Origin of the sequence: Oceanobacillus sojae (assembly GCF_900162665.1) — a bacterium.
Lineage (GTDB): Bacteria > Bacillota > Bacilli > Bacillales > Amphibacillaceae > Oceanobacillus > Oceanobacillus sojae_A.
On sequence record NZ_LT727812.1, the window covers coordinates 126,866 to 184,536 of the forward strand.

58 protein-coding genes (1 of these 58 cut by a window edge) are annotated in these 57,671 nt (G+C 38.9%); 3 read left to right on the forward strand and 55 right to left on the reverse strand.

The genetic code is table 11. The features are described 5' to 3' along the window. The first annotated feature begins 63 nt into the window (after positions 1 to 63). The gene (locus tag BN1068_RS11530) at positions 64 to 2,961 is read left to right on the forward strand and encodes a transglycosylase domain-containing protein (RefSeq protein ID WP_077603004.1); all 2,898 of its coding nucleotides are present in this window, start codon (positions 64 to 66) and stop codon (positions 2,959 to 2,961) included. Positions 2,962 to 3,040: 79 nt separating this feature from the next. On the opposite strand, the gene nth is transcribed toward BN1068_RS11530, so the two are convergent. The 11 genes from nth to BN1068_RS11585 all read right to left on the reverse strand — a co-directional run bounded on the left by nth (position 3,041) and on the right by BN1068_RS11585 (position 14,361). Then, positions 3,041 to 3,691, reverse strand: a complete 651-nt coding sequence (gene nth / locus BN1068_RS11535; protein ID WP_077603005.1) for an endonuclease III — start codon at positions 3,689 to 3,691, stop codon at positions 3,041 to 3,043. 4 nt (positions 3,692 to 3,695) lie between these two features. Then, positions 3,696 to 4,388 carry a DnaD domain-containing protein gene (locus BN1068_RS11540; RefSeq protein ID WP_077603006.1) on the reverse strand — a complete coding sequence of 231 codons (693 nt, stop codon included), beginning with the start codon at positions 4,386 to 4,388 and terminating at the stop codon, positions 3,696 to 3,698. 205 nt (positions 4,389 to 4,593) lie between these two features. Next, positions 4,594 to 5,886, reverse strand: a complete 1,293-nt coding sequence (gene asnS / locus BN1068_RS11545; RefSeq protein WP_077603007.1) for an asparagine--tRNA ligase — start codon at positions 5,884 to 5,886, stop codon at positions 4,594 to 4,596. A gap of 144 nt (positions 5,887 to 6,030) precedes the next feature. Next, positions 6,031 to 6,546 carry a hypothetical protein gene (locus BN1068_RS11550; RefSeq protein ID WP_077603008.1) on the reverse strand — a complete coding sequence of 172 codons (516 nt, stop codon included), beginning with the start codon at positions 6,544 to 6,546 and terminating at the stop codon, positions 6,031 to 6,033. 119 nt (positions 6,547 to 6,665) lie between these two features. Then, positions 6,666 to 9,458, reverse strand: a complete 2,793-nt coding sequence (gene dinG, locus BN1068_RS11555; RefSeq protein ID WP_254846764.1) for an ATP-dependent DNA helicase DinG — start codon at positions 9,456 to 9,458, stop codon at positions 6,666 to 6,668. Between the two features lie 43 nt (positions 9,459 to 9,501). Continuing rightward, positions 9,502 to 10,482 (reverse strand): biotin--[acetyl-CoA-carboxylase] ligase, encoded by a 981-nt coding sequence (locus BN1068_RS11560; RefSeq protein WP_077603010.1) that lies wholly within the window; start codon positions 10,480 to 10,482, stop codon positions 9,502 to 9,504. Continuing rightward, positions 10,458 to 11,645 carry a CCA tRNA nucleotidyltransferase gene (locus tag BN1068_RS11565; RefSeq protein ID WP_077603011.1) on the reverse strand — a complete coding sequence of 396 codons (1,188 nt, stop codon included), beginning with the start codon at positions 11,643 to 11,645 and terminating at the stop codon, positions 10,458 to 10,460. The genes BN1068_RS11560 and BN1068_RS11565 overlap by 25 nt, the downstream gene beginning before the upstream one ends. 5 nt (positions 11,646 to 11,650) lie before the next feature. Further along, a complete protein-coding gene (gene bshA, locus BN1068_RS11570) occupies positions 11,651 to 12,787 on the reverse strand; it encodes an N-acetyl-alpha-D-glucosaminyl L-malate synthase BshA (RefSeq protein WP_077603012.1) in 1,137 nt (378 codons plus the stop codon). Next, entirely contained in the window at positions 12,784 to 13,194 is a 411-nt protein-coding gene (gene mgsA / locus BN1068_RS11575) for a methylglyoxal synthase (protein WP_077603013.1), read from the reverse strand. The genes bshA and mgsA overlap by 4 nt, the downstream gene beginning before the upstream one ends. Positions 13,195 to 13,220: 26 nt before the next feature. Beyond that, entirely contained in the window at positions 13,221 to 14,018 is a 798-nt protein-coding gene (gene dapB / locus BN1068_RS11580) for a 4-hydroxy-tetrahydrodipicolinate reductase (protein WP_077603014.1), read from the reverse strand. Continuing rightward, positions 14,008 to 14,361 carry a nucleotide pyrophosphohydrolase gene (locus BN1068_RS11585; protein ID WP_077603015.1) on the reverse strand — a complete coding sequence of 118 codons (354 nt, stop codon included), beginning with the start codon at positions 14,359 to 14,361 and terminating at the stop codon, positions 14,008 to 14,010. The genes dapB and BN1068_RS11585 overlap by 11 nt, the downstream gene beginning before the upstream one ends. A gap of 215 nt (positions 14,362 to 14,576) precedes the next feature. Here BN1068_RS11585 and BN1068_RS11590 point away from each other — a divergent pair, with 215 nt between their 5' ends. After that, positions 14,577 to 15,443, forward strand: a complete 867-nt coding sequence (locus tag BN1068_RS11590; protein WP_254846765.1) for a YitT family protein — start codon at positions 14,577 to 14,579, stop codon at positions 15,441 to 15,443. A gap of 894 nt (positions 15,444 to 16,337) precedes the next feature. Here BN1068_RS11590 and BN1068_RS11595 read toward each other — a convergent pair. The 8 genes from BN1068_RS11595 to BN1068_RS11630 form a co-directional block, all read right to left on the reverse strand. Then, positions 16,338 to 16,799 (reverse strand): ImmA/IrrE family metallo-endopeptidase, encoded by a 462-nt coding sequence (locus tag BN1068_RS11595; protein WP_368483291.1) that lies wholly within the window; start codon positions 16,797 to 16,799, stop codon positions 16,338 to 16,340. 27 nt (positions 16,800 to 16,826) lie between these two features. Further along, on the reverse strand, positions 16,827 to 17,501 hold the full coding sequence (locus tag BN1068_RS11600) for a zinc metallopeptidase (RefSeq protein ID WP_077603017.1): 675 nt from the start codon (positions 17,499 to 17,501) through the stop codon (positions 16,827 to 16,829). A 55-nt stretch (positions 17,502 to 17,556) separates the two neighbouring features. Beyond that, the gene (locus BN1068_RS11605; RefSeq protein WP_077603018.1) at positions 17,557 to 17,811 is read right to left on the reverse strand and encodes a sporulation protein YpjB; all 255 of its coding nucleotides are present in this window, start codon (positions 17,809 to 17,811) and stop codon (positions 17,557 to 17,559) included. A gap of 102 nt (positions 17,812 to 17,913) precedes the next feature. Continuing rightward, positions 17,914 to 18,501, reverse strand: coding sequence for a lipoprotein heptaprenylglyceryl N-acetyltransferase LhaT (locus tag BN1068_RS11610; protein ID WP_077603019.1), 588 nt, complete (start codon positions 18,499 to 18,501; stop codon positions 17,914 to 17,916). Positions 18,502 to 18,596: 95 nt separating this feature from the next. Beyond that, a complete protein-coding gene (locus BN1068_RS11615) occupies positions 18,597 to 19,373 on the reverse strand; it encodes a menaquinol-cytochrome c reductase cytochrome b/c subunit (RefSeq protein WP_077603020.1) in 777 nt (258 codons plus the stop codon). Between the two features lie 15 nt (positions 19,374 to 19,388). Beyond that, positions 19,389 to 20,063 carry a menaquinol-cytochrome c reductase cytochrome b subunit gene (qcrB, locus tag BN1068_RS11620; RefSeq protein ID WP_077603021.1) on the reverse strand — a complete coding sequence of 225 codons (675 nt, stop codon included), beginning with the start codon at positions 20,061 to 20,063 and terminating at the stop codon, positions 19,389 to 19,391. Positions 20,064 to 20,068: 5 nt separating this feature from the next. Beyond that, entirely contained in the window at positions 20,069 to 20,581 is a 513-nt protein-coding gene (locus tag BN1068_RS11625) for a QcrA and Rieske domain-containing protein (RefSeq protein WP_077603022.1), read from the reverse strand. Between the two features lie 185 nt (positions 20,582 to 20,766). Continuing rightward, the gene (locus BN1068_RS11630) at positions 20,767 to 21,225 is read right to left on the reverse strand and encodes a DUF2487 family protein (RefSeq protein ID WP_077603023.1); all 459 of its coding nucleotides are present in this window, start codon (positions 21,223 to 21,225) and stop codon (positions 20,767 to 20,769) included. Between the two features lie 260 nt (positions 21,226 to 21,485). Here BN1068_RS11630 and BN1068_RS11635 point away from each other — a divergent pair, with 260 nt between their 5' ends. Then, entirely contained in the window at positions 21,486 to 22,520 is a 1,035-nt protein-coding gene (locus BN1068_RS11635; protein ID WP_077603024.1) for a hypothetical protein, read from the forward strand. A gap of 179 nt (positions 22,521 to 22,699) precedes the next feature. On the opposite strand, the gene BN1068_RS11640 is transcribed toward BN1068_RS11635, so the two are convergent. From BN1068_RS11640 to BN1068_RS11820, 36 genes are all read right to left on the reverse strand, one after another. Beyond that, positions 22,700 to 23,248, reverse strand: a complete 549-nt coding sequence (locus BN1068_RS11640; protein ID WP_077603025.1) for a ReoY family proteolytic degradation factor — start codon at positions 23,246 to 23,248, stop codon at positions 22,700 to 22,702. A gap of 33 nt (positions 23,249 to 23,281) precedes the next feature. Further along, positions 23,282 to 24,541 (reverse strand): tetratricopeptide repeat protein, encoded by a 1,260-nt coding sequence (locus BN1068_RS11645; RefSeq protein WP_077603026.1) that lies wholly within the window; start codon positions 24,539 to 24,541, stop codon positions 23,282 to 23,284. A gap of 917 nt (positions 24,542 to 25,458) precedes the next feature. Further along, positions 25,459 to 26,748, reverse strand: coding sequence for a 3-phosphoshikimate 1-carboxyvinyltransferase (gene aroA / locus BN1068_RS11655; protein ID WP_077603028.1), 1,290 nt, complete (start codon positions 26,746 to 26,748; stop codon positions 25,459 to 25,461). 19 nt (positions 26,749 to 26,767) lie between these two features. Next, positions 26,768 to 27,871, reverse strand: a complete 1,104-nt coding sequence (locus BN1068_RS11660) for a prephenate dehydrogenase (RefSeq protein WP_077603029.1) — start codon at positions 27,869 to 27,871, stop codon at positions 26,768 to 26,770. Between the two features lie 13 nt (positions 27,872 to 27,884). Beyond that, the gene (gene hisC, locus BN1068_RS11665) at positions 27,885 to 28,979 is read right to left on the reverse strand and encodes a histidinol-phosphate transaminase (RefSeq protein WP_077603030.1); all 1,095 of its coding nucleotides are present in this window, start codon (positions 28,977 to 28,979) and stop codon (positions 27,885 to 27,887) included. Between the two features lie 151 nt (positions 28,980 to 29,130). Continuing rightward, positions 29,131 to 29,517, reverse strand: a complete 387-nt coding sequence (gene aroH / locus BN1068_RS11670; protein WP_077603031.1) for a chorismate mutase — start codon at positions 29,515 to 29,517, stop codon at positions 29,131 to 29,133. Continuing rightward, on the reverse strand, positions 29,514 to 30,590 hold the full coding sequence (gene aroB / locus BN1068_RS11675; RefSeq protein ID WP_077603032.1) for a 3-dehydroquinate synthase: 1,077 nt from the start codon (positions 30,588 to 30,590) through the stop codon (positions 29,514 to 29,516). The genes aroH and aroB overlap by 4 nt, the downstream gene beginning before the upstream one ends. Continuing rightward, positions 30,591 to 31,760, reverse strand: a complete 1,170-nt coding sequence (gene aroC, locus BN1068_RS11680) for a chorismate synthase (protein ID WP_077603033.1) — start codon at positions 31,758 to 31,760, stop codon at positions 30,591 to 30,593. Positions 31,761 to 31,949: 189 nt separating this feature from the next. After that, complete coding sequence (locus BN1068_RS11685; RefSeq protein WP_077603034.1) at positions 31,950 to 32,723, reverse strand: CheR family methyltransferase; 774 nt, start codon at positions 32,721 to 32,723, stop codon at positions 31,950 to 31,952. Positions 32,724 to 32,796: 73 nt separating this feature from the next. After that, a complete protein-coding gene (ndk, locus tag BN1068_RS11690; protein WP_077603035.1) occupies positions 32,797 to 33,243 on the reverse strand; it encodes a nucleoside-diphosphate kinase in 447 nt (148 codons plus the stop codon). A 96-nt stretch (positions 33,244 to 33,339) separates the two neighbouring features. Further along, positions 33,340 to 34,311, reverse strand: coding sequence for a heptaprenyl diphosphate synthase component II (hepT, locus tag BN1068_RS11695; RefSeq protein WP_077603036.1), 972 nt, complete (start codon positions 34,309 to 34,311; stop codon positions 33,340 to 33,342). Positions 34,312 to 34,349: 38 nt separating this feature from the next. Further along, positions 34,350 to 35,057 (reverse strand): demethylmenaquinone methyltransferase, encoded by a 708-nt coding sequence (gene menG / locus BN1068_RS11700; RefSeq protein ID WP_077603037.1) that lies wholly within the window; start codon positions 35,055 to 35,057, stop codon positions 34,350 to 34,352. 18 nt (positions 35,058 to 35,075) lie between these two features. Next, positions 35,076 to 35,831 (reverse strand): heptaprenyl diphosphate synthase component 1, encoded by a 756-nt coding sequence (locus tag BN1068_RS11705; protein WP_254846766.1) that lies wholly within the window; start codon positions 35,829 to 35,831, stop codon positions 35,076 to 35,078. A gap of 389 nt (positions 35,832 to 36,220) precedes the next feature. Next, positions 36,221 to 36,442 (reverse strand): trp RNA-binding attenuation protein MtrB, encoded by a 222-nt coding sequence (mtrB, locus tag BN1068_RS11710; protein WP_077603038.1) that lies wholly within the window; start codon positions 36,440 to 36,442, stop codon positions 36,221 to 36,223. A 139-nt stretch (positions 36,443 to 36,581) separates the two neighbouring features. Then, positions 36,582 to 36,854, reverse strand: coding sequence for an HU family DNA-binding protein (locus BN1068_RS11715; RefSeq protein WP_040981409.1), 273 nt, complete (start codon positions 36,852 to 36,854; stop codon positions 36,582 to 36,584). A 439-nt stretch (positions 36,855 to 37,293) separates the two neighbouring features. Beyond that, positions 37,294 to 38,772, reverse strand: a complete 1,479-nt coding sequence (spoIVA, locus tag BN1068_RS11720; RefSeq protein WP_077603039.1) for a stage IV sporulation protein A — start codon at positions 38,770 to 38,772, stop codon at positions 37,294 to 37,296. A gap of 326 nt (positions 38,773 to 39,098) precedes the next feature. Beyond that, the gene (locus BN1068_RS11725; RefSeq protein WP_077603040.1) at positions 39,099 to 39,818 is read right to left on the reverse strand and encodes a hypothetical protein; all 720 of its coding nucleotides are present in this window, start codon (positions 39,816 to 39,818) and stop codon (positions 39,099 to 39,101) included. A gap of 16 nt (positions 39,819 to 39,834) precedes the next feature. Then, positions 39,835 to 40,032 carry a DUF2768 domain-containing protein gene (locus tag BN1068_RS11730; RefSeq protein WP_077603041.1) on the reverse strand — a complete coding sequence of 66 codons (198 nt, stop codon included), beginning with the start codon at positions 40,030 to 40,032 and terminating at the stop codon, positions 39,835 to 39,837. 299 nt (positions 40,033 to 40,331) lie between these two features. Beyond that, positions 40,332 to 40,592 carry a stage VI sporulation protein F gene (locus BN1068_RS11735; RefSeq protein ID WP_077603042.1) on the reverse strand — a complete coding sequence of 87 codons (261 nt, stop codon included), beginning with the start codon at positions 40,590 to 40,592 and terminating at the stop codon, positions 40,332 to 40,334. Positions 40,593 to 40,649: 57 nt separating this feature from the next. After that, entirely contained in the window at positions 40,650 to 41,690 is a 1,041-nt protein-coding gene (locus BN1068_RS11740; protein WP_077603043.1) for an NAD(P)H-dependent glycerol-3-phosphate dehydrogenase, read from the reverse strand. Between the two features lie 14 nt (positions 41,691 to 41,704). Continuing rightward, a complete protein-coding gene (gene der, locus BN1068_RS11745; protein ID WP_077603044.1) occupies positions 41,705 to 43,015 on the reverse strand; it encodes a ribosome biogenesis GTPase Der in 1,311 nt (436 codons plus the stop codon). Positions 43,016 to 43,512: 497 nt separating this feature from the next. Beyond that, a complete protein-coding gene (locus BN1068_RS11750; protein ID WP_077603045.1) occupies positions 43,513 to 43,698 on the reverse strand; it encodes a capping complex subunit for YIEGIA in 186 nt (61 codons plus the stop codon). After that, complete coding sequence (locus BN1068_RS11755) at positions 43,699 to 44,595, reverse strand: YIEGIA family protein (RefSeq protein ID WP_077603046.1); 897 nt, start codon at positions 44,593 to 44,595, stop codon at positions 43,699 to 43,701. 113 nt (positions 44,596 to 44,708) lie between these two features. Continuing rightward, entirely contained in the window at positions 44,709 to 45,842 is a 1,134-nt protein-coding gene (rpsA, locus tag BN1068_RS11760; RefSeq protein ID WP_077603047.1) for a 30S ribosomal protein S1, read from the reverse strand. Positions 45,843 to 45,957: 115 nt separating this feature from the next. After that, complete coding sequence (locus BN1068_RS11765; RefSeq protein WP_077603048.1) at positions 45,958 to 46,539, reverse strand: lysophospholipid acyltransferase family protein; 582 nt, start codon at positions 46,537 to 46,539, stop codon at positions 45,958 to 45,960. Between the two features lie 99 nt (positions 46,540 to 46,638). After that, positions 46,639 to 47,328, reverse strand: a complete 690-nt coding sequence (gene cmk / locus BN1068_RS11770; RefSeq protein ID WP_077604061.1) for a (d)CMP kinase — start codon at positions 47,326 to 47,328, stop codon at positions 46,639 to 46,641. A gap of 187 nt (positions 47,329 to 47,515) precedes the next feature. Further along, the gene (gene ypeB / locus BN1068_RS11775; protein ID WP_077603049.1) at positions 47,516 to 48,859 is read right to left on the reverse strand and encodes a germination protein YpeB; all 1,344 of its coding nucleotides are present in this window, start codon (positions 48,857 to 48,859) and stop codon (positions 47,516 to 47,518) included. Between the two features lie 16 nt (positions 48,860 to 48,875). After that, positions 48,876 to 49,634, reverse strand: a complete 759-nt coding sequence (sleB, locus tag BN1068_RS11780; protein WP_397334291.1) for a spore cortex-lytic enzyme — start codon at positions 49,632 to 49,634, stop codon at positions 48,876 to 48,878. 346 nt (positions 49,635 to 49,980) lie between these two features. Then, positions 49,981 to 50,652, reverse strand: coding sequence for a glutamic-type intramembrane protease PrsW (prsW, locus tag BN1068_RS11785; RefSeq protein WP_077603051.1), 672 nt, complete (start codon positions 50,650 to 50,652; stop codon positions 49,981 to 49,983). Between the two features lie 34 nt (positions 50,653 to 50,686). Then, positions 50,687 to 51,652 (reverse strand): asparaginase, encoded by a 966-nt coding sequence (locus BN1068_RS11790; protein ID WP_077603052.1) that lies wholly within the window; start codon positions 51,650 to 51,652, stop codon positions 50,687 to 50,689. Positions 51,653 to 51,751: 99 nt separating this feature from the next. Then, complete coding sequence (locus BN1068_RS11795) at positions 51,752 to 52,726, reverse strand: YpdA family putative bacillithiol disulfide reductase (protein WP_077603053.1); 975 nt, start codon at positions 52,724 to 52,726, stop codon at positions 51,752 to 51,754. A gap of 221 nt (positions 52,727 to 52,947) precedes the next feature. Continuing rightward, complete coding sequence (locus BN1068_RS11800) at positions 52,948 to 54,228, reverse strand: Glu/Leu/Phe/Val family dehydrogenase (protein ID WP_077603054.1); 1,281 nt, start codon at positions 54,226 to 54,228, stop codon at positions 52,948 to 52,950. Between the two features lie 325 nt (positions 54,229 to 54,553). Further along, entirely contained in the window at positions 54,554 to 55,141 is a 588-nt protein-coding gene (locus BN1068_RS11805) for a genetic competence negative regulator (RefSeq protein ID WP_077603055.1), read from the reverse strand. A gap of 179 nt (positions 55,142 to 55,320) precedes the next feature. Next, positions 55,321 to 55,596 (reverse strand): hypothetical protein, encoded by a 276-nt coding sequence (locus BN1068_RS11810; protein ID WP_077603056.1) that lies wholly within the window; start codon positions 55,594 to 55,596, stop codon positions 55,321 to 55,323. Positions 55,597 to 55,606: 10 nt separating this feature from the next. Beyond that, entirely contained in the window at positions 55,607 to 56,173 is a 567-nt protein-coding gene (locus BN1068_RS11815; RefSeq protein WP_077603057.1) for a CPBP family intramembrane glutamic endopeptidase, read from the reverse strand. A 1-nt stretch (position 56,174) separates the two neighbouring features. Next, on the reverse strand, positions 56,175 to 57,671 hold the 3' portion of the coding sequence (locus BN1068_RS11820) for a RecQ family ATP-dependent DNA helicase (RefSeq protein ID WP_077603058.1). It continues 42 nt past the right edge of the window; the window shows 1,497 of its 1,539 coding nt (coding positions 43-1,539); its start codon lies beyond the right edge, outside the window; its stop codon occupies positions 56,175 to 56,177.

The window sequence follows — 57,671 nt, forward strand, 5'->3', positions numbered from 1 at the left end:
GAAAAAGGTTGATTTTTTATCTGTAGTTGATAAGCTCTACCTATAGATATGGAGGTATAAAAAATGGCCGATCAAAATAGCCAGTCAAGAGCTGCCAGAAGAAAGCAGCAAGGTAAAAAAACAAAGAAGAAAAAGAAACAGCCTATTTGGAAGAAAATTATCAAGGTAGCCCTTTTATTAATTCTGATTTTATTTTTGGGCGGTGCTGCTGTCGGTGCGTATTGGATTGCTACAGCACCTAAAATTGAGGAAGACAAGCTGAACATCCCTTTTTCATCTGCTCTTTATGATGAAAATGGCGATCAATTTGGAGATTTCAGTTCAGATGAAAAAAGGACACAGGTAAAATTTGAGGAGCTGCCGGATTTACTTATTGATGCCGTTACAGCTACGGAGGACGTCCGATTTTTTGATCATAACGGGATAGATCTTAAGCGTATTGGCGGAGCAGTCCGGGCCAACTTTACAGGCGGTTTCGGCTCGCAGGGTGCAAGTACAATCACACAACAAGTAGTCGAGCGCTCATTTTTAAGCAATGAGAAAAAGATAAGCCTTAAAGTCCAGGAAATGTGGATGGCTATGAAGCTGGAAAGAGAATACAGTAAGGAAGAAATCATGGAAATGTACTTAAACAGTATTTTCTACGGCTCGAATTCTTACGGTGTGGCTCAAGCAGCAAAAACATATTTTGGAAAAGAAGATTTAAATGATCTTACCTTGCCGGAGGCTGCTATTTTAGCCGGATTACCACAGCGTCCAACTGCCTATAATCCGTTTGAAAATCCGGAATTAACGGAAGAACGGATGAACACGGTATTAAACCTGATGGTGCGTCACGGAAAAATTACTGAGGCGGAGGCTGATGAAGCAAGAAGTGTTGATGTTGCTTCCCTATTAAATGAAAGCCGTCCTGATCCGACGCCTTATGATGCTTTTGTTAACCAGGTTCGCAGTGAAATTGAAGAAAAATTGGATGATGTCAATCTTGATTCAGATGGATTAAAAGTATATACAACCCTTGATCCGGATGCACAGCCATATGTGGAAAGCATGCTTTCAGAGGAAGAATCTCCAATCAGTTACCCGGATAATACACAGGCAGCCATGGTTGTTCTGGATACACAGACTGGAGCAATTCAGGCAATTGGCGGTAACCTGAATAATGAAGTCGGTTTTAATTATGCGACAAACGGAAATACACAAGCCGGTTCCACAGTAAAACCATTTATGTCTTACGGTCCGGCGATTGAGTATAACCAGATGTCCACCTACCATCAGCTCGATGATGATGGTCCTTATGAAATTGAAGGCTCCAACCCAATCAGAAATGCCGGCAGAAGCTATAATGGCTGGGTAACAGCCCGATATGCATTACAGCAATCCCTGAACGTTCCGGCGGTCAAATTAATGGAAGAAGTCGGCCGGGAAAACTCGAAGGAATTTGCTGAGAGGCTGGGGATTAAGTTTGACAGAGATTCTCTAGATGTACGTGATGCAATCGGCGGCACAGATACACAGGTTACCCCGCTGCAAATGGCAGGTGCATACAGAGCATTCGGTAATGAAGGGGAATATGCAGAGCCTTATGCAGTAACCAAAGTAGAGTTTCCTGATGGCCGGGTAGTTGATTTAACGCCGGATTCAGAAAAAGTCATGGAAGATTATACTGCTTATATGGTAACTGACATGCTAAAATCAGTTGTGAGCTCTGGTACAGGTACCAATGCAGCTGTTCCAGGCTTAGATGTTGCCGGTAAAACAGGAACAACTACAATGGATAAGCAGGAGGGAAGCCCGGATGCCTGGTTTGTAGGTTATACAACTAATTACACCGTTGCAGCCTGGACTGGAGGCTATGAAGTCTATCAAGATCCTGACACCGGAAAAGATAAAACAAGGCGTATTCCATTGCAGGATACTACCCTTTCCCAGCAAATGTTCCGCAACACGATGGGACATTTATCTGAAGGAGTCGAAACGGCAGACTTTACCCGCCCTGACTCTGTTGTAGATGTTACTGTTGAGAAAGGAACGAACCCTGCTGCTTTAGCCAGTGACAGTACTCCAAGTGAAAACAAAATCACGGAACTGTTTGTGAAAGGCACAGAGCCGACGAAGGTTTCGGAGCGCTATGAAGAATTAGATGCAGTAAGTGGTCTTTCTGCAAGCTATAATGAAGATGATAATTCCATTGAAGTATCCTGGGATTATGATACTGATTCAGATGAAGATGTCAGCTTTGATGTAAGTGCCAGCATTGATGGCGGCAGCATGCAATCCCTCTCTTCTACTAGTGATACATCGATGGAGATTTCAGATGTTGAAGAAGGTGCTGAATATACGATTCAGGTTGTTGCTGAAAGAGGATCACTAACCAGTGACCCTGCTACAACAACTGTCAAGGTTCCTGGTGAAGATGACGAGGAAGAAGAGATACCGGGAGTTTCCGGACTATCTGCTGAGTTTGATGGCGACGAAACGATTAATGTTTCATGGAGCTATGATGGACCATCAGCCAGCTTTGAAGTAAGTGTGAATGGCGAAACTGAAAATGTCGGATCGGAAAATATCAGTGTAAGTGGAGTTACACCGGGAGATTACAATATTACTGTTACACCAATCAGTGAGGAAGACAGTGATATTCGAGGTCCTTCAGCGTCAACAAGCGTGACCGTCTCCGAAGCTGAAGAAGAGGAAGAGGAATCTGAAGAGGAAGAGCCTCCTGAGGAAGAAGAACCAAATGGCGACGAATCTGATTCTGGCTCCGATTCGGATTCATCCGAGGACACGGATCAAAACATTGACTCAACGGAAGAAAATAATAATGATTCCGAGAGCAATGAGAGCGAAACTCAGGAACAAAATGAACAGGAAGAAGATAGCGGCTCAAATTCGGAGGAGGAAACTCCTGACGAATCCCCTTCTGACCAGGGGCAAGACGAAGAGTCAAATAACGAATAACAAAAAAACAATCCTGCCTTAATTGGCAGGATTGTTTTTTTGTTATGAAGCTATTATATAATTTTTTAGGTAAAACATTTTAACCTGTTTTCCTCATCCGTTTTTTTCCTTCCCGGCAGATATCCAATAATGGGCACTCCGGACAATTAGGATTTCTTGCTTTACAATGGTAGCGTCCAAAGAAAATCATCCGATGATGTGTCACACTCCACTCATCTCTCGGCACTTTACGCATCAGCGTATTTTCTACTTCTGTAACGCTATCCTTCCACCTGCATATTCCTAACCGCTTCGATACACGTTCAACGTGTGTATCCACAGCAATTGCGGGTTCATTAAATGCAACGGAAGCGACAACGTTTGCTGTTTTCCTGCCGACCCCGGCCAGTTTAACCAGCTCCTCTTTCGTCTGCGGAACTTCTCCATTATAGTCATCGATTAATGTACGGCAAAGCTTTTGGATATTTTTTGCTTTAGAGCGGTACAGCCCGATAGAACGAATATCGTTTTCCACCTCTTCCAAGGGAACAGCAAGATAATCCTCCGGTGTCTTGTACTTTTTAAATAAATCCGCGGTTACTTTGTTAACCAGTTTATCTGTACATTGGGCAGACAGCAGGACAGCGATTACTAATTCAAATGGATTGGAATGGACAAGCTCTCCCTCTGCGTCCGGAAACATTTCTGCCATGACATCTAAACAATGTCTGATTTGTGTGTTGTTCAGCATAATCTTACTCTCCTTCCAGCCAATTGTAATAAAAGGATGTGTCTCTTTTAGGGCGTGTATTTGTAGTATTCGTATTATCATTAGACCTGCCCTGATGAAATTGCTGGCTTGCTTTTCTGGCATCCTGCACCGTATGAATCCCTTTTTTCTTCCATTCTCTTAGAATACGGTCGATGTATTTAAAGTTCAGTTTGCCCATAAGTACAGATTCGCGCAGCCCTGCTTTTATCAAGGAAGGTTCTATATCGTCCTGATCCAGCCAGCTGTTAATAGTTTCTATTTCAAAGGGTGACAAAAGCCTGCCAAATTCCTGTTCAAACAAGATAAAGATATTTCCTATATTTTCTTCATCTCTTGTTATTGCAGCAGCATCTTCCTCGTACAACTTTTCCAGCAGAGGTTCCAAAGAGTAGGATTCACTGATTGGTGTTTGTTGAGAATTATTTTTTTCGATAGACAGAAACCCTTTTTGCACTAATTTTCGCAGCATGCCGGCTGCCTGTTCTTCAGAAAAGCTTCCGGACTGTGCCAGTTCAAAGGGAGTAGGAAAATGATTGCCTTCATCTGCAAAGCGGGAAAGCTGTAAAAGTAAAATAAGTTCTGTTTCATGAAGACCTAACTTGTAATAGGTGGTAAGCAGCTTTTTGGAGACAGGCATTTGATCCTGAATAATATCTTGATAATTTTTTTTTGTCATTTCCAGCACCTCAGATAACAGTATAGCATTTTTTCTTAACTACGAAAGGAAACCCCCGCTTAAAAAGCAAGGGATTTAGAGAAAATCATGAAATAATATATAAACACGCTATATTGATAACTGTTTATCAAAAAATAGTTATATACAGCTCCAAACGCTAAAATAAAAAGCTTGAAGCTGTCATTCTTTAAATACGTTTATCCTCTTAAGGATATAAACGATTTAGCAGTCTTGGGAACGGAATAGTTTCACGAACATGCTCCACGCCTGATAGCCAGGCTACAGTTCTTTCCAGGCCTAACCCAAATCCGCTGTGAGGAACACTGCCGTATTTACGCAGCTCCAAGTACCATTCATAAGCTGGTCCGGTAAGTCCATGCTCTTTATAGCGCTGCTCCATTAATTCTAAATCATCAATCCGCTGTGACCCGCCAATAATCTCTCCATAACCTTCCGGAGCAATTAAATCGGCACAAAGAACAACATCGGAACGTTCAGGGTCCGGCTTCATATAGAATGCTTTGATGTCTTTCGGATAATTTGTAATGAAAACAGGCTTGTCAAAGCTTTCAGCAATTGCCGTCTCATGTGGTGCACCGAAATCTTCTCCCCACTCAATATCATCGAAGCCTTTTTCTTTTAAGAATTCTACAGCTTTATCATAGCTGATCCGCGGGAATGGAGCTTTGATATTTTCAAGCTTGGATGTATCTCTTTCTAATGCTTTAAGCTCTAAAGCACAGTTCTCCAATACAGATTGAACGATGAAGCTTACATAGTTTTCCTGTACCTTTAAGCTGTCCTCATGATCCATAAATGCCATCTCCGGTTCAATCATCCAGAATTCAATAAGGTGTCTTCTTGTTTTAGATTTTTCAGCACGGAAAGTAGGACCAAATGAGAATACTTTTCCTAATGCCATGGCTGCAGCTTCCATATAAAGCTGTCCGCTTTGCGACAGATATGCTTCTTCATCGAAATATTTCGTATGGAAAAGCTCGGTTGTGCCTTCAGCAGATGCACCAGTTAAAATTGGCGGGTCTACCTTTACAAAACCATTGGTATTAAAGAATTCATACGTAGCACGGATAATTTCATTACGAATTTTCATAACAGCATGCTGTTTTTTAGATCGGAGCCACAGGTGGCGGTGATCCATTAAAAATTCTGTGCCATGATTTTTGGGTGTAATCGGATAATCGGTTGCTGTATGAATTACTTCCAGATGACTTACCTGCATTTCATAGCCGAAATCAGACCGTGTATCCTCTACAACTTTTCCGGTAACGTATAGAGATGTTTCCTGGGTCAGGTTTTTTGCTTCTGAAAATACTTCCTCAGAAACATCACTCTTTACAACAACTCCCTGCATAAATCCAGTACCATCACGAAGCTGTAAAAAGGCAATTTTACCGCTTGAGCGCTTGTTTGCCAGCCAGCCGCCGATTGTTACCTCCTCGTTTACATGTTTCGGTGCTTCTTGAATTGTTATCTTCATCTTTAAATCCTCCACTTAAATTAATACTTTTCTACAAAATGTTGCACTCTTTTAGCTGCTTTTAGGAAATACAGCTAAAATGGATAATGGTTCTAATATGGGTAACCTTCTTAACTAATCCCTTTGGTATAAACCCTTCTCTGCTTATGGAAACATTTTATTGTATGAGTATCTTTCCTCTAAACTCTGTCCATCAATAGAATAATAATCCATGACAAACCTGTTATCTTTATCATGGTACGTAATCTCCCACAGAGCCTGTCCATCTTCGTATGCAGGACTGATATCAGCAAACTTACATGAATCACAGCTGGATGACCAAGCGTCTAAAATAGCTTCTTCACTCATCATATCCTCTGTATTAATAACAATTAATTCGCGTTCTTCTCCTTCTAAGGGCAGAAAGATTAACCGCTCCTCATTGTCCTCATTACTTGCATAGAATACATGGTAGTTATTCTCTCCATAGTAGCCTTGTATCGAATGAACATTGTGATAAGAGGTCTGATTTTCTATTTGATTTTTTGTATCATCAAATCCTGCATTACGGCCATCATTGATGACTTGATATAAATAAATACTATAGCCTATTCCTGCAAGCAAGAGGAGAGTAATGATAATAAGTGTCCATAATACCCATCTGTTATTTGATTCCCTCATTTCATTCCATCCGTTTCTTATAAGATTATCTTTCTTTCATCATTTACTATACCTAGATGTACGGTTTCTGTAAACAGATACCGTTAAAAACATGATGTCTGATTATAGATGCCCTTCAGCTATTGATGAAACCAATTTTCTGCATGACTCATCAAATAACGTGTTGTTTCATAGTGAACAGGTACCTCTGGGATAGACTCCAAAAAGTATTTTCCATATTTTGCAGTTTTGATTCGTCCATCGCAAATAAATACGATTCCTCTATCATTTGAGGAACGGATCAGCCGTCCGAATCCCTGTTTAAATTTAATAACCGCCTGCGGTAAGGATAAATCCATAAACGGATTTCTTCCCTCTTCCTTCAGCTGGTGGGACTTTGCTTCAAATACTGGATGATTCGGCGGCTGAAATGGCAATCTGACCATTACAAGCGCTGATAAATCTTCTCCAGGTATATCTACTCCCTCCCAGAAGGAACTGGTTCCAAGAAGTATTGCCTGATCATAAGATTGGAAATTCTTTTTCAGCCTGCTGCGGCTGCCGCTGGTCACACCTTGAGCAATGATGATGTATTGCTGCTCTGTCATCATTTCCTTTAACAAATCATTAGCCTTTCTCAGCATATCGTAAGAAGTAAATAAGACGAGCATTCTGCCTGAAGTTACCTCTGCTAATGATAATATCGCCTCACAAACTGCATAGACAAAATCATCAATATTTCCATATCTAATATTCGGAAAGTCTGTCGGTATTAATAGCTGCACCTGTTTATCATAGTGGAATGGGGAAGCTATCTGCTCTGTTAACAGATTCTGTTCAGATACTCCAAGCCTTTCCTTCATAAATTTAAATGAACTTCCCATTGTTAATGTTGCACTTGTAAAAATAACACTTTCCTTTTTAGAGAAGAAGTCATCAGCCAATATTGGTGCAATGTTCGAAGGCTCACTATATAGAAACACGCTGTGGTGCTTTCCTTTTAAATCAACTTCTATCCATTTAATCAGCTCTACTTCATTTTGCTCTTGAAACATCACTTTTAAGTCGTCTATATATTTTTCTAATACATCCTGCATTTGTCCGATATCTTCAAGAAATTGCTTTTCGTCTCCAATATCCAGGGAATACTCATTCACTAACCGGGACAGAACATCTAAGAGTTTCCGAAAATGCATCCGCAGGCGGGCTGCAATATCCTGCGCCAGCTGCCACGTATCCTGCTGATATGTTTCCGACTTGATACGGTATTGTACTCTTCCTAGATCACTTGTTGCTTTATCATTTTTCTGCTGTGCCCTTACAAAACGTTCAATGAGTTGAAAAAGCTCGTCAATATCATATTTGGCTTCTTTGATAGCTGCATTCCAGTTATCGGTCAATTCATCTTTTTGACTTATATCAGAAGTTTTCAGAACTGTACTGAACTGTTTATCCTCATCGGCAGTTCCTAAATAGTTACATGTGAATTGCATCTGTATATAATCCAATTTGAGGCCGTAATGATGCGAAGCCGTTTCTTCAAAATGGTGCGCTTCATCAATAATAACCTTTTGATAGCCTGGTAAAAAAGCATAGTCATTAAACATATCTGTACACAGTAATGCGTGGTTTGTAATGATAATATCTGCTTTTTGAGCCCTCCGTCTGGCTAATTGATAATAGGAATGATGGAACCAGGGAGATTTCGGATTAATTGTCTTTTCTACATCAGCAGAAACCTTCTGGAAGAAGATATAGCCTCCTGCCGGTAATTGGATTTCATCAATATCTCCGGTCTCTGTCTCCGTAATCCATACGAGCAATATCGCTTTTGTTAAAACAAAATCATAATTATCCTTTGAGCCATAATCGAGCTCATAAAGAAACTTTTCCAGATTTAAATAATGATTTTTCCCTTTCATCAATGCAACCTGGAGAGGAACGTCAATCACCTTTTTTAACAAAGGCATTTCCTCCTCAAGCAGCTGGCTTTGCAATTGTGTTGTATAAGTGCTGATAATGAGGCGTTCTTTATTCGTAATAGCCTGATAAACAGCTGGCAATAAATAAGCTAAGGATTTACCTGTTCCTGTCCCCGCCTCGATAAAAGCATGTTTTTTAGCAGAAAAGGCATCAAAAATCGTTTCAGACATTTGCCGCTGACCTTCTCTTGGCTCATAAGAAGAAAAAGCTTTTGAAAGAGCGCCCTGTTCCTGATAAATATCGTCTAAGTACTCCCCGAATGATTTATCTATTTGAGATACAGTTTTTGTCCCTTTCTCAGACATACGGAATGCAAGGCCCTGGTAATGCTTTATTTGATTGTCCGGATGCTCCCGGAATGCTAATTCTTCTAAGCGGTTATCAAGTATAACAGCTAAATCCGATTGTAATTTATCTTCTAGATTTTTCAGCTTATCCAAGGTTTCATACGGGAGATGGTCTAATTTCTCTTTTAACTTAAAAAATAATTTTGCTGTTACGTAAGCATCAGACAAAGCTCGGTGCGGGTCATCATGATGCAGGTCAAAATGCTCTGCTAAGTGACTTAATTTATAGCTGGATATAGTCGGAAATAATATTCTGGACAGCTCTACTGTATCCAGAACTGGATTTTTTAATTCAGGATAGCCATTGGCTGCCAATTCCATATTAAGAAACCCAACATCAAAATTTGCGTTATGTGCAATAATGTAACTGTCTTGTAAAAGATGGACAATTTTTTCTGCTTTATCAATAAATAACGGAGCGTCCTTTACTTCTTCATTATGAATTCCTGTTAAGTTAGAAATAAATGGAGGTATCGGCTGATTTGGATTGAACAGAGTTGTTTTTGTTTCCTTTATCTCATCATTTTCAATCACAACCATACCTATTTCAATAATTTTACCTGACTTTGCCGGGGAGTTCCCGGTTGTTTCTAAATCAATCACAACATATCTCAGAAGATCACCTCCATTCTTTTTGTAATTTTTTCTACCTGTCGAACCATGAAATCTCTGCGGAATAAAGCGTCACAGGACTGCCATCAGCTGCTTCTGCAATTAAAGCTCCTTCGTCTGAAATCCCTAAAAAACGTCCTGTCCACTCATCATGAAATGTTTTGATTTTAATATTTTCACCTATTTTAAAAGCATTCTCTTCCCATTTGGATTTAATGCCTTCAAATCCATCCTTTAAATACATCTCATATGTATGTTCAAAATACGTTAAAATGGCTTGAATGACTTCTTTCTTATCCCATTCTTTCCCAGATTCAATTTTTAATGAGGTCGCAATATTCCGAATGGACGCGTCCCAGCTTGCTTCATCCTGATTCACATTTAAACCGAAGCCGATTAAAACATAGTTAATCCGGTCCTGCTCTCCTTGCATTTCAGTTAAAATACCGCAGAGCTTCTTATCACCAATTAATAAATCGTTAGGCCATTTAATGCCGATAGATAGATCTGTTAACTGATTTAATGCTTCCCTTAACGCTACCGCTGTTAACAGCGTCAGCTCTGAGGCTTTGTTTGGAGGAATAGGCGGTCTGAGCAGAATAGTAGTCCATAGACCTTCTTTATCCGAAAACCAATTCTTTTTCATTCTCCCTCTGCCGGCTGTCTGTTCTTCAGCAATTATTATTGTACCATCAGGAGCATTTTCACGGGCAGCTTCGTGTCCAATTAATTGTGTGGACGGTATTGATTCTTTGTGAATAATATGATGCCCCAGCCATTTCGTTTCCAGTCCCCATCGTATAGTGTTACTGCTGACTTTATCCGGAAATGAAATAATCCGGTAGCCCTTGCTCCGTATGGCGTCAATCGTGTAACCGTCACTTTCTAAATCTTTCATATGCTTCCAAATCGCATTCCGGGAAATGCCTAATTGCTCAGAGAGCGCTTGACCGGAGATATAGCCCGCCTTATTTTCCGATAAAAGCTTTATCAATCTTGATCGGGTTGATTCCATTGTATCCAGTCCTTTACTTTCGATTTTTCATTCGCCAGCTTAGAGGTAACAATTTGATATTCTATTTCATTTAACAGTTCCTTTATCCATTTTCCTTTAGGGCGTTCAGGGAACCATTTCATTAAATCATGTCCATTCAGGCACAGCTCTTTTTTCGATAAAACAGGGAGCTGCTCTTGCACAATACGGAGCTCTTGTATGTTTATTATTTCATTATCTGCCAGTTGTACTAAGTATACAAAAAAATTCCATTGCTCTTTGGGCAGCTGATAAACAAACCAAGCATCTATTCCATGCTGCTTATAGCGGTGATATGCTTCTGCAAGCGTATTGGCCTGCTGCTTTAATTGATTCGAACATTTATATGCTTTTACACAATCTGCTGCGGTGATGCAGGGGCTTTTCAGCTCAACAAATGCAAAAACAGGTGCAAGAGAAGAAACAGGCTCTATTTGTTTGAGAAGCAGAGGTACATCTTTAAAAATAGGCAGATAATGATACAGCTCTAATTCAAAAATGGATTCCACTGCTTTCGGATAAAAAACACCAGCAAACAGTTTTTCTAATTCAACGGTTAGCCGTTCCACTGCCAGTTTATCTATAAATGCCTTATATTTTCCCATTGCCTCTTTTGTCTCGTCTTCAATGGAAAAGCCTAACTGACTGGAAAAACGCAGCGCGCGGATAATCCGTAAAGCATCCTCTTCAAAACGGTCTGCAGCTTTCCCGACAGTTTGAATCCTGTTTTGGGAAATATCTTTTCTCCCTTCAAAAGAGTCCAGAATTTCTCCCTTTGCATTCATAGCAATTGCATTCATAGTAAAATCCCTGCGTCTGAGATCTTCTTCGATATTCCGGACAAAATGAACCTTATCCGGCCGGCGATGGTCAGTATACGCTCCATCAGTCCGGTAAGTGGTCACTTCAAAGGATTCCTGCTGGTGCCTGACGATAACTGTACCATGCTCCAGTCCCACCGGAATTACTTTTGGAAAGATTTCCTGAATTTCTGCAGGAGTAGCAGACGTTGCGATATCTACATCGTGAATGGGGCGGTCTATAATATAATCACGTACACAGCCGCCGACAAAGTATGCCTCGAATTGATGTTTTTCTATGATAGATATAACTTCTGCCGCCTTTTGAAATACTAATGGTAACATATCTCTTAGTCCCTCTTTCCCTCTTCAAGAACCTGATCGTATAACTTTTCATATTGATTCACGATTTTATCAGATGAAAAACAATCACGTACATGCTCTATTGCAGCTTCAGAAAACTGTTCCTGTTTTTCTGTATTAGACAGCAATTGTACAGCATAATCCGCTGCTTGCTGCACATCTCCAAGCTCGACGATATACCCTGTCTCATCATGCGTCAATACTTCAGGGATACCCCCTACATTTGTACCGATGCCAGGTACTCCACAAGCCATCGCTTCTAATAATACTAACCCGAAGCTCTCCTTTTCAGACATAAGCAGCATTAAATCAGCCATTGATAAAATATCACTGACATTATTTTGCTTCCCAAGAAATTGAACTTCTTTCTCTAATCCTAATTCATTAACATGTAGTGACATATCCGAAAATTCGGGGCCGTCGCCTATCAGTAATAATTTGGAAGGGATACTTTCATTGACTATTTTAAACGTGTCAATAACATCCTGTACCCGTTTCACCCTTCGGAAGTTGGAAATATGAATCATAATTTTATCAGATTCATTTATCTGATATTGATTGCGCAGCTCTGTTACCTCCCTTGGATAATACTCATTTTCATTAATAAAGTTATAAATAACATCCATTTCCTTCTTTATATCCAGCATTTCAACCGTTTGCTTCCGAAGGCTTTCCGAAACAGCCGTAACTGCATCAGATTGCTCAATACCATGACGGATGATGGGCTTTAATGTGTTATCGATGCCCAAAATTGTAATATCAGTACCATGCAGGGTTGTGACAATTTTTACCGGATGCTTTGCCATATCTCTCGCTAAAATACCGCAAATGGCATGTGGCATGGCATAATGAACATGAAGAATATCCAGCTTCTCACGGTCAATCACCTCTGCCATTTTTGCAGCCAGTGCTAAGTCATAGGGCGGGTATTGAAATACCGGGTAATGGCTTATCTCCACCTGATGATAATATACATTGACATACACTTTTTCTAAACGAAAAGGCATGCTGGAGGTAATGAAATGTATTTCATGCCCTCGCTCTGCTAATTTCTTTCCCAGTTCTGTCGCGATTACCCCTGAACCGCCAATTGTCGGATAGCATGTAATTCCTATTTTTTTCACAATTCCCCTTCTTCCTTCACAATTTCTCTCCAGTGAAAATCGCCGCGATTTAATCCGTGCATAAAAATTTCCCCTCCGGCAATATTTGTCGCTAAAGGAATTTGATAAACATCACATAAACGCATTAAAGCGCTGATATCAGGCTCATGCGGCTGTGCGGTTAATGGATCTCGGAAGAATATAACCATATCCATTCTATTTTCGGCAATCATGCTGCCAATTTGCTGATCGCCGCCTAACGGGCCCGACTGGAAGCGGTGAACCGGAAGTCCTGTCGCTTCCATAATCCGGCTTCCTGTTGTTCCTGTAGCAAATAATTGATGATCCTTCAGTACATGCGTATAGGCTGTTGTGAACTGTACCATATCTTCTTTTTTCTTATCGTGTGCAATTAAAGCGACATTCATGATGATTCTCTCCCTCTCATGTTTCTCTATAAGACGTTTTCTAAACCATAGATAAGCTCATCTAAATCCATCACCTGATAGACGCATTCTTTTATACCGTCCATAAAGGATGCACGATTCATGGAATCATGCTGTATCGTTAATGTTTGACCGGGGCCGCCAAAAACAACCTCCTGATGTGCTACCAGGCCGGGAAGCCGCATACTGTGAATCCGCATGCCATTAAAGTCTCCCCCGCGGACCCCCTGGATTGTTTCCTCTTCATCCGGATGACCCTGTTTTTTCGATTTTCTGACCTCCTGAATAAGCTCTGCTGTTTTCTTTGCAGTGCCTGATGGAGCATCCAGTTTCTGATCATGATGCTTTTCAATAATTTCTACATCCGGGAAGTATGCAGCTGCCATTTTTGCAAATTTCATCATTAAAACAGCGCCAATAGCGAAATTGGGTGCAATGATACAGCCGGTTTTTTTATCTTTTGCCAATTGCTTTAATTCCTCTAATTGTTCACTGGTATACCCGGTTGTTCCCACCACCGGGCGAATTCCATGATTAAGTGCCGCTTTCGTATGTTTATAGCCGAATTCAGGTGTCGTTAAATCGACAAATACATCCGCCTGCTGCTCTGTAAAGCACTTTTCGATATCTGTGTATACCGGTGCATTAAAATCATCCTGGAACCCTTCTATATCACTTAATTTTTTTCCATCATTTTTATGATCTAAACAAGCTGTCAATTCAAAATCGTTTACTCCATAAATCATTTGAACAGCTTCTTTTCCCATTCTGCCTCTTGGACCTGCTACGATAATTTTAATTGCCATGGCTATCTTCCTCCTCTTTTCTTGTCCAGCGATTTTTATCTCTTGTTTCAAATTTTTGCATCGATTTCTCAAAGGAGTCCGATAAATCGAATTCCAGTGAATTTGCTAAACAGGCTAATACAAAAATCATATCGCCGGCTTCTTCTTCCACTGTATTTTCTTTTTCCGTTGCTTTCTTCGGTTTCTCACCATGATAGTGATTAATTTCTCTGGCCAGTTCTCCTGTTTCCTCAGATAACCTTGCCATTAATGCAAGTGGAGAAAAGTATCCTTCTTTAAATTGAGATATGTATTGATCAACACGTTTTTGGACATCTTTTAATGTATGGTTGGTATTCTCCATTTCCGACACCTCTTTATCTTTTTCTCTTCTCTAATGTTAGCTAAAAGCATGGGTTTTGACAACTAATTGGTACGGTATGTGGATTGTTACTTCATTTTAAATTGTCTATAATAGATATTGGTTGAAATCAGATTGTAAATACTTGGGACTAAATAGACTTTTTAAGCTTTATTTTCAGAGTATCTTTCCATCTGTACATAAGGAGGAATCGCAAATTGAACATTCGGGTTAAAAATATCGTATTTATTTTATTGGGAGCAGCCATATTTTCCTTTGGTCTCGTACATTTTAATATGCAGCATAACCTTGGAGAAGGGGGCTTTACAGGGATTACGCTGTTACTTTTCTTCTTATGGAACTTGGATCCGGCAGTAACGAATATTGTACTAAATATCCCGGTATTCTTTATTGGCTGGAAAATACTAGGGAAGAATGCATTTATCTATACCATGGTTGGAACCTTATCTGTTTCTCTTTTTCTGTGGATTTTTCAAATGTACCAAATCCCTATCGGACTAGAGCATGATATGACACTTGTTGCTTTATTTGCAGGGGTATTTATCGGTGTAGGATTAGGGATCATATTCCGCTTTGGCGGTACAACAGGCGGTGTGGATATTATAGCCCGCATTATCAATAAATACACTTCCTGGAGCATGGGACGGGCTATGTTCGCGTTTGACTTTCTCGTTATTTTAACTTCCATCTTTACTTTTTTAAATTTGGCCCAAGGAATGTATACACTGGTGGCAGTATTTATTGGTGCAAGAGTGATTGATTTTATTCAGGAAGGTGCATATGCTGCAAAGGGAGCTTTTATCATCTCCGATCACAGTGAAGAAATCGCGGATCAGATTATGAAAAAAATGGATCGCGGTGTGACTATTCTAAATGGTCAGGGAAGCTTTTCCAAAGAGAAAAGAAATGTTCTTTATTGTGTGGTGGCGCGGAATGAGATTGTGCGGATGAAGAATATTATTAACCAGGCGGATCCTTCTGCATTTGTCTCCCTGACGACCGTTCATGAGGTTATGGGAGAAGGCTTCACACTGGATGAAAATAAAAAACCGTTAAATGATTAACACTGTGAAAAGAGCTCAAGGCATCACTTAAGCTCTTTTCATTATATCTCTAATAATTTTACTGCAGTCATAATCAGTATTCTCTTTTTGAATTATTTTAATTGTTTCTAACTCAACTTTCGCATCTGAGAATAAACATATAAACCTTACTGTTCCAGGATGTACATGGTTTCAATTATCATGCTTGCTACTCATCTTTTTATTTTTTGAACAGGTTATTGTGTATAGCTTCCGCTCCGGCCAACCACTCCGCTTTCCATGGGGACGGCTTCAGCTAACTTGAAAAGAAACCCGCTTTTCAAGTGGATCTTCAGCTCGCCCTGTTCCCATAGGAGTCTACGTGGTTGGCCTGCGCTCTAATAGGATTCTACAGCGCATGGAAGAAATAATATCCTGATGAAGTTAGATGAAATCATCGTTTTAGCCTAAATAAACAATCATGCTGGTGTTTCAAATGGTTTTTAACAGTTCAAATCATGACAGTATGAATAATTCATATCGAGAATAGCTTTCATGCATCAAAAATAAGGATTGCTGAGCATTTTTTATCATGCAACACGAAAGTTTGTACTGTCGGATCTACCTTTTATTTATTCAGTTATTTCAGTATAGAATATCCTGCCAGCGGAGGCGGACCGTTTTGACTCCTGAGGGATTAGCACCATCTGAAGATCCACTTTTGCCAAGTGATCTTCTTGGCAAAAGTTAGCTGAAGAGCGTGCCCCTAGGAAAGCAAAACGGTCCGCCGTAGCGGTGGCCTTACACTTTACTTTCTATCTTTGTCAACAGATATATAGAAGAAATGATCAACCCCTGTTCCTATAGATAGGAAGTTACTTTTTAGTGTGCGAAAGTTGAGTTAATAAGAAATTTAGTTGGGTTAACAATTTATTCTTAATGTCTCCTATAATCAAACCACTCAATTACCCCCAAGGGATCAAAACAAACAGTATAATTATCAAAACAAACAGACAGCCCATACTTCTCCCTATACCTCTGCAAAGCAGCCTCTAAAAACGCCTCCGTAACCTCTAGATAATTAGCCAATTCATACTTATTTCTCAAATTTAAACGATGCGCCTCTATAATTTTTGCTATAGGAATCGTCTTTTCATAAGCCCAGGATCTGGCCCGCAGCTCTTGTTTCCGATTAACAATTTTGGACTGATCTATTATATCCCCGACAGTAGTGTGGTAGTGGCCTAATTCTTCTGCTAAAACGGAAGCTTTGTCTGCAGAGGTGGTTAAATAATTTTTATTAATCCATATGACATTATCTGCATATAATCCTTTTACATTCTTAACCATAGACTTCTCATAAACTTCTACATTATATTTANTCCAAGAAAAAAAGATGACTCAATTTGAATCATCTTTTTAATATTAATCTCTATTTGCTGCAAAGATAAGAATAAAGCGGATAAGCTCTGCAACGGCTACTAATGCTGCAGCAACGTATGTCATTGCCGCGGCGTTTAATACTTTTTTGGTTTCCCGTTCTTCATCGTTGCGGATAATTCCGGTAGAGACCAGCTGTGTCATTGCCCGGTTCGAAGCATCAAATTCAACAGGAAGTGTAACCAGCTGGAAAAGTACTGCAGCTGCGAAGAAGATAATTCCAAAAAGCAGCATATTTGTTGAACTCATAATTATACCTGCAATAATTAAGAACATGGAAATGTTGGACCCGAAGTTTGCTACTGGAACTAAGGCAGTTCTGAAACGTAAGAATGCGTAATCTTCCTGATCCTGAATTGCATGGCCGACTTCATGAGCAGCAACTGCCGATGATGCCATCGATCTTCCGCGATAATTGTTTTCAGAAAGGTTCACTTGCTTTTTACGAGGATCGTAATGGTCTGTTAATTCCCCTTTTACCATTCCAATCTGTACATCATGTAAACCATTGTCATCCAAAATTTTTCTGGCGACATCCGCGCCGGTCATGCCCGAAGATGTTTGTTTTTTAGAGTACTTCGTATACGTGCTTTTTACTTTGCCTGATGCAATCATTGGTACAATCATTAATAAAATAAAATAAATCAAGTAAGCGACCATTTCTCAATTCCCCCATTACTGTATCTTAAGGTCAATTTTAGTCAGTATTTTAATTTTAGTCAACTGATTTGTCGTTTTTACGAACCGACTTATTACCTGCCTGCTCTCCTTTGTATTTTTTCCAACTTACATAAGATAATGTAACAATTATGCAACCGCCTACAATAATAACTCCTAAAATAAAGGGAGATGGCACTAAACTATTCTGATATATATCCGTTGGCGAAATAGAGGCTGCTTGAATAACATGAACATGGCAAAACATCCCTAGGATTCCGATTGTCATCACACGAAGCAGTTTCTCACCCATAGAGATCACCTCTGATCTTTTAGTGTATAGTTTAAGTTTATGTCCAGAAGTGAATGGGTATGACGGTCAGCTTCTTTGTGAAGGAAGAAATTTCAACATGAATCAATGGTTATTTATATTTTGATTCTTTCTATAAATCGTTAAGTAATAAGCAAGAAGGATAGAAAATACACTTAACCAGAATGTAAAGTAACCAATTTCATTCATATATTTTGTTAAATCCCCATAAATAGGCATCTGTTCAAAGACATAGTCAATAATATCATTATGTAATACAACAATACCTGCAACCGTTAAATGCCGCAGTTTTATTTTATAAAACGGTGCATAGAGTAAGCCTTGGATCGCCATGCCTAAATGGGAGGCAATCAGCATATAGCCTGCCGGGCCGATATCTCCGGCAACTGCCAATGTTAATAAATTCATAACGACAGCCCAAATGCCATATTTAAATAAAGATACAATTCCCAATGCCTCTATGTACGGAATATTTTTACCAAATATAAAAAACAATAAAAAAATGGTGAAGAACAGGCTGGCTGTCGGGCTATCTGGTACAAACGGGATAAATATTGGCGGGGTTATTTCCAGCTGCCATACATACCAGTAATATCCGTAAATGGTGCCAAGGAAATTAATGATGAAAAGTATAATTAGAAATTTTTTATCTTGCAATATGTATGATAACATGTTTATCTCCTCAGGTTTTCCTTCATAATTATTCTAAAGTATAGAGAAAGCACCTTTGCCTTATTGTGGTCAAAGGTGCTTCTGTTTATTCTTACTTACTCTGCTGCTGCTTCATTGGTTTCGATGATAAAGTCAGCTAATTGTTCCAGTTCTTCATCAGATCCCTGGAACTGGTCAGCAGGCATAGCACCTGTACCGTTTACAGCAATGTCCATTATTTCTTCTTTTGTGTGTTCTGTTCCTATTAATGTAGGACCAGCTCCACCTTCTAATTCCCCGCCATGACAGCTTAAACAGCTGTTTTCATAGGCTGCATAACCAGGATGACCCTGGTCAACAACCGATTCACCGGGAGGAATCGGTTTATTTTGTTCAGCACGTGTTTCCCAGTCAACATGCTCTGCAGAAGTGTATGTCAGCCAAATGCAGGAAACAAGTGCTAAAAGCATCATACCCACTGCAACCGGGCGTTGACGCGGACGACGTCCTGGACCATTGTCCAAAAATGGAGCAAGTATTAATGATCCAAATGCAATTCCCGGAATAACTAGAATTCCAATAATTATCCAATTACCACTTGCAAATTGATACTTTAATAATTCATACAAGAATAAGAAGTACCAGTCTGGTAGAGGGATATATGCCGCATCAGTCGGATCAGCCATTCCTTCGAGAGGAGATGGATGAGCCAGCACCAGGCATAAAAATCCGACAAGGAAAACTGCCCCAGCCAACCATTCTTTTAATAAAAAGTTAGGCCAAAACGCTTCTGTTCTACCAGGATATTCAGAATAATCTTTTGGTATTTTTGATGTTTTATTCGCTGAGATCCGGGAATCGCCAACGAATTTCATACCTTTACCCTTATGCATTAGTTGCCCTCCTTTTTATAGTGGTCCGGAAATACCTTGTCTGCGGATTAAGATAAAGTGAACTGCCAATAACGCAAACAATGCCCCTGGTAAGAAGAAGACATGGATTGCAAAGAATCTTGTCAGAGTTTGTGCACCAACAATGGTGGCATCTCCGGCCAGAAGCGTTTTCAATGCTTCTCCGATAAATGGCACCTGTTCAGCAATTTCTAATCCAACCTGAGTTGCAAAGTATGCTTTGTTATCCCATGGAAGCAGATAACCTGTAAAACCAAGACCCAGCATAACAAAGAAGATAAGAACTCCTACCATCCAGTTAAGCTCACGAGGTTTCTTATATGCCCCTTGGAAAAATACCCGTAAAGTATGTAATAATAGCATTACGATAACGACACTTGCGCCCCAGTGATGCATACCGCGTACAATTTGTGCATGTGCTACCTCTGTCTGTAAATAATATACAGACTGCCAGGCGTTTTCAATATCTGGTACATAGTACATTGTCAAAAACATACCAGAAAGAATTTGGATTACTACAACAAAGAATGTTAATCCGCCAAAGCAGTATACAAATGCTGAAAAATGATGTGCCGGATTAACGTGTTCAGGGACCTCATGATCGGCAATATCCCGCCAAATCGGCGTAATATCAATGCGATCATCGATCCAATCATAAATCTTTTGTAACATTGTTTTTACGCCTCCTCATGTGGTTGGATTTTACCCAGGAATAACATGCCATCCCTTTCTTCCTGTTCATAAACATCAAGCGGTTGCAATGGCGGCGTTCCAGGAACATTTACTCCATTCTTGTAGTAACGGCCGTCATGACAAGGACAATAATATTGATCTGGATAGTCGTCATTTCCTTCCCATGAAACAACACAGCCTAAATGTTTACAAATTGGGGAAAAGGCTACAATTTCATCATCGTCATTTCGATATACCCAGGCAGAGCGAGTTACTTCTGACTCGTACCATCCATCAACCTGATCAATGGTCCAGTCAATGCGCTGCGGATCAGCAGTGATATCATCAATTGCTATACCGGCATTTGCAAAGTCACCGCCTTCATCATGCTTCAGCACAGGATCGATTGCCATCCGGACAGGTGATATTAACAAACCGGCAGCCATAAAGCCGCCTACACCCGTAAGCGTGTAATTCAAAAACTGTCTACGGGATACTTGCCGTTTTTCATCACTCATTTTTTTCCCCCCTCTTTTTTCAAATAATCACGGACATTACTAAAAATAAATCAGATTACTAGGACAATAATAATGATAGCGTAAACTATTGGTTCGGTCAATATATATCCAATGGTTAACGACAAATGTTTTGATAATGATGATAATTTCGTCATGAATACTCCCGCCGCTTCATTATGACTGATTTACCAAAATGATTTAATCAATTCTACAGTCTGCATGGTCTGGTCTCTTATTATCCCTTTCACTGCTGCCGGATCAGCATCCTTTAAAGAAGCAGTCGGAAGCCAGATAAATTCACCTTCTAAATCACTAGCTATTTTTCGCCAGGATGGATCAAAGCTGATATAGAGCACTTGTTTAAAAGGCTGTTTTTTAAAATGATTTGTCCAGCCGTTTAACCTCTTTACTTCTTCTGATTTCTCTGCTGCAGCTATATATGTATAAGTCGGTGCCAGCATTATTCTGCCCATCAGTTCTTTTTCCAGCTCTCTGGAAAAAAGCGTTAAAATATCATACTGATCTGCATTTTTGGCGGACGCTTCCAAGATACCAATTTGGAAAGGTGCTAACGGTACAATTACTGTATCTATGTACTCCTTTGCCTGATCGTATTTCTGCAAGTCAACACTTGTCCATTTCATAAATAGTCCTCCCTTAGGTGAAAATATATACTTCAAATACTTTCCTATATTGTAACAATTTTTTATCTTCCCTGAAAGAACTAAATCTGATCTCATACATTGTTTTTAGAAAGGATTTGAAATTCACATAGCTTTGAAAGAAAAGTACAAAGCACCCTTTTCTAATTAGATACATTCACTAAAATAAGAATTGGGCATAAATTAATTAAATAAAGGTCCTTCACCAAACCAAAATTTTAAATCAAAAAGGAAGTGTCTCTTTGAGAAATTATTATTATGTAACAGCAAATACAGCGGAAGGATTTATGAATTTACTGCCTTCTAATATAAATCATCTACAGCAAGTCATTAGTTTAAACCACCCTTCCCAGACGGTAAAAACAAAAATTTTAAAAGATATAATCACAAAATATGAATCTGCCTGTGAAGTAGAAGTGTTAAAAAGTGCATTAGGTGAACGTTATTTAGATGGTGTTGTTATTCGTGAAAAGGGCTTCGCTATTTTAAACCACTCCATTGTGCCAAATGATATGAGTGAGGTAACTGAACTGGATTTAAGACAATACACACAAGACACCCCGGTTAAAAATGCTGAGCTGGAGGAAAAATTCATCCATCACACAGAAAATGCATATAAACATTTGCAAACAGGGTTGCGCATACATGATGGTCTGGAAGAGATCTATATTAGAGAAATGGATTTTAAAAAAGCTGATGCAATTGCCGATTCGTTTATTCAAAGCGTCTTACATGAGCAACCGAAGAAAAATCGAGAAGGTTACGAGTACCATCGCTTTTTTGGCACTACAACCGTGGATGGTCCTGTCAATGTTGTCCCCCATATTACCGAAAAACTTTCACGTGTTTTTTATGTAAAAGGGCGTGCAGGAACCGGCAAGTCAACATTTATGAAAAAAGTGGCAAGTGCTTGTATTGCATATGGTTATGATACGGAAATTCATCATTGCAGTTTCGATCCCAATAGTATTGATATGGTATTAGTTCCAGCTTTGGATTTTTGTATGTTTGACAGTACTGACCCCCATGAATTTTTCCCGGCTAGAGAAGGGGAAGAAATAATTGATTTATATAAAGAAACCGTTACCCCCGGGACAGATGAAAAATTTACTGAGGAAATCCAAAAAGTAAATGACCATTACAAATCTTATATGAAAGAAAGCGTTATCGAGCTAAAAAAATCCGGGGAATATCTGGAAGCTTTGGAGCAGCAGTTTTCCTATACTAAACAAGAACGGAAAGAAATCAACTATTTAATCGAGCAACAGATTCAATAAGAGCGTTCCTAACCGGGGTAAAAGCTTCCCATAATACATTAAAAAAAACAAAAGCAGCCAATTAATGACTGCTTTTTTATCGAATATGGAACTTTCTCTCCCTCTTCTATTACAATTACAACCGTTTTACTTAACGGTTGTAATTTTATCAATCAGCGATAACCTTCCATTATAGAAGCTTATGATTTATTCATCAGTTTTTCCAATTCCTTTGTTAACTCCAAAAATTTTGTTTGATTTCCAGCGTCCAGAGCCAGGTCAATCTCCTCACGCAGTTGTTCCTGTTTCTGATTGACCAAAAGCCGATCCAATAAATCAACAGTTGTCTGTTTATCATCCTTTGTCACATAATAATCGTCTGGCAAGAATGGATTTTCTTCCAGTACAGCAGCGTAATAGGCGCTTTGGTTTGCCTGGTGAAAATTCAGCTGGATAAATAAAGATTCTTGTTTGTTCAAACGGATATCATGAAAGGTTTTCTCAGCATCTGTAGTTACCAGGTGATTTTTGTAAAAACGAAATGGGATTTTATCTGAACAGCGACTTGAAATCATTACTCCTCTTGGACAATACTTCACATCTCTTACAAAATGCACGTGTTCTAAAATATCCATATGGTTCACTAAGTAATTAAGTATCCACACGCTTTCTCTTTTTTTCAAGCGATAATGATTTAAAAACCACTGGATGAATTTTTTCTTATCTTTTGCAGTTACAGACGATAGCATTCCACTCTCCCCTCTCTGAAGCAGGTTATTCCGTTACATTAAATCCTGTTCTAAGCGTTCTACATGCTCACGCACATCCTCATCAATAGGCTGCTGGTCAAGATAAGCTTTCAGGATTGGAATGGCTTCTTGTATTCTTCCTTCTTCTGTCAGGAAATAGCCATACTCTTTTAAAAAGTCACTGTCGTGTTGTAAACTAGTATATGCTTGCTGGTAACTATTTAATGCCTCATCAAACGATTCTATTTCCACATTTGCTTTAGCAAGCTCCCAATCATAGAGAGCATCCTCTGCGCCAGTGTTTTTAATGCTCTGAATCAATTCAATAATCTCATCAAATGCTTCTTTTTCTTTTAGTAATTCAATCAAAAACAATACTGCTTCTTTATAATCCGGTTCCAACGCAATTGCTTGTCTGACATGTTCTTCACTTTCATCATTCTTTCCTAATTGATGTGCGATATCTGAAGCAAGGAAAAAGAGTTCTTTTTGATAGGAGTCTCTTTCTAAACCTTGCTGGACTGTCTTATAAGCTTCCTCGAGCATGCCCTGCTCTTTATACACGTTAGCCAGCTGTGTATAAGCAGCATAATAGTCCTGATCAATTTCCAATACGTGTTCCCATGCTTTCATAGCAATGTCATCGCGGGATGCCTGGTGTGCAGTAATTCCGTGCCTAAACAGTTTATCAGGGTCCGGCTCTTCTTCCTCTTTGTAAAATTCAAGTGCTTTCTCATATTCACCGGCAGCAGCATAGGCTTCTCCCAACCGGTCTTCAATAGAAACATGCCCTATTTCTTTTGTTTTCGCATAGACACGCTCATAGTAATTAATTGCCTTTACGTACTCGCCGATAGAGAAGAATAACTCTCCCAGGGCAAAATCTATAACACGCTCTTGCGGATCGATATGCTTTGCTTCCAGCAGCTTTTGCTCGGAAACTTCAAATAACCCTTGAGCCTGATATAGATCAGCCAGCTGGATTAAGGCTTGCACATAACCCTCGTCACCTTCTGGAATTTCATTTAATATCGTAATCGCCAGCTCATCTTCTTCTGATTCGATAAAAATATCAGATAGCGTGAGCTTTAACGCCGTTTCTTCAGGATATCTTTCAATCAATTGTTCGAGAATGGTTCTTGACTCGATCAAAAATCCCCATTGCAGGTAAAGTTCAGCTATTTGAAACAAAGAATCGTCATCAGCATTTTTTTGATAGTCGCTTAATAATGCCAATGCTTTTTCTGTTTCATTTTTTTCAGCTAATTCTATTGCTTGTTGAATGGTGTTCATCTAAAAGAACCCCTCTCTCTTTTGTGTTTCTTGTGCTTCCAACTTATCATACAAAAAAGACAGCTACAGTTCAAATAACAAGAACTGTAGCCAAAAATAATATATATGAAATGAAAGATATAAACTGTTTTCATTTAAAGAACTCAACTTTCGCACTTTGAAAAATAACTTTCTTATCGTAGAGACAGATACTATCACTTGACAAAGCATATACTCTATCCAGAAAGAAGGTAAAGTGTAAGGCCACCGCTGCGGCGGACCGTTTTGCTTTCCTAGGGGCACGCTCTTCAGCTAACTTTTGCCAAGAAGATCACTTGGCAAAAGTGGATCTTCAGATGGTGCTAATCCCTCAGGAGTCAAAACGGTCCGCCTCCGCTAGAAAGGAGTTCTAAACTGTTTAATACAACTGAGCAAATAGAAATTAGTCCAATAAAGAACTTATTTTTCAAGATACATATAAAAGTACCTGTCACGATTACCTTCTGTTCATGAAATTTATTCCCGATATTTACTATCTATAATGTGTCATCATTTAAATTGCCAAAACAACCATTTAAAACATTAAAATGATCTTTTCATCAAGCAAAAGCGATTATTTTATCCAACTCCATCAGGATATGATTTCTTTCTTTTGTTGTAGAAGCCTAATTGAGCGCAGACCAACCACGCAGACTCCTATGGGAACAGGGCGAGCTGAAGATCCACTTGAAAAGCGGGTTTCTTTTCAAGTTAGCTGAAGCCGTCCCCATGGAAAGCGGAGTGGTTGGTCGGAGCGGCGCTATATACAATCTGCATTTCAATAAAAAGGTGACAAAATGCAAGCAGGATAATAAAGAACATGCTTATCCTGGTATGGTAAGGTATAACTTACTCTCAGGCGCGAAAGTTGAGTGAAGAACTAGTAATAAAACTCGTTTTCACTGCAAAATTTCTTCCAGATTATCGAAAAATGTCGGATAGGATATGTTGATACTGTCTTTTTCATCCATTTCTACCGGTCCTTCTGATATAAGCGCAGAAATAACACCCATCATTGCAATCCGGTGGTCCATATAAGAGGAGATGGTGCCTCCTGTCAGCTTTGTCGGCCCTTCAATTACCATTCCATCTTCCGTTGGTATTATATTCGCTCCAAGCGCCTGCAGGTTTTGACAGACTGCTTCAATACGGTCTGTTTCCTTTACCTTCAGTTCTTCGGCATCCTTAATCACTGTTTTTCCATCTGCCTGTGTGGCCAGCAAAGCAAGTATCGGAATTTCATCAATAAGGCGCGGGATAACATCTCCTTCTATCGTCGTACCTTTTAAGGCAGTATGTTTAATAGTCAAATCACCAATTTTTTCGCCGCCTGTGATACGTTCGTTGGAAATTGTAATTGCTGCTCCCATTTGCTCCAACACATCTAAAATACCAGTACGGGACTCATTTAAACCAACATTTTTTAATGTAATGATACTTTCCGGTACGATAGCCCCGGCAGCTAAGAAGAAAGCGGCAGATGAAATATCGCCGGGTACTTCCACATCACACGCTTGCAAATCACCTTTATTTGTAATGGCGATGCCTTCTTCCTTTTGCTTTAAATCCGCTCCAAAAGCTTGAAGCATAACCTCAGTGTGATTTCTTGTTTCTGTATCCTCTTGTACAACAGTTTCTCCTTCGGCAAGCAAACCAGCTAATAAAACAGCAGATTTCACTTGAGCACTCTTCACAGGGAGACGATAGGTAATTCCTTTTAATGCACCGCCATGAACTGTGATCGGAAGATATTTTCCTCCTTCTTCTCCTTCAATCACTGCTCCCATTTCTCTTAATGGCGCAGTAACCCGGTCCATTGGACGCTTCGTAAGGGATGCGTCCCCAAATATATTTGTTTCAAATGGCAGTCCGGACAGGAGACCAAGCATTAACCTCGTTGTTGTACCTGAATTCCCGAAATCTAATGCTTTTACTGGTTTTTTAAGTCCTTCCAGTCCGTTGCCATGAACTAGTACAGAATTTCCTTCTTTTTCAATCTGGACGCCCATCTCCCGAAAAGCATCAATGGTTCTGAGACAATCCTCTCCATCAAGGAAGTTCGTTACTTTTGTAATCCCATGTGAAATACTGCCAAAAATGATAGAGCGATGTGATATCGACTTATCTCCAGGGACAATCACTTCTCCTTTCAATCTTGGTGAAGTATATTCAAATTGAACTCGTGACACTGTCTTCGCCTCCTTGTTATTAAGATTGAATCATTGTTTCAAATCCGCGCTGTTTTAATACCTTTTGACCTGCAACCTGAGCTTCTTTTGTGTAGAAGCTTAAGCGCAGTGCACCTGTAATCCCTTCCCGGACTTCCAGAATTTCGATGTTTTTAATACTTAATGACGCATTTGCCAAAATGAGTGCAACCTCAGCGATAGCGCCGGGCTGATCTGGAATGTCAACATATACATCATAAAATGCAGGTATTGCACCGCGATCGCCTTCATTTAAACCATCTCTGTAATTTTTGGCGCTGTTTAAGTAGGTAATGACTTCTTCTCTTTCATTATCTTCAAGCAGTTTTTTTAAGTGCTCCATCTCAATAATCCAATCTGCAAGCATAGCCGACATTTTCGATTGATTATGGTAAAAAATATCCTGCCACATAACAGGGTTACTGGAGGCAATCCGGGTAATATCCCGGAACCCGCCTGCTGCAAGCTTTGGAAGAAAGGCGTGCTTCTTCTCCCATTTTCTCGCCTGATGGACAAGGGATGATGCAATCAAGTGTGGAAAGTGCGAAATAACTCCGGTCATCTCGTCATGTTCATCTGACTGCAATACAACGAAATTACTTTTCGTTGCAGATAAAACCGCTCTCAACTTATCTACATTTTTCTCTATTGCATTATCAAGCGGGGACAGGACATAGATAGCATTCTCAAATAAATGTGCTTTGGCTGCTTCAATTCCTTTCTTGTGGGAGCCCGCCATCGGATGCCCGCCAATAAAGCGAATCGATTTATTTGTTAAATCATTAGCAGCGATAAGCACAGAACCTTTTACGGATGCTGTATCAGAGACAATGACCTCCTTCGTGAAAGGAAGACTGTTAAGCTGTGAAATAAGCTGTATCGTCTCTGAAATCGGCGCCGAAATAATAATAATATCCGCCTTCAATGCCGCCTCATCAAAATTTGTGGAAGCTTCATCAATGATACCGTGATTCAAAGCAAAATGAAGTGTATTTTCGCTTATGTCAAAACCAATTATGTAATGTTCGGACTCTTTTTTGATTGCTTTAGCAATGGACCCGCCGATAAGGCCGAGCCCTGCTATTAATACCTGTTGCTTTTCCATACGTTCACCTAACCTAATTTAATTGTTCTTGATATTCTCTTAAAACGTTCTCCATTACCTTCATATCTTCTGCTTTTCCAATTGTGACACGAATAGTATCAGGAATTCCCAACAGTTCTCCGGGGCGCACAATAAAACCGTTTTTGATTAAATAATCAAAAGCATCCATTCCGCTTTTTGGTGTTTTCACGAGCAGGAAATTTGCTTCTGATTCATAATAATCCCAGCCAATGGAATTTAAAAAAGCTTGAAACTGCTTTAAAACTTTTTTATTTTCCTGATACGTATGCTGAATAAAATCCTGGTCTAAAAAAGCGATAACCGCTGCCTGCTGTGCTGCAGATGTGGTATTAAACGGACCGCGGACTTTATCCAAGGTTTCCACGATTAAAGGATCTGCTACTCCATAGCCAATTCTGAGACCTGCCAGGCCGTATGCTTTTGAAAATGTACGTAAAACAATCAGATTGGGATATTTCTTCAACAATCCCAGAGCATTTATATCCTTTTCAGGCTGTAAAAATTCAAAATATGCTTCGTCTAAAACGACTAAAACATCTGAAGGGCATTTGCTTAAAAAGTTTTCCAGTTCTTCTTTAGAAAGAGCAGTTCCCGTCGGGTTATTAGGTGTACAGATCCAGATGATTTTTGTATTATCCTGCACAGAACCAAGCATCTTATCAAGCGAGTGACTGCCATCTTCATTTACCGGATGCTCGATAATCTCTGCACCTTCAATTAAAGCATAATGCTTATATTGCGGAAATGTAGGTGTTGCCATGACAACCTGATCTCCTATAGTAAGATAAGAACGGCACAGCATCTGAATAATTTCTTCCGAACCGCTCCCGAAAATAAGCGATTCCGGACTCACATTTAATTTTTCACTGATTAAATAGCGAAGTTCAGATGTATAGCCGTCCGGATAAATATGAAATGCAGGTTCATTTGTCAGAAACAATTCTTTTACTTTATCTGAAAAACCATAAGGATTCTCATTAGATGCTAATTTAACAATATAATCAAGTCCGAATTCCTTTTGAATATCCTTTGTCTGCTTCCCTTGTTTATATGGACTGAGCTGTTTTAATACTTCTTTACTTCTCATTGCTTAACTATCCTTTCTTTCTAAAAATGAGCGTTCAAAAAGTCCGATAAAAAGGACCAAGAAGTTCAAGGCGGCGTAGCTTTGAGTAACGCAGCGTATTTTTTAGATACGTGAGTAACGGAAAAGCAAGCCAACGTAGAAATTCGAAGTGTCATTTTTGTTGGTCTTTTTGAACATCGTCTAAAAGGTCTGGACGAAGCTTTACTGCTTCCCTCTGAAAAGTATGCTCCACCTCTGTCTGCTGTTTATCGGTATTAACAACCATCATAATTCGAATACACTTAGGCAGGCTGCCGGGAACAGCTATTTCCTGCATACACATAACAGGGACATATTTCCATCCATGAATTTCACGTAATGCTTTTGCCGGAAAAGCTGCGTCTATATCTTTTGTTACGGAAATAAAAGCATGGGACACGTCTTCCGGTTTAATATTATTCTTCTCTGCCATTTCCAGTACCAATGTTCTGGTATGCTCAATGATTTCACTGGATTCATTCTTTTCTACGGTGGTAGCACCCCGTACGCCTCTTGTCATAGCTTGTTCATCCTCTCTATATACGTTTTGATATAAGCCTCCACAGAGGAATCATCTAAGTTTTCGACAGTCGGCTCCCCAACTTTATTTAATAACACCATTTGAATGTGGCCTGACACGGACTTTTTATCCGACTTCATACTTTTAATAAGCTTGGCAATATTTTTTTCTTCTATGTCGATAACAGGATATTCATTTATTTTCATCCAATTGTACAGCTTATGAAAAGGGAGTTCTTCTCCTGATACATCTTCACTCACATGAAGAGCAAATAACATACCGTTTGCTACAGCTTCTCCATGTGTTATCTTTCCGTAACCGAGTGTAGCCTCCAGCGCGTGTCCCAGCGTATGTCCAAGGTTTAAATATTTACGCACGCCAGACTCTTTTTCGTCTTCTTCCACAATATTTGCTTTTACTTTTATACCGGCCTCTAAGTGATTTTCCAATTGATCAGAAGAGACCTGATTTAAAGAAAGAGCCAATAATTCTTCTGACAAATCAATATCCGAAATAAGTCCTTCTTTTAAAATTTCAGCATAGCCGCTCCGGATTTCGCGATAAGGTAAAGATTTCAGTGTTTCCGTATCATATAAAACAGCGGCCGGTGGGTAGAAACAGCCAATTAAATTTTTTCCTGATTCATGATTAATAGCTACCTTTCCCCCGACGCTGCTGTCATGTGCCAAAATAGTTGTCGGCATTTGAATATAGTCGATTCCGCGCATAAAGGTCGCTGCAACGAATCCTCCCAAGTCGCCTATCACACCGCCGCCTAAAGCAATGATAAGCGATTTACGATCTAAACCACTCTCGATTGCCTTAGTCTGCAATGTATAATATTGCTTTATACTTTTAGAAGCTTCTCCGGAAGGGACAATATAGGAATAGATATGCTCGTCTTCCAGGCTGTCTGCAACATCCTGCAGGTATTTATCAGCTATCTTATCGTCCGTTATAATCAAAATAGAGCTGTATTTTTTGTTTAGCCACTTTTTTATATGAAACCGTAATCCAGCTTCCATCACAATCGGATAGTTACGCTGGCTGGACTGGATTGTCAGCTGTTTCATTTAGAAGCACCTGATTTCTTCCCGGTATTGATCAATTGCCTGTTTTAACTGCGGGAAACGGTCACTTGAAAATTGTTCTGTGACGGCTTTTGCAACTTCAAAAGCGACAACATGCTCCATAACTACAGAAGCAGCAGGAACTGCACAAGCATCTGATCTTTCTACAGTTGCTTTGAAAGGCTCTTTTGTTTCTATATCCACACTTTGCAATGGACGCTTCATCAAGGTAGGAATAGGTTTCATGACACCTCGTACAACAATGGGCATCCCCGTTGTCATTCCGCCTTCAAAGCCGCCAAGACGATTCGTTGTCCGGTAGTATCCATCCGCTTCATTCCAGGCAATTTCGTCATGTACTTCACTGCCATTTAAACGGGCAGCTTCAAAACCTATTCCAAATTCTACTCCTTTGAATGCGTTGATGCTGATTACACTAGCTGCAATCTTGCTGTCCAGCTTTCTGTCATAATGGACATACGAACCGATTCCGGCCGGGAGTCCTTCTACATAAACCTCACAGACGCCGCCGATAGAATCACCAATGCTTTTTGCTTCATCGATTGCTTCAATCATTGGCTGTTCCACATTTGAGTCTAATACCATTACAGGAGAATTCCCGGAAATTTCGGCACGTTCTTTCGCGGTTAAATTATTTTTTTCTTCTGCACGGATACCTGCAATTTCTTTTACATATCCTGTGACGTAAATTCCTAACTGCTCTAAAAGAGATTTAGCCACTGCGCCTGCTGCAACTCTGGCACCGGTTTCTCTTGCAGAGGAACGCTCTAAAACATTTCGCATATCCCGGTGTCCGTATTTAAGGCCGCCATTTAAATCAGCATGCCCCGGACGAGGTTTTGTGACCACTCTGCGCAGCTTGGCTCCTTCTTCTAAAGGATCCTCACCCATAATATCGGTCCAATGCTTAAAATCATCATTATGTATGACAAGAGAAACAGGAGATCCAAGTGTGTATCCGTGACGAACACCGCTTGTAATATCCACTGTATCCTTCTCGATTTGCATTCTCTTCCCTCTGCCGTGCCCGCCTTGTCTTCTGCGCAGGCTCTCATTAATATCTTCTGCTTTTAATTCCATCTGTGAGGGCAGGCCCTCGATAATTGTCGTTAATTGTTTTCCATGTGACTCTCCAGCTGTTAAGTAACGCACTACACATTCTCCTTTACCTTATGAAGCTATTAAAATTGAGTAAGTATAGTCTGCTGACATCAAACCTTTTTTTACTAAAAATAACATGTCATATTTTTTTGATAATATCGAATATACTTTACCCATTTAAATAGTTGAAAGTTTTCTAATTACTATATCATATAATCATGCATTTCGGGTAGTGTAAATTTATTGTTTTCGATAAAAAAAGCTGTCTTCCAGATAAAAGCCATAGCGTTCTGCATTAAATATCTGTTCTGTACTGCCGACAAACAGGCAGCCATCTTTAGCTAATGCCTTATTAAAATTTTGGAATATAGTATTCTTAGCTTCATCCGTAAAATAGATTAATACATTTCTGCAGACGATTAAATCAACATCTTTTGGATAAGAATCTTCTAATAAATTATGCCGCTCAAAACGAATATGCTTTCTTAAGGACGGGCTGACCTGAAATATGGTGCCCTGCGATGTGAAGTATTTCTTTTTTAATGCAGCTGGCAGTTCTTTTAAAGAGCGCTCCTGATAATTTCCCTGCTTTGCCGCCATTAAGACTGCCTGATCGAAGTCTGTAGCACGGATCTGATAGTTTAGGGCCGGAAAATACTCTTCTAACATCATTGCAAGACTATAAGGCTCTTCACCTGTTGAACATGCTGCACTCCATATGGATATCTTTCTTTTATTTTTTATTAATTCGGGAATTATTTTTTTCTGTAAAACATCCCAGCGGTTAGGATTACGGTAAAATTCAGAGACATTAATCGTTAATTTTTCAGTGAACTCCTCCAGCAATTTAGAGTCCCTCTGACAAGCCGCAAAATAATCTACATAGCTTGTAAATTTATGTTTATCTCTTAAAGTTGTAATACGGCGTTTCATCTGAGCCTCTTTATATAGACTTAAATTCAGTTTAAGAGATTGATGCACTTTTAATTTCATCAAATCATAGTCGTCTTTCAATTCATTATCCTCCTCTGCTCTTCTTACGCAAAAACCTCCGCTTTTAACGGAGGTTTTCGGTAACACTTTCACTTTAATAAATCCAAGCTTCAGTTTTTTTGTCGTAAGAATTCAATTCCTTCTCATCAAAAAAGAGCCCAATTTCTCTTGAAGCGCTTTCTAAAGAGTCAGAACCGTGAATGATGTTCTTTCCAACGCTAATACCGTAGTCTCCCCGGATTGTGCCTGGAAGTGCTTCAGATGGATTTGTTTTCCCCATCATTGTTCGTGCTGAAGCTACGACATTTTCACCTTCCCACACCATTGCAAATACTGGTCCAGAAGTAATAAAATCAACCAGTTCTCCGAAAAATGGGCGTTCCTTATGCTCACTATAGTGTGTTTCAGCTAAATCAGAAGATATTGTCATTAATTTAGCTCCGACTAATTTAAATCCCTTTTGCTCAAATCGTGCAACAATATCTCCAATTAAATTGCGCTGCACACCATCTGGTTTCACCATTAAAAAAGTTGTCTCCATTAAAATCACCCTATCCTTATGTAATTATAAAAAAGTGAAAAATGTAACCTCTAAAATAGTAACAAATTCCCTGGTAAATAACAATATCTATTTTTGCTAGGAACGCCTTTTTCCGATAAATGTCGCAATATCCTGTAAGCTTTTCTTTGCTCTGGATGCTTGCATGCCATCTAAAGATTTCAATGCCTTTTGTAAATACAGATCGCTTACTGCATAGCTTTTTTTAATTGCATCCGTATTTTTCAAAGAACTGATCAGTTTTTGCATCGCTTTAGGCTCAATGTCCTGGTTGCTGTTTATCAATGTCGTAAATTGTTCTCTTAATTCCTTATTTTCCATGGCATATAGAACCGGAAGTGTAATATTACCTTGTAACAAATCATTTCCTGCAGGCTTGCCCAGTTCTTTTGCAGTGGAGGTGAAATCAAGAATATCATCAATAATTTGATAAGACATACCTACATTATAACCATAACGGTACAATTTATTAGCATCCTGTTCACTTAGTCCGCCAACTAATGCACCTAATTTACAGCTGCATGCAATTAACACAGCAGTCTTTCTCTTTATACGGCGAAGGTAATCGCGGAAGTTCTGATTCCACTGATATTTAAATTCTATTTGCTCAATCTCCCCGACAGATACTTCTATGAGCGTTTTTGATAATAAAGTATGTATTCTTGGATCTTTTATTTTTGTTATTTCTTCCAAAGCCCTTGCAAGAATAAAATCTCCCGTATACATAGCGATTCGATTTCCATATTGGGAAGCAGTTGTCGGTTTTCCGCGGCGGAGCTCTGCTTCATCAATGACATCATCATGGACAAGCGTTGCCATGTGAATAAGTTCTAATGTCACAGCAACTTTTTGTATCTTCTCGAAATCATAATTGCCTAAATGGCACGAAAGCAAAACAAAAACAGGACGAATACGTTTCCCTCCTGCTTTCAATAATGCCGTAGAAGCGTCTCGAAGTACGGGATGTTCAGCCTGAATGCTCTTCTGTAGTGTTTTCTCTATAGAATCCATATCTTTCGTTAAAAAGCCATAAATCTTTGGTAGTTTCATGTAAGTCACCTTATTTTACTAGTAAATTCATTTTGTTTTTAAGATTTATGTCCAATGTGCATGGCAGCACCACCACCGGCATAAGTCTTAACATCAACAAACTTGAAGCCTGCATCAAAGAACATTTGCTTCAGCTGATCCTTATCAGGAAAGTCTTTCGCAGATTCCTGCAGCCAGGAATATTCCTGATAGCTTTTCGCAATAATTTTCCCTAATAAAGGCATGATAAATTGGAAATAAAAATAATATAATTGCCTGTAGCCAATCAATGTAGGCTGTGATGTTTCCAGACAGACAACCATTCCGCCCGGTTTTACAACACGGTACATTTCTTTTAACACCGTCATATAATCAGGAACATTGCGTAAGCCGAATCCGATAGTTACATAATCAAATTGATTATCTTCAAAAGGAAGCTCCATTGCATTGCCATGTATCCATTCAATCTTATTTAGCTGCTCTTTTTCTCCTTTTTCTTTTGCGATAGACAGCATGTTTTCACTGAAATCGAGTCCAATTACCTTCCCGTCAGCTCCGACAGCCTTTGCTAAGGAAATAGACCAGTCTCCTGTACCGCAGCATACATCCAACGCACTGTCTCCCGGTGAAACATGCATCCGTTTCATGACATCATTACGCCATAACGTATGCTGTTTAAATGAAATCACCGAATTCATCGAGTCGTAGTTTTCATATATTTTTTCAAACACATGATGGACACGCTCTTCTTTTGATGAATAGCTCATAATTAATTACACTTCCTTTTAAAGTCTTGACGTTCTTATTTCATTCGTTTCCTGGGAATGAATAAATTGCTCCATGAACAAATTTGAACCGGACAGGTTAGAAATAGCACTATATACCGCTTTTTCGTAGTTCCGGATTAATTTCCCGTCTATTAAAGGTATGGAAGCTGCATGATCATTACGTGCTTCCCACTCTGTAAGTAATAACGACCGTCCATAATTTGCTTCTTCCATGTCCATTCGGCGATACATAAGCCAATTTTGAATAATCGATTCTAATTCAGGATTGTACAAATGTTTGGCAACATGCACAAGCAGGGAAGCATTCAGTTTCATTTTTATATTCAGCCAGGTTTCAAGCGGTAGTTGCTCCTCATAATATAAAGTAACTTTCAGTTCATTTATTTCCCGGATGGCGTTCGCCAGTATCTGGATAAACTGGATTTCTCCTGCTTCAGCGAGCAGTAAATAATATAATCCACTGTAGTAATCTCCTGAAAGAACCTGCAGCTGCTTTTTAACCATTTCACTTTCTGTATCAGCCTTTTGTTTAATTGGGACAAAATCATGTGTATCCAGGGCAATTTGAACAAGCATTGTTGAAATAATATACTTTTCACGCTGTACAGGAGTTAAAGCGTTATGCTGTTCAACGAGAAATAGTAATAATTTCCACTTTTCTTCATCAATAACTGGATAACGTATATGTTTATAAATGTATGAGTCATACAATTTATTTTCCAGTATTTTTCTATAACCTTTATCTGTTGTCATAAATGTAGTCACCACTATCACCCGGATCCTTTCAGCCTTTCCATTGCTCTAGCTATTATAGCACATTTTACATTTTATAAAAACGAAAGAATTCATTCTGTTATTGACCTGTTCAAAAATAATAAAAATCTCTTATTTCAGAAGATAATATCTTTAAAGCCAAAGAACAGTATGCTTTGTAAGAGTGGATATTTCAAGCATTTTGGCAAGGTGATAAATGGAATAATCTATAACGAATCTTGTCACTCTATCAAAAAGAATAAATAACGAGGCAGAGAATTACCGGCAGAACCCGGCTCATTCCACTCGATATATTCACTTATGATGAACGTTTTTGATGAGGAAATTAATCACTCTGTAAAGCACTCGGGGAATAAAGTTTCGTTTTATTAATTTTCCATTTCTCCATGGCTTGTCTGGATAAGTGCTTTGCCGCGAACTTTAATAGCAGATGTATGTTCTGTGAATTGAGCAATCATAATTTCACCCTCATCCAGTTTTTCAGAGTGATGGAACTTTGTATTGCTTCCGCGGGTCAGCCCGATAACATGTACGCCATCTTCTAATGCTTTGATAACAAAATAATCTGCTTTGAAGTTCTGTTCATTCATAAATTACTCCTCCTTAATATGTAAATCTCTATTGGTTTAAATTCTATTTTAAGAAATAATTTTTTTGTTCATAAATAAAGGAGAGGAGCACGTTCAAGAACGTGCTCCTCTCTTTTGTACACTCCGGATATGTAAAATATTATTTTACACTATCCTTAAGAGCTTTACCTGGTTTGAAAGCAGGAACTTTGCTTGCAGGAATTTCGATTTCTTCTCCTGTTTGTGGATTACGTCCTTTACGTGCAGAACGTTCACGAACTTCAAAGTTACCAAAACCGATTAATTGTACTTTTTCACCATTTTTTAGTGAATCCATGACTGCATCAAATACTGCATCCACAGCTTTTGTTGCGTCCTTTTTAGAAAGATCGCTTTTTTCAGCCACAGCATTTACTAAATCTGTTTTATTCATGACATTCACCTCCTCCCAGGATGTTCATTAGACAAATAGACTAGTTTGTCTGTCTATTCATGGTCTTGTTTTGTTAAAGTCACCCTAATATGTGATGACAAGGCTTATAATAAACGAGTTTGAGATAAAATTCAACAAAAACTATCGATTTTTCTAGAATTTATTGAGATTTTACATAAAATTTCCTTTTTCTTAAGAGAAATAGGCTAAACTCTTATTAAACAAGCATTGTCACCTTTCCATAAATCTATACGGTATTTACAAGTTTTTTTTGCCGTTCGCGGTAAAAAAATTTTTTTATGTGAAGAAAGTGTAAAAGAGAGGCTGAAAATAGATGCTCTTCAAAAAACGTTGGTGTGGATATCTCTCAGGCAGTAACCTCTTTTTTTAACCAGATGGTTTTCTTCACAAAAAAATAAGCAGCTATAGATTTAGCTGCTTAAAGTATAATGGCGATTAAACCGCCTGATCCTTCGTTGATGATTCTTTCTAGAGTATCTTTTAATTTATATCTTGCATTTTCCGGCATAAGAGAAATTTTGGCCTGAATCCCCTCTCTGACAATAGAGCTGAGCGATCTGCCGAAAATATCAGACTCCCAGATAGATAATGGATCTTCTTCAAAATCCTGCATCAGATAGCGGACCAATTCTTCACTTTGCTTCTCTGTCCCAATAATTGGGGAGAATTCAGATTCTACCTCGACACGAATCATATGGATAGACGGTGCGACCGCTTTTAACCGAACACCGAACCTCGACCCCTGACGGATGATTTCCGGCTCATCCAGCTGCATGTCTTCCAGAGTTGGTGCTGCAATTCCATAGCCGGTTTGTTTTACCATCTGTAATGCTCCTGAAACTTGATCATATTCTCTTTTCGCATAGGCAAAGTCCTGCATCAGCTCCAATAAATGATCCTTGCCCCGGATTTCTTCGCCTACAATTTCTTTTAGCACATGGTCATATAATTGATCAGGCGCATGTAAATCAATTTCAGCGATGCCCTCGCCCATTTCCATTCCTGCCAGGTTCGCCCCTTCAATATATTCAAAATCCCTGAAATGACCGACGATATGGTCAACGTCACGTAATCGTTTGATGTCTTTTACCGTATCTTGAATGGCTTCCTGATAATTTTGACGCAGCCAGTGATCTTCTTTTAAAACCATTACCCAGCTTGGCAGATTCACATTTACTTCAAGTACTGGAAATTCAAATAAAGCCTCCCGCAGTACACTATAAACATCAAGCTCTGTCATTGTTTCTACACTCATCGCTAACACAGGGATATCATGCTGCTCCGTCAGTTCTTCCCGGAGCAGGGCAGTTTTTTGACTATGCGGGTCTGTTGAATTAATAACCATAATAAATGGCTTGCCAACTTCTTTTAATTCCTCTATCACCCTTGTCTCTGCTTCAATATAGTCTTCTCTGGCTATTTCTCCGATGGTGCCGTCTGTTGTCACTACAACTCCAATCGTGGAATGCTCCTGAATGACTTTACGGGTTCCGATTTCTGCTGCATCATGAAATGGGATAGGATCCTCATACCATGGCGTATGAATCATACGCGGGCCGTTTTCATCCTCAAACCCTTTTGCCCCCTCTACAGCGTATCCGACGCAGTCAACGAGGCGTACATTGACCTCTAACCCATCCTCTACATTCACTTGAACAGCCTGATTTGGAACAAACTTCGGTTCTGTTGTCATAATCGTTTTCCCGGCAGCACTTTGTGGTAATTCATCGTGCGCTCTCGCTCTTTCGCTTTCACTTTCAATATTAGGAAGTACAACTAACTCCATGAATTTCTTAATAAAGGTGGACTTTCCTGTACGGACTGCTCCGACGATTCCAAGATATATGTCGCCATTTGTACGTTTCGATATATCCTTAAAAATATCTGTTTTTTCCAAAAGATCCCCTCCCGATCTCCGTACTTTGATATACATCACCCGTAATAGTTGGACACTAACAGTCTATGACGTTGTCCTATTAGTTTATGACTAAGTTTCACATATTTTTATCATATGTCCATCAGAATTAGATGAAGTAATGTAAAGTTTCATTTTCTAAAAGCCTCCTAAAAAGCCAGGGACTTTATTTAGAAAAGCTGCACTTTAAAACAAACCTTATATCTCATGTATATGAGGGAGGCATCTTTTTATTCTATTTTCGTATATAACTTTTTTCAGCGTATAAAAAGCCATACAGTCTATAATAAACTGTATGGCTTCACTATTTATTCTCCTTCCATAAACACGGCTTGCCCTTCTTTTACTGTATATGGCTGTGAATATGCAGGGACAAACGGAGAATTCTCCACTAAAAGATAACGGATATCATCGCCCTCTTTATAATCGTTATCATTCTCTTCCAAGGCCTGATTCAGATCATAAGAATAATCAATATACAAATTTCCATTTAAGTCCATAATAATTGGCAAATCCGCTTGGGAGAAGGGACTTTTTACAGTCGGTTCTTTATCTAAGCCGAGCTTTTCATAGTCCACTGTATATAGCTGATCTGTTATTTTCTCTCCATATGCCGGATAAGTATGTTCCTGTCTGTATACGTCTAATCGGACATTGACACTCCGTATCTTCTCTGTCGTTTGCAAATCAATAAGCCGGACAAGCAAATCTTCTTCCGGGTCAATAATTGTATATTGATATATACCGCCCTGTTCAAAGGAATTTCCAGGTATTTCAGACAGATAGCCTTTTTCCAGCATCTGTTTAAAATCGATTAAATACTTTTCAAAAATATGTGTATCACTGTCTTTCGTCTGTATCGGTACTAAACCGCCTTCTTCTTCTCTGTAAGTCTCAACTGCCTGCTGTACAATAGCTAACTGCTCTTCATTTGGAATCTGGTTTTCTGACCGTTCACTTTGAGGATACATGCAGCCGCTTAAAAGTAGAAAAATGAAAGGCATTGCAAGTAAATATGTATATTTCATAATGAGACTCCTTTTCCTATCTTGTTGGTCCACTAAATGTAACGTATAAAATAATCAAAGCTCCACCTACGAGACATAAATAAGCTAAAAATGTAATAATACCGCTAAACCATCCCCGCAGCCTCGTTCTGCTCCAAACAATCAAGCCCATCGCTAAGATTAATAAAAACATCCCGACAAAGGATATATACATCATTAACATGGATATCGACAAAACCTTCACCCCTATTTCACTCAAAATACATTTTAACAGGTGTTATTATAACATAACTCCTGATTGATGTGCCTCTTGATAACTGACGAAACGTTGAACATTAAAAGTAATTATCAGAGCGTTCGGAAATACACCTTTAAAAAGCGCTTTTCCTATACATGTAAAAACCTATGGCAAAGGGGGCATCTTCACCATAGGTTGACTAAATAAAATCCTCAGCAACTCTATTCCTTGAATGCTGGTGCGATTTATCTTATGCATTATCTTGTAAATCTGTATCCTCAATTGCCTATAAAATGCTATTTTTTAAACATATTATTTAGAGTGTTGACATCTCCAGGCATTTTATTTTTGACAATGGATTGTACAATTTTATCTTCTTTTTCCTTTGAAAGGGGTTTGTTAGCCATCTGCGAAAGCTGCCGCACGAGATTACGAACAGTTTTTTCATCAGAAAAATTCGCGTTCTTTACTGAATCAGCTACTTTATAGACTTCCTCAGGACGGATGTTTGTGTTCTTTTGAATTTTATCAAACATACCTTTTTGAAAATTATTCACATCATTTCCTCCTTGCAGTTCATTCGTCACATTATATGCAAGAAGTAAATTTATGTGTTATTTATCCGAGTAACGTTCTATTAAGACACCGCTGATATCATCTATTTCCTGACGTTTATTCCGGCTCATTAGTTCATCTACAACATCTTTGGGATTCTTATCTTCAAAAAGTATTTGATAAATCCCCTGGGTGATCGGCATTTCAACGCCCTGTTCTTTTGCAAACTGGTGGGCTGCTTTAACAGTCCGGACTCCTTCTACAACCATTCCCATCTCTTCTAAGACCTGATCTAAGCTGTTTCCTTTTCCCAGCAGGTTTCCAGCTCTCCAGTTTCTGCTGTGAACGCTTGTACAGGTAACAATTAAATCACCTACACCGGACAGTCCAAGGAAACTTAAAGGATTTGCGCCCAGCGATGTACCAAGACGGGCAATTTCCGCTAAGCCGCGTGTAATCAGAGCTGCTTTCGCATTATCTCCATAGCCGAGACCATCTGAAATACCGGCTCCCAGAGCAATGATGTTTTTCAGCGCTCCGCCTACTTCGATTCCCAAAATATCATCACTTGTATAAACGCGTAAATTCTCACTGTTAAATAAATCCTGGGCATGACGAGCTCTGTCCAGATTGACAGCTGATACAGCAACTGTTGTCGGATGACGAAGAGCTACTTCTTCGGCATGACTCGGTCCGGATAAAACAACAATATTCTCATATGGAAAATCTGGCATCTCCTCAGAAATCATTTCTGATACACGTTTTAGCGTACCAGGCTCAATTCCCTTTGTAGCATGAATAATCTGTGTACTTGGAGAAATATAATTTTTCAGCTGCTGACATACTTCGCGAATGGCCTTTGTTGGTACAACAACAATAATTGCCTCTGCGTCTTTAACAGCTTCCTCCATATTATTAAACGCCTTAATGGTTTTAGGGATATCTACGTCCAGATATCTTTCATTTCGATGTGTTTGATTTATTTCATCTGCATGCTCTTTCCGATGTGCCCACAAACGCACCTCGTGTCCATTATCAGCTAAAACAATAGCAAGTGCTGTTCCCCAGCTTCCTGCACCAAGTACCGCAATTTTAGTCATATCATATCTCCCCTTTATTGTCTTCTGCGTGCAAATAATTTTATTGGAGTTCCTGTAAAATCAAAGGCATCCCTTATTTTATTTTCTAAAAATCTTTCATAAGAAAAGTGCATTAGCTCCGGATCATTTACAAAAACCACAAAACTAGGTGGTTTAACGGCTACCTGTGTAGCATATAACACTTTCAGCCTTCTTCCTTTAAGCGTTGGTGTCGGATTCATGGCGATTGCATCCATAATGACATCATTAAGGACATTTGTCTGGACACGCTTTGCATGATTTTCACTTGCCAATTGAACCATCGGGATTAATGTATGAAGCCGTTTTTTTGTTTTCGCAGACAAAAACACAATTGGTGCATAATCTAAATATTGAAAATGTGCCCGTATTTTTGTTTCAAAATCCTTCATTGCTTTTTCATCACTGTCAACGGTATCCCATTTATTTACTACGATAACAATTGCACGTCCTGCTTCATGGGCATACCCGGCAATCTTCTTATCCTGCTCTCTGATGCCTGTTTCCGCGTCAATCAATACCAGAACCACATCAGAGCGTTCAATTGCCCGTAATGCCCTCAGAACGCTATATTTCTCTGTGCTTTCATAAACCTTACCGCGTTTACGCATTCCGGCTGTATCAATAATTACAAAATCCTGGTCATCTTTGCGTAATTTTGTATCGATAGCATCTCTTGTCGTTCCTTCTATTTCACTTACGATGACACGGTTTTCATTTAATAAAGCATTTACAAGAGATGATTTCCCTACATTTGGGCGGCCGATTAAGCTGAAGTAAATGGTATCATCATCTTTTTCGTCCTCTTCATTACTTGGAAAATGATTTACAACCTCATCGAGCATGTCTCCGAGCCCAAGACCATGTGTACCGGAAATAGGGAATGGCTGTCCAAATCCTAAAGCATAAAATTCATAAATCATTTCATGCATATCCGGGTTGTCCATTTTATTAACGGCTAAAACAACAGGTTTATTTGATTTAAATAAAAGCTTCGCAACCTCTTCATCGGCTGCTGTAATGCCTTCTCTGCCGTTAAGCATAAAAATAATGACATCCGCTTCATCAATAGCAATTTCAGCCTGCTGTCTCATTTGATTTAATAATGGCTCATCGACCATTTCAATACCGCCAGTATCAATTATGTTAAATGTTTGATTTAACCATTCGGCTTTAGAATAAATACGATCGCGGGTAACACCAGGTGTATCTTCCACAATGGAAATTCTTTCTCCAACTAATCGATTAAAGATAGTTGATTTACCAACATTTGGTCTCCCAACAATCGCTACTACAGATTTCCTCACGTAAGGAACATCCTCTCTTTTTCAAAATTCCTTCTAATATATCAGCAGGTTATGCAATGCAGCATACTCTCTCTAACTGCATCTCAGTCTTTATTCTAGCAAAAGTAGGGAAGTTCCACAACGAAATTTATCACAAGATTACCGGCTGCAAGACTTCCGCTTCACAAATAGAGAAAAAATGAATGTTCCAAGCAGGAGTCAATGCATAGTAATTCTCTGATTGGTTTGGGTCTGCAGGATGCAGAACACAGAGACGTTACGAACTTAGCCTTTGTGCCCTATTCAGCTGGAGGATGTAAAAAAACCACGGAATAAAGATCCCAGGTTAGCAATCATTTTAAAAATTCTCTTCCAGATAAGTTGAACGTATAAATGTAACAAGAACGTGTTACAAACAAGTCCTTGCTCGTATTATCTCCTGACAAGACTTCGTTTGATCCATTCGTGTGAATGGTAATTTACACGCCTTTCAGCTCTGTTGAGAGGCAGCAGTATGATTAGTGTTTTACGATAATATAGACATCATCACTTAAACGATGGGCAATACCATCCATAATCGCTTCCAGATTCGTTGAAAATAATTGAAGCTCTTCATTTGACGTGCAGATAAAAATAGGTGCTCCTCCGCTAACTTGCTCTTCTTTTGTAGTAATGATAGCTAAAATCGCTTTTTCGACAATCATTTACTTTTTACCTCCTTTTAGAAATGTGGCTTCGGTAGGCATTTTAATCGCATTTTCTAATACAGGTACGGAGCCGATTACTTTTTTAGTCAGTTCCGGATCGCGGATAAGCGGCAAAATAAAAACTCCCAGTCTGCCATCATCTAAGTCACGTTTTATCAAAGGTGTTAATGCAGGTGTTCCAGAATCTTTATAAACACCTAATGTAGCAGAAACATCATGTAAAATGGCCTGCTGCTGGCCAAGGTTACTTATCGTAGTGATCACATTTATGTTTTTTGGCTTTAGAATAAAACCCATTCCATACTTTAAAATCTCTTCCTGCCTCTCTTCAATCCCGATATTCATGATATAAATATTATCGACATACAGGCCGGCTCCATCAAAGGAGATATCCGATTCTTCGATTTCGACAATGTCCCTTAATGCAGAACCGCTCATAAAGCTAAGCGCCGCAATAATTGTTAATACACCAACAACAGTGGAAGGAAACCATCCCCACGTAATATAAGCAAGCGTTGTCAGAAAGGCTGCAAACATGACAAGATAATTCCTTCCTTCAAAAGAAATCGCAATCCCTTCAATGTATGTACTCCCTCTGGGTACCAACTCAAATTGATCAAGCTCGGTCAGCGTATTTCTTTCCATATTTCGCACGTCTCTAAATTGCGTTGCTGCTACTGTCAAGAAGGTTACAGCTGTAAATTCCATTTCCAGTAATGCAGGAATAGCCAAAGCTCCGAGTGATGCAGCAATAAACCCTAATGATAAGTGAATAATTCTGCCATGCAGATAAGTGGGATACTGCCTGTAATCACTTCGTAGTGTAATTAATCTGGCCAGTGTCCCTGCAACAACTCCAAATAAAATTGCCTGTAAGTAAGATTCAATTCCCATACAAACCACCTCTTTTTCTTATGTGTTAGTATGGCTTTGTTTCAACAGATTATTAGAAAAAAATCCACAGAAAAAAGCTGTACATAGGCATGTACAGCTTTTAATCATTTCCATTATCGTTTATATTTGTCCAATTGATCGCCAATTACATCACCTAATTGGAAGCCTGGCTGATCATCAGATTTTTCATATTGCTTGTATTCCTTTTCCTCTTGTTCCTGCTCCAGCTCTTTAATGCTTAGAGATATACGCTGCTCTTCTTCATTGACATCCAATACTTTAACCGTAACATTCTGTCCAATTTCAAGCACTTCCTGCGGTGTGCCGATATGGCGGTTAGCGATTTGGGAAATATGAACAAGTCCTTCAACGCCAGGAAGCAGTTCAACAAAAGCGCCAAAGCTGACTAATCTCTTTACAACACCTTCTGCCGTTGAACCCGGTTTAATTTTTTCACTTACTTCGGCCCAAGGTCCAGGCAGCGTATTTTTATGAGATAAAGAGATACGCTCACTGTCTAAATCTACAGAAATAACTTCTACTTTAATTTTATCTCCTTCAGAAACAACATCTGAGGCCTTTTCAACATGTTCATGTGCTAATTGTGAGATATGGACAAGCCCATCGACTCCGCCTAAATCAACAAATACACCGAAATTTGTAATCCGTTGTACGACCCCTTCAATCACATCACCGGGATTTAATGATTGCAGAACCTTTTCTTTTCGATCTTTTTCCTCATCTTCTACAATAGCCCGATGAGATAAAATGACACGGTTCTGTGTCCGGTCAATATCCGTAATTCTAACTTTTAATGTACGGTCCAGATAATCACTGAAATCTTCCACGTAATATGTTTCAACTAATGATGCCGGAATAAAACCGCGTACTCCTACATCAACAACAAGTCCACCTTTAACAACTTCTTTTACTGTTGTTTCGAAAGCTTCTCCCTGCTCATATTTTCTTTCCAATTCTTCCCATGACTGTTCTGCATCTACAGCTTTTTTCGATAACACAACTTCATCATCATCAATCTTCTTTACCTTTAAAGTCACTTCTTCCCCTTCTGATAACACGTCAGTTGTGGATTCTACATGAAGTGTAGAAAGTTCGCTTATCGGTAAAATTCCCTCTGTTTTATATCCGATATCAACAAGAACTTGTTTTTCTTCTAATTTTACAACTGTCCCCGTCACCGTTGCACCAACTTCTAATACATGAAGGTCTTTATTTTCTTCACTCATATCCTTAGCCTCCTAGTTACAGTTCACCTATTCAAACAATCGAATAGAAAAAAGATTATTCATTTACTCTACTTATAACTTCTAATAATTAGTTTTATTTGTCAAGTAAAGTCAATTAATTTTTATGAATTTCGTATAAATTTCTGATTTCTTCCATAATTCCCTCTGACATTTCTTTTGCAGAAGCTTTATTTTTTCGAAATGACTCTACATCCATTGGTTTTCCGTAAATAACCTTCGTACGACGAAATAATTTATATTCACTGATTATAACACAAGGAACGACTTCCGCTTTAGACCGGAGAGCAAAAAATCCGACTCCCGGCAAAGGGTTTCCCGGCTTGCCATCCTTGCTTCTTGTTCCCTCCGGAAATAAACCAAGCGTTTCTCCCTCTTCTAAAATCTTCAATCCTCCTCTTAAAGCATTCCGGTCTGCCAGCCCTCTTTTGACAGGAAAAGCATGCACTCTTCTTAATAGACCGCCTAAAAACTTCCCGTTAAAAAGCTCTTCCTTCGCCATAAAGTGGACCGTTCTGGATGCTGTTGTTCCTACTACAGGAGGATCAAGATTAGAAGTATGATTGGTACAAATAATGACCGGTCCTTTTTTTGGTATATGATGCTTTCCTGTCACTTTCATCCGGTACACCGGATAAAAAAGAATAGTAAAAATAAATTTAGCAAAATTATACAGCATGGAGATACACCCCCTGATTCTTGACACACTTTCTTTAGCAAATGGAAATGATAAGCATCCCAGCCAATGAAAACGCAGCTTAATTATTTACCTGTCGGCTTAGCGAATACCGAGTTTTTTAATAAACGGCTGGCATATTTCGAGAATTTTTTCAGTAACATCATCAATGGATAGGGAAGTAGTATCCAGTTCAATGGCATCCTCTGCTTTTACCAATGGAGATGTTTCACGAGTGGAATCAAGTTCGTCCCGTGTCTCTATTTCTTTTTCCAGTGTATGTAAGTCAGCGGGTATGCCCTTTTGTTTATTTTCCTCAAAGCGTCGTTTTGCCCGTTCAGCTACAGAAGCAATAAGAAATATTTTTACGTCAGCATCAGGTAATACCTGAGAACCTATATCACGCCCATCCATCACAACGCTGTGGTCCTTTGCAAGGTCCTGCTGGGCTGACACCATATTTTTCCGTACTGCCGGATGCTTTGCAATTGCGGAAACCGATGCAGTAACATCCGGATACCGGATTACTTCCGTTACATCCCTGTCATCAATCAATACATGCTGACCGTCTTCCTGTTGAACTAGCCGAATATCAATCTTATTTAAAATTTCCATTACTGCCTTTTCATCTTCAGGATCAATATTCTCTTGAAGCACCTGAAAAGTAAGTGCTCTATACATCGCTCCTGTGTCAATATAAATAATCCCTAACCTTTTTGCAATCTGCTTTGCAACGGTACTCTTTCCAGCTGCCGCCGGTCCGTCGATTGCAATTGAAATACTTTCCATTATTTTCACTCCTGCCATTAAAAAGCCTGACTTTTGCCAAGCGAGTTCTATACAATATAATCATAACATATTCCGAATTTATTTATCACGTTGCAAATGCTGCTAATGCAAATTGCCTTCGAAAATCAGATAATTATCTGATTTTCGAAGGCAGCTTTTCTATTTATTTCGTCGGGACTTCATTTTTATTTTAAACAATAGAGTTGTAATTAATTTCAGCATCTGTCATTTTTTCAATTTTTTCTTCGGCTCCGGTTTCAGCGTTAATAAATATCCGGTAAGTTGCATCATCTCTTGTTCCCAGGAACTCATAAGTAAGAATTTCTTCTCCTTGATTATCATCAATAATCGCCAGATGATTTTCTTGTATAGTCACGTTTTGGTTTACTGCATCGCGGGCTTCTTTTTCAGAAATAGCAGGATCCGGAATGTCGCGTTCAACATGATTTTTAAAGTAATTGTTTGCTGTCAGCCCGGTAATATCTCCGTTATCCAAAGCTACTTTTACCTCTACGGCATCAGAGAAAACCCGGACACCGTCATCTTCATATACGAAGGAGTAAATACCGACCTGGTCATATTCACTGCTTTGGAAAAGCTGCATTTCATCAAATCCAAGCTCCGAAAGGTAATCGGATGCGATTTCAAATCCTTCATTCAAACTTAATTGTTTCCCGCCTATTTCTCTGGAAATTAATAAATTAAGCGGATGCCCGCCCTTCACTGTTAAATCTGCGTAGCCACGTTCTCCATTTTCATCATACGAAATGCTGTACATAGGTGTTAGTGCTCCATCGCCAGATTTCGTAACTGTCCAATCAGTACCATCTTCCTTGCCAAAAATCTTTTCAGCTTTCTTCACTGCCTCTTCTTCCGTTAGATCGTTACCAGTTACATTTTTATAAGAATGTTCTTCTGTGTCTGTACTGGTCGTACTTTCTTCGGTCGTCTCTTCTGTGGAGCTGTTGAAAGAGTCTTCTACCGACTGAAAGCTATTAACCATATCATTATCTTTTTCACCATCTGTATTTAATAGAGCCTGTTCTACATCCAGCCATTTTGATCCGTTGCTCAGGGAAAGATGCTGTGCTTCTCTAAGCTCATCTCTTATCTCTCCTGATTGTTTATAAAATTTTTCCAATTGTTCTGTTTCTTCATCTGTTAATGGATCATCATCCAAATCGCGAACGGCAGTCTGATACGTGAAATCTCCCAATTCTGATAGAAACTCCTCCGTTTTATGAATTGGCAATAACCCCATTGGCAGCTGTCCAGTATTTGCATGCGCATTTGAACTGATCCGCCAAATATCAACAAACTGCGGTGATAATTTGTCTGGTGAATTCATTGCCAAGGATGTTCCTATTTGATCATTTAACACATCCATATTGTATGTGAGCTCATGGAAGGACCTTTGATACTCATTCTCTGCCTGAACATATAAATCATTTTTTTGTTTATTTGAATGGTAGCCCCAAATGGATACGGAAATAAGTGCTACCGTCAACAATGAAATTGTAATCCATCGATACATTTATTTTCACACCTTTCTAACTGCAGAATATATGCTTTCCAATTGTTTTAATTTGCGGTCTTGTCCAAATCCAGCCTGAAGTTGCCGTATCCGGATTAAAATAGTAAAGTGCATTTCCTGAAGGGTCCCAGCCATTGATGGCATCAAGCACAGCTTCTCTCGCCTGTTCATTCGGCTCAAGCCATATTTGTCCATCTGCAACTGCTGTAAATGCTCTGGGCTCAAAAATAACACCAGACACGGTGTCCGGGAATAACGCACTGTTTACCCGATTAAGGATAACTGCTGCTACAGCTACCTGACCTTCATATGGTTCTCCTCTGGCTTCCCCATACACTGCATTTGCCATCAGCTGAATATCGTTATTAGAGTATCCTTGCGGGACATTTGTAGAACTTACCGGTGTACTTTCCCCGCCTCCATTATTTCCTCCTGATGGAGCTGAGCCGGTTCCATACATTTCCTGTTTTACTTTTTCTTTGTCATAGTCGGTTGCCTGCGCGAGCTTATCTTTTGTTGTCTGCCCGGCAAGTCCATCTATCTCCATTCCGAATTCATATTGAAAATTTCTTAAAGCCCAATATGTTCCCCAGCCAAATACACCGTCAATTTTGCCATTATAAAAACCAATATGTTTTAATCTGGCTTGTAATTCAATAACATCCTCCCCAACTGCACCCTGTTGAATGACTTGATCACTAAATGCACTTGTCTGTTCCGGCTTAGCGAAAATAAATGCAGATAGGAATACAAAGAGTGTTAAGCTAAAAATCATAGGTTTGTGAACTCTGTTCATATTGATGCCTCCATTTTCTTCTCTTAAGCTTTTCTTTCCTGACATTACTGCCAGCCTGTATTCTTTTGGAAAGCAGAACAAAGAAAGATGAAGCAAAGAGAAATTTTAATCACGGATAACCGTCCATAAATAAGCTGATTTCCTGATTCACTCCACTTACATTCCAAGAAAGAAATCGCTAAGAATGAAGTTTCGTTTTATCTAAGCCTATTTTTTGTGCAATTCTTCTTTTTATTCATAAACATTTAAAATCAACCAGATTCCTGATAGATAATTGTTCTTTTTAAACAACAAAAAAGCTGACGAACCGTCCGTCAGCTTTTATCTATTTCTTTATGAATTTGTCAGGGAGAAAACGGATATCATATGTTCTGGCATGTTTTAAACGATAAATTGCAAAAATCCATACACCAGCTAAAAAGATTGATAAAATAATAATAAATTGGTTTAATCCGAGCAGTATGTAATTGTATACACCATGTAACAAAAATGGCAGCACAAATGCGGTGGTTAAATATCTTCCTCTATATTTTGTATTCATTTTTGCTTTTCCTAAATAATATCCCATAATGATTCCAAAAAGGGCGTGAGATGAAACAGGATATAGTGCACGCATCCATGCAAATTCAATCCCGTTTGATAACAAATAGAATACATTTTCCAACGATGCAAATCCTAAGCTGATTGCACTGGCATATACGATTCCATCATAGTGGTTATCGAACTCATCATGCTGATAAATCAAGAACATAAACATAAACCACTTAAAAAACTCTTCCAAAAAAGCACTGAACAGAAATGCTTCTACAGTAATCGAGATATTATTCAGTTCCGCATGAATACCATATTGAATAAACATAATCGGCAGCACAATTAAAGCTCCCGTAACAAACATACGGGCTATAAGCCAAATCGGTTCTGTGATGCGGTCACGTAAATAAATAAAAGCCATAAAAGCTACAGCAGGGGCGATACCAGCAGATAGAGCAGCTATCATTAATTCTTACTCCTCTTCTCTATTCGATTAAAAATTACACGTCAAATAAATGTTCCAGTTCCACGTTACTTGCCAGACCGACAAGAAGCTTTATCCTTGCCTTTTTACTATCATAGTCTTTTCCAAGGAGAACACCATTCTCCATTAAATCATAAGTGCTTCCTTCATAATCGTATGTAGGATAGACCTCTCCTTCCACAGCTGAAGTTGTAATTACTACTGCTATCCCTTGTCTGATACATTCTTTAATTGCAGGCATCATTGCCTGGGATACTTGTCCTCTTCCAACCCCTTCCAGAACCAGACCTTTTACACCGCTATTGATTGCTGCTTGTATATATTTACCGTCAGCCTCCATGTATACTTTGATAATATCAACTGCCGGCAGCTCCCTTTTCAATTCCAGATACTCCCTATAATTCGGCTTTTGGAATACACGAACATTATTATTATCGATAATGCCCAAATAGCCATAACCAAAAGCGTTAAAGCCTTGAATATTAGAAGCATGTTCTTTTCGGACATAACGGGAGTGAAAAATACGCTCGTTGAACACAACAGTCACACCGACGTCTTTTAAATCCTCACTGCAGGCTGCAAGTATTGCATTCTTAATATTAATAAAAGAGTCCGTACCTACTTCCTGGGGAGAACGCTGTGATCCGGTAAATACAATTGGAATGCTGTAATTTGAAATGAGATGCATGAAATAAGAGGCTTCTTCTAATGTGTCTGTCCCCTGTGTAATAACAATTCCGTCAAAATCATCTGTATTTAAATAGTTATCTAATTCTTCTTTAATCTTGATTAAATCAGAAAAATTTAAATGCATACTTGCTTTTTGAAAAAATGAATCAACCTTCACCTCGATATCGGCAGGTATATCACATTTTTCAATAATTTCTTCTCCAGTCAGGACACCAGAAGCTAATTTGCCGCTTTTCTCATTTGTATCGCTTGCAATAGTGCCACCTGTTGCAAGCATCAAGACTTTTTTCATGTAATTACCCTCTTTTTTTGTTTGGTATGTCAGTCTATTGATATTCGCATTTTGCCGCGGGAGGAAAATAAGCCTCCGCCCGATATCAAAAAAATAGAGTTACGAAGAGAAAATAGATGCAGCAATCAATTCTCCATGAAAACGGCCATTTTCAATAAACACTTTATTATTATCGTATCCGGCAGCAACTACTCCTGCAATAAACAAGTTTTTCACATTGGTTTCCATGGTATTCTCGTCATGAACCGGTTTGCCATTTTCGAGGTTGATCTTTACACCTGCCTGCTTTAACAAGCGATAATCCGGACGATAACCTGTCATAGCAAAGACAAAGTCATTTTCAATGGCGACCTTTTGACCGTCCTTTTGATACGTGAGATGTGTATCTGTTATTTCTGTCACAGCTGCTCCAAAAACCATATCTACTTTCCCGTTTCGGACAAGCGATTCAAATTCCGGTAAAATCCAAGGTTTAATGCTCTCTGAATATACATCTCCACGGTAAATAACCGTTACATGTGCTCCTGCTTTATACAGCTCAAGTGTAGCATCAACAGAAGAGTTTTTACCGCCGATAACAGCAACCTTCTGATTAAAATATTCGTGAGCTTCCTTAAAGTAATGGGTCACCTTTGGCAGATCTTCTCCCGGGATATCCAGGTAGTTTGGCTGATCATAATAGCCTGTTGCCATAATTACTTTTTCAGCACGATAAATTACCTCATCACCATTACTTTTAACAGTTTTCAAGACAAATTTTTCTCCGTCTTTTTCAAGAGATACTAATTTTTCAAAAGCATTTACACGCAGATTATTCCGCTCGGCAACTTCCCGATAATAGACCATCGCCTGATTACGCACCGGTTTTTTATTTTCAGAAATAAAAGGGACACCGCCAATTTCTAAACGCTCACTTGAACTGAAAAATGTTTGGTGTGTCGGGAAATTGCTGATAGTCTGCACGACATTTCCTTTTTCGATTAGTAACGGGTTTTGACCCTTCTTTTGAAGCTCTAGTGCGCTGGCCATCCCGCATGGTCCAGCTCCAATTATAATAATTTTTTCGTCTAGCATTTCGAATCCTTCCTTCATCCATCACTTGGAAAAACGGCTAATTCGCTGCTGTTTAGTGAATCAACCGCTTTTTTTATCCTTGTTTCCTGCATAAAATTTCAATACCTATCGTACAACGAAGCAGACGGCATGACAAATACAAAAGGTTATCCTTACAAACAAATAAAAAACTCTTGCTGTAAAAGAGTTTTTTATTTGTTTCCGTTAGAACGTTAAATGAATTAAACCCAGCCTCTGAAACGGGAAGCTTCAGCCATTTTCCGTACACCTATCATATAAGCTGCCAGCCGCATATCAATTTTTCTTGTTTTCGCCATATTGTATATACTATTGAATGACTTAATCATAATTTCATGTAATCTTTTGTCTATTTCTTCTTCTGTCCAATAGAAGCCCTGATTATTTTGTACCCATTCAAAGTAGGATACAGTTACTCCGCCGGCAGACGCCAGAACATCAGGAACAATCAGGATATCTCGATCCGTCAGAATTTTTGTTGCTTCCATTGTTGTTGGACCGTTTGCTGCTTCTACAATAATAGAAGCCTTGATATTATGTGCATTATCTCTGGTAATTTGATTTTCAACTGCTGCCGGGACGATAATATCACAATCCAGCTCAAATAATTCTTTATTCGTAATTGTTTTATCAAAAAGCTTCGTAACAGTTCCGAAACTGTCACGGCGATCCAGCAGATAATCAATATCTAAACCGTTCGGGTCGTGCAATGCTCCATATGCATCAGAAATTGCGACAACTTTCGCACCGGCATCATGAAGAAATTTAGAAAGGAAACTTCCGGCATTTCCAAACCCTTGAATAACAACACGGGCTCCCTTGATATCAATTCCTTTCTTTTTCGCTGCTTCATTTAAAGCAATCGTTACTCCTTTGGCTGTTGCAGATTCTCTGCCGTGAGAACCGCCAAGAACGATTGGCTTACCAGTTATGAAACCGGGGTTATTTAATTTATCAATTTTACTATACTCATCCATCATCCAAGCCATAATTTGCGAATTTGTAAATACGTCTGGAGCAGGAATATCTTTTGTTGGACCAACAATCTGACTAACAGCCCGGACATATCCGCGGCTTAAAGCTTCCAACTCTCTAAAGGACATTTCTCTCGGATCACAGATGATTCCGCCTTTTGCTCCCCCATATGGTAAATCGACAATTCCAGCTTTTAAGCTCATCCAAATTGAAAGTGCTTTCACTTCGGTTTCGGTAACATCAGGGTGAAAACGGATCCCGCCTTTTGTTGGACCGACAGCGTCATTATGTTGTGACCTGTAACCTGTGAAGACTTTAACCTTTCCATCATCCATACGAACTGGAATACGAACAGTAAGCATACGCAAAGGTTCTTTTAGTAAATCGAACACTTCCTCAGGGTAACCAAGTTTGCTTAATGCGGTTTCTACAATAGTCAACGTAGAATTTAACACATCAGTATTCTCTTGATTTTCTTTGGAAGTATCTCCTGCTTTATCGGCTACCATTAATATTTACCCCCTACTATTATATCAATGTTTTACTCACTCCAAGTTTAGTATACACTTTCATACGGATTATGCAATAAAAGAGATGAACGTCTTATTTATAAAAATTAAAGTGACAGAGTTATATATATTTACCCGGCATTCCCAATCTCTTTTATCTATATAAGTTGAATTTATATAGTTATAGCAGAGATTATGAATCATATATCATGGATTACTTCAAGCAGGAAAATCCGGATGTATCAAATAACTTATATCTTCCGTCTATTTTTTACCTGTGGCCTCATTTAGAGAGGGATAATCCCTCTCCAGATGAAGTTTCACTTTATGAAGCAAAATAATGATTTATTTTAGATATGGCATCTTTTTCAAAAATTACTTTTCCATATTCTTTTATCCGGTGGGATGTTAAAATACTCGGATGAGCAAATTCAGACATGAGACCAATAATATTCTCCTTATGACTGACTGTTTGCACATAAGGATCTAACAGCATAAAATAACGATTTTCCATAAAATAAACGTTGGATTCCCTGATATTCATATTCGTTAAATATCCTGCCACGGAAATGACATCTTCAAAATCATCAAAAGAGAAAATCAGCTCTTTGCTTTCGTCAAGAGTCACCTTCATCTCGATGTATTCGTCGTCTAACTCTATATCAACATCATCATATTGATGTGTAACAAAAATATGCATGCCCTGGGCTTGCATAAGATGTACCTGTACAAGTAACATTCCTTCAAATTCCATTCCAAGCTCGCTGCTTGCTTCATACATCATGTCACTGAACAGAGTACGAACATTAGATGCATCATGCCATAAGTCCTCCCGGGTAAACCCTCTTTCTATAAGATCATCGAACGTAAGAAAAATTTTAAACTGATCTGTTGAAATTCGTTCGATTCGCATACTGCATCCCCCTTTTTACTCTTAACTTCGTAACAAGTATTTATATTACTATATGCACCATTTTCAAATGATGAACATAACCTGCTTGTATCGTTTTAAAAATGGGTATTTAAATGAAGCATAGAATTCAATTATAACATTTTATGTGTTCGTTTAATTATATTATGCTTGCTTCAAGATCAAATAAACCAGACAATTATTCCTGCAAGAGCCAGAAGTAATACAACAATAAAAATGAAACGTAATAAGGAAAGATTGACTTTGAAACGTACTTTACTGCTGTCTTTATGTACCTCATTTCTTGGTGGTAGATTTAATATATCTATTTCAACAGATGTCTGCTCCTTTTGTTCATTCTGATTCTGAACAGCTTCCTCTGTTTCTGTTTTATTTTCTGTTACATCCTGAATAGCCTGTCTTAACGCTTCTGCTTGATCATTTTGCTTGGAGCTCAATGCCATCACCTCATTTCTTTAACCGTATAACTAACCCAAGTAGAAAGTCAATAAAAAAATGCATGACAATGGGAATAATTAAATTAGCTGTATATTCATAAATCCAGCCGATATAAAAACTGAGAACCAGTGCTGCCAAAAATAGGACAGGCTTCTTTAAATATCTTATATGGGCCAATGCAAAAAGAATACTTGCAAATAAGTATCCAAAAGTGGTTTGAATCGCCCCTCTAAATAAAAACTCTTCACAAATTGCTACTGTCAGCGTAAATACAAATATAAAACTGATCGGCTGATTTTGAAATATAAGCTCATTTATTCCGCCATCATCCAAGTATTTTTTTGGTGTTACAAACATTAAAGCAATTTCAATGGAAACGATGATAACAGCAGATAAAAATCCGAAGAAAAAGATTTCTTTCAAATTCCATTTAAAAAGATTCAGCCAGTCAAAAAACGAATCAAACAGAAAAAAACTGACTATCATTGCTAACAGAAAAAATATGCCTTGAGAAAAAAATAACTGAATTCGCAGTTCTTTTTTTGACATTTGTTTTATCAGATCATACTGTTTCATCTTATGCCTCTTCCATATTCAGAGTCTTTTGAAGCTTTATGCGCCAGTTCAAAGGAGAAGAAGCTTCCGGCATTTTAAAAAGTGGTTCAGGTACCCATTTATTCCAGTCAAAACCGCAGTTGCTGCAGCATTGCTCCGTCGGCTCCCCAAATTCATCCTGAAAAGGCTGATAAAGTGTTTGCCGCAAACACTTTCCCGTCTGAACCCACCGATATAATTCATTTAATTTATCATTCTTATATAACTGCCGTTCTTCCAAGTATTGAACGATACCCTCTCTAACATATTTCCATTTCTTTTCATCAATAAACCATTCACTATCCCTGATAAGTCCATATTTTTGCAGTTGTCTCTGGATAAATCGAGCTGCGCCTTCATTAATGTCGAGCAGTATATGCAGTTGTTCAGGAGACGGCAAATCAACTTGAGTACTTTGGCAGGTCAAAATTGTTGCGATAAGCTGATCAATAACCTCGATTGACGGCAGTTCATTTTTAACCATATTTGCCGATAAACGAAAATCTCCTTTATGATAGAGAATTACGCCGACACTTGATTCTCCATCTCTTCCAGCTCTGCCTACCTCCTGAATATATGATTCAATCTGGAGCGGAAGATGATAATGAATCACTAATCGGATATCTGGCTTATTAATTCCCATGCCAAAGGCGCTTGTACAGCAAATAATATCAATTTGGTTATTCATAAACTGCTGCTGAATTCGTAAGCGTTCAGATGCTTCCATTCCGCCATGATAGTAGGCAACATTTCGTTTTGGAAGTTTGGCGGATAGTGACAGAGCTGTTTCTTCTGCAGTTTGTCTGCTAGTAAAATAAATTAATGCAGGAACAAAATAAGACTTTGTCAGTTCTGCAATGCGCTCTAATTTTTCTTGATCATTGTCCACTTCTTTCACACAAAAAGCAATATTGTTCCGATCCATTGGATAAATATGCCGTTTCATGGCCGGCTTGTTCAAGCTTTGGATAATATCTGCCTGCACATCTGGTGTTGCTGTAGCGCTCAGTGCCAATACCGGAGGGTGATTTAATGCCTCTATCACTTCATGCAGGCGCTGATAATCTGGGCGAAACTCATGTCCCCACTGCGATATACAATGTGCTTCATCAACTACAAAAAGTTTAACCGGCAGCTGCTTTAAATAATTTTGATGCTTTCTTTTTTGAAGCCACTCCGGGGAAACATAAATAAGCCGGTATGAATCTAAATTATTTAAAACTCTCTGCTGTTCTATAAAAGGCAAAAAACTGTTTAAAGCAATCACGTCTTTAAAGCCAGCTGCCTTTAGCTCCTTTACTTGATCGATCATTAAAGAGATTAACGGAGATACAACAATGGTTACGCCATCTACCAGCTTTGCAGGAAGTTGATAGCAGATGGATTTACCTGATCCTGTCGGCAATACGCCAAGGACATCCTTCCCATGCAATACATCCGAAATGATTTCCTTTTGTCCCTGACGAAAGGAATCATAATT

Excerpts from the sequence above, each read along its gene's own strand:
- BN1068_RS11645 (WP_077603026.1), bottom strand. The coding sequence starts at position 24,541 with ATGAACACCATTCAACAAGCAATAGAATTAGCTGAAAAAAATGAAACA.
- nth (WP_077603005.1), bottom strand. The coding sequence starts at position 3,691 with ATGCTGAACAACACACAAATCAGACATTGTTTAGATGTCATGGCAGAA.
- BN1068_RS11765 (WP_077603048.1), bottom strand. The coding sequence starts at position 46,539 with ATGCTGTATAATTTTGCTAAATTTATTTTTACTATTCTTTTTTATCCG.
- BN1068_RS11600 (WP_077603017.1), bottom strand. The coding sequence starts at position 17,501 with ATGGTCGCTTACTTGATTTATTTTATTTTATTAATGATTGTACCAATG.
- menG (WP_077603037.1), bottom strand. The coding sequence starts at position 35,057 with ATGAGCTATTCATCAAAAGAAGAGCGTGTCCATCATGTGTTTGAAAAA.
- hisC (WP_077603030.1), bottom strand. The coding sequence starts at position 28,979 with ATGAGAAGTAAAGAAGTATTAAAACAGCTCAGTCCATATAAACAAGGG.
- aroB (WP_077603032.1), bottom strand. The coding sequence starts at position 30,590 with ATGAAACAGCTGACAATCCAGTCCAGCCAGCGTAACTATCCGATTGTG.
- dapB (WP_077603014.1), bottom strand. The coding sequence starts at position 14,018 with ATGGCAATTAAAATTATCGTAGCAGGTCCAAGAGGCAGAATGGGAAAA.
- BN1068_RS11615 (WP_077603020.1), bottom strand. The coding sequence starts at position 19,373 with ATGCATAAGGGTAAAGGTATGAAATTCGTTGGCGATTCCCGGATCTCA.
- rpsA (WP_077603047.1), bottom strand. The coding sequence starts at position 45,842 with ATGAGTGAAGAAAATAAAGACCTTCATGTATTAGAAGTTGGTGCAACG.
- BN1068_RS11530 (WP_077603004.1), top strand. The coding sequence starts at position 64 with ATGGCCGATCAAAATAGCCAGTCAAGAGCTGCCAGAAGAAAGCAGCAA.
- mgsA (WP_077603013.1), bottom strand. The coding sequence starts at position 13,194 with ATGAATGTCGCTTTAATTGCACACGATAAGAAAAAAGAAGATATGGTA.
- BN1068_RS11640 (WP_077603025.1), bottom strand. The coding sequence starts at position 23,248 with ATGCTATCGTCTGTAACTGCAAAAGATAAGAAAAAATTCATCCAGTGG.
- BN1068_RS11660 (WP_077603029.1), bottom strand. The coding sequence starts at position 27,871 with ATGGAAAAGCAACAGGTATTAATAGCAGGGCTCGGCCTTATCGGCGGG.
- BN1068_RS11560 (WP_077603010.1), bottom strand. The coding sequence starts at position 10,482 with ATGGAATCAACCCGATCAAGATTGATAAAGCTTTTATCGGAAAATAAG.
- ypeB (WP_077603049.1), bottom strand. The coding sequence starts at position 48,859 with ATGTATCGATGGATTACAATTTCATTGTTGACGGTAGCACTTATTTCC.
- hepT (WP_077603036.1), bottom strand. The coding sequence starts at position 34,311 with ATGAAACTACCAAAGATTTATGGCTTTTTAACGAAAGATATGGATTCT.
- BN1068_RS11705 (WP_254846766.1), bottom strand. The coding sequence starts at position 35,831 with ATGACAACAGATAAAGGTTATAGAAAAATACTGGAAAATAAATTGTAT.
- sleB (WP_397334291.1), bottom strand. The coding sequence starts at position 49,634 with ATGATTTTTAGCTTAACACTCTTTGTATTCCTATCTGCATTTATTTTC.
- BN1068_RS11605 (WP_077603018.1), bottom strand. The coding sequence starts at position 17,811 with ATGGGTGAGAAACTGCTTCGTGTGATGACAATCGGAATCCTAGGGATG.
- BN1068_RS11550 (WP_077603008.1), bottom strand. The coding sequence starts at position 6,546 with ATGAGGGAATCAAATAACAGATGGGTATTATGGACACTTATTATCATT.
- BN1068_RS11725 (WP_077603040.1), bottom strand. The coding sequence starts at position 39,818 with ATGAAATATACATATTTACTTGCAATGCCTTTCATTTTTCTACTTTTA.
- BN1068_RS11815 (WP_077603057.1), bottom strand. The coding sequence starts at position 56,173 with ATGAAACAGTATGATCTGATAAAACAAATGTCAAAAAAAGAACTGCGA.
- BN1068_RS11585 (WP_077603015.1), bottom strand. The coding sequence starts at position 14,361 with ATGGAGAATACCAACCATACATTAAAAGATGTCCAAAAACGTGTTGAT.
- BN1068_RS11795 (WP_077603053.1), bottom strand. The coding sequence starts at position 52,726 with ATGCTAGACGAAAAAATTATTATAATTGGAGCTGGACCATGCGGGATG.
- aroH (WP_077603031.1), bottom strand. The coding sequence starts at position 29,517 with ATGACAAGAGGCGTACGGGGTGCTACCACCGTAGAAAAGAATGAATCC.
- BN1068_RS11790 (WP_077603052.1), bottom strand. The coding sequence starts at position 51,652 with ATGAAAAAAGTCTTGATGCTTGCAACAGGTGGCACTATTGCAAGCGAT.
- BN1068_RS11565 (WP_077603011.1), bottom strand. The coding sequence starts at position 11,645 with ATGTTACCATTAGTATTTCAAAAGGCGGCAGAAGTTATATCTATCATA.
- qcrB (WP_077603021.1), bottom strand. The coding sequence starts at position 20,063 with ATGTTACAAAAGATTTATGATTGGATCGATGATCGCATTGATATTACG.
- BN1068_RS11540 (WP_077603006.1), bottom strand. The coding sequence starts at position 4,388 with ATGACAAAAAAAAATTATCAAGATATTATTCAGGATCAAATGCCTGTC.
- BN1068_RS11625 (WP_077603022.1), bottom strand. The coding sequence starts at position 20,581 with ATGAGTGATGAAAAACGGCAAGTATCCCGTAGACAGTTTTTGAATTAC.
- BN1068_RS11805 (WP_077603055.1), bottom strand. The coding sequence starts at position 55,141 with ATGCGAATCGAACGAATTTCAACAGATCAGTTTAAAATTTTTCTTACG.
- mtrB (WP_077603038.1), bottom strand. The coding sequence starts at position 36,442 with ATGAATGAACAGAACTTCAAAGCAGATTATTTTGTTATCAAAGCATTA.
- BN1068_RS11740 (WP_077603043.1), bottom strand. The coding sequence starts at position 41,690 with ATGACTAAAATTGCGGTACTTGGTGCAGGAAGCTGGGGAACAGCACTT.
- BN1068_RS11610 (WP_077603019.1), bottom strand. The coding sequence starts at position 18,501 with ATGTTATCATACATATTGCAAGATAAAAAATTTCTAATTATACTTTTC.
- BN1068_RS11755 (WP_077603046.1), bottom strand. The coding sequence starts at position 44,595 with ATGGGAATTGAATCTTACTTACAGGCAATTTTATTTGGAGTTGTTGCA.
- prsW (WP_077603051.1), bottom strand. The coding sequence starts at position 50,652 with ATGATAGCTGCTCTATCTGCTGGTATCGCCCCTGCTGTAGCTTTTATG.
- BN1068_RS11750 (WP_077603045.1), bottom strand. The coding sequence starts at position 43,698 with ATGATTGTCGAAAAAGCGATTTTAGCTATCATTACTACAAAAGAAGAG.
- BN1068_RS11715 (WP_040981409.1), bottom strand. The coding sequence starts at position 36,854 with ATGAATAAAACAGATTTAGTAAATGCTGTGGCTGAAAAAAGCGATCTT.
- BN1068_RS11630 (WP_077603023.1), bottom strand. The coding sequence starts at position 21,225 with ATGAAATGGACAAGTGTTGACTTGCAGAAATACGATCAGGCAAAGGAG.
- BN1068_RS11800 (WP_077603054.1), bottom strand. The coding sequence starts at position 54,228 with ATGGTAGCCGATAAAGCAGGAGATACTTCCAAAGAAAATCAAGAGAAT.
- asnS (WP_077603007.1), bottom strand. The coding sequence starts at position 5,886 with ATGAAGATAACAATTCAAGAAGCACCGAAACATGTAAACGAGGAGGTA.
- ndk (WP_077603035.1), bottom strand. The coding sequence starts at position 33,243 with ATGGAGACAACTTTTTTAATGGTGAAACCAGATGGTGTGCAGCGCAAT.